The 57,671-nt window shown below is 41.3% G+C and carries 56 protein-coding genes and 1 tRNA gene (1 of these 57 only partly in view); 28 read left to right on the top strand and 29 right to left on the bottom strand.

The features are described 5' to 3' along the window. Positions 1–90 precede the first annotated feature (90 nt). Positions 91–774, bottom strand: coding sequence for a metal-dependent hydrolase (locus tag GUA46_RS05695; RefSeq protein ID WP_176619666.1), 684 nt, complete (start codon positions 772–774; stop codon positions 91–93). 168 nt (positions 775–942) lie between these two features. Between GUA46_RS05695 and GUA46_RS05690 the strand changes: the two genes are divergently transcribed. Both GUA46_RS05690 and GUA46_RS05685 read left to right on the top strand, forming a co-directional pair. Further along, on the top strand, positions 943–1,356 hold the full coding sequence (locus GUA46_RS05690) for a 6-pyruvoyl trahydropterin synthase family protein (RefSeq protein ID WP_108245147.1): 414 nt from the start codon (positions 943–945) through the stop codon (positions 1,354–1,356). A gap of 27 nt (positions 1,357–1,383) precedes the next feature. Continuing rightward, positions 1,384–1,458: transfer RNA gene (locus tag GUA46_RS05685), tRNA-Val, on the top strand. A gap of 6 nt (positions 1,459–1,464) precedes the next feature. On the opposite strand, the gene GUA46_RS05680 is transcribed toward GUA46_RS05685, so the two are convergent. Further along, on the bottom strand, positions 1,465–1,626 hold the full coding sequence (locus GUA46_RS05680) for a hypothetical protein (protein WP_176619665.1): 162 nt from the start codon (positions 1,624–1,626) through the stop codon (positions 1,465–1,467). 166 nt (positions 1,627–1,792) lie between these two features. Between GUA46_RS05680 and GUA46_RS05675 the strand changes: the two genes are divergently transcribed. After that, positions 1,793–1,999: a helix-turn-helix transcriptional regulator gene (locus GUA46_RS05675; RefSeq protein WP_176619664.1), complete on the top strand. Its 207-nt coding sequence runs from the start codon at positions 1,793–1,795 to the stop codon at positions 1,997–1,999. 56 nt (positions 2,000–2,055) lie between these two features. Here the strand turns inward: GUA46_RS05675 and GUA46_RS05670 are convergent, their stop codons facing one another. Both GUA46_RS05670 and gldJ read right to left on the bottom strand, forming a co-directional pair. Beyond that, a complete protein-coding gene (locus GUA46_RS05670) occupies positions 2,056–3,330 on the bottom strand; it encodes a UDP-N-acetylmuramoyl-tripeptide--D-alanyl-D-alanine ligase (protein ID WP_176619688.1) in 1,275 nt (424 codons plus the stop codon). 65 nt (positions 3,331–3,395) lie between these two features. After that, positions 3,396–5,048 carry a gliding motility lipoprotein GldJ gene (gldJ, locus tag GUA46_RS05665; protein ID WP_176619663.1) on the bottom strand — a complete coding sequence of 551 codons (1,653 nt, stop codon included), beginning with the start codon at positions 5,046–5,048 and terminating at the stop codon, positions 3,396–3,398. Between the two features lie 362 nt (positions 5,049–5,410). On the opposite strand from gldJ, the gene porV reads away from it, so the two are divergent. From porV to GUA46_RS05635, 6 genes are all read left to right on the top strand, one after another. Then, positions 5,411–6,556 carry a type IX secretion system outer membrane channel protein PorV gene (gene porV, locus GUA46_RS05660; RefSeq protein WP_176619662.1) on the top strand — a complete coding sequence of 382 codons (1,146 nt, stop codon included), beginning with the start codon at positions 5,411–5,413 and terminating at the stop codon, positions 6,554–6,556. Positions 6,557–6,632: 76 nt separating this feature from the next. After that, complete coding sequence (gene cdd, locus GUA46_RS05655; RefSeq protein ID WP_176619661.1) at positions 6,633–7,124, top strand: cytidine deaminase; 492 nt, start codon at positions 6,633–6,635, stop codon at positions 7,122–7,124. A gap of 80 nt (positions 7,125–7,204) precedes the next feature. Then, positions 7,205–8,203: a pyruvate dehydrogenase (acetyl-transferring) E1 component subunit alpha gene (gene pdhA, locus GUA46_RS05650; RefSeq protein ID WP_108245141.1), complete on the top strand. Its 999-nt coding sequence runs from the start codon at positions 7,205–7,207 to the stop codon at positions 8,201–8,203. A 4-nt stretch (positions 8,204–8,207) separates the two neighbouring features. Beyond that, positions 8,208–9,845 carry a pyruvate dehydrogenase complex dihydrolipoamide acetyltransferase gene (locus tag GUA46_RS05645; RefSeq protein ID WP_176619660.1) on the top strand — a complete coding sequence of 546 codons (1,638 nt, stop codon included), beginning with the start codon at positions 8,208–8,210 and terminating at the stop codon, positions 9,843–9,845. Positions 9,846–9,940: 95 nt separating this feature from the next. Further along, complete coding sequence (locus GUA46_RS05640) at positions 9,941–10,918, top strand: M28 family metallopeptidase (protein WP_176619659.1); 978 nt, start codon at positions 9,941–9,943, stop codon at positions 10,916–10,918. A gap of 41 nt (positions 10,919–10,959) precedes the next feature. Continuing rightward, positions 10,960–11,637 carry an SDR family NAD(P)-dependent oxidoreductase gene (locus tag GUA46_RS05635; RefSeq protein WP_176619658.1) on the top strand — a complete coding sequence of 226 codons (678 nt, stop codon included), beginning with the start codon at positions 10,960–10,962 and terminating at the stop codon, positions 11,635–11,637. 18 nt (positions 11,638–11,655) lie between these two features. Here the strand turns inward: GUA46_RS05635 and GUA46_RS05630 are convergent, their stop codons facing one another. Next, complete coding sequence (locus GUA46_RS05630; protein WP_176619657.1) at positions 11,656–12,558, bottom strand: hypothetical protein; 903 nt, start codon at positions 12,556–12,558, stop codon at positions 11,656–11,658. 84 nt (positions 12,559–12,642) lie between these two features. Here GUA46_RS05630 and GUA46_RS05625 point away from each other — a divergent pair, with 84 nt between their 5' ends. From GUA46_RS05625 to GUA46_RS05615, 3 genes are read left to right on the top strand one after another with little or no spacing between them, the layout of a single operon-like run. Beyond that, the gene (locus GUA46_RS05625; protein ID WP_176619687.1) at positions 12,643–13,254 is read left to right on the top strand and encodes a SprT-like domain-containing protein; all 612 of its coding nucleotides are present in this window, start codon (positions 12,643–12,645) and stop codon (positions 13,252–13,254) included. A gap of 28 nt (positions 13,255–13,282) precedes the next feature. After that, positions 13,283–14,362 carry a mannose-1-phosphate guanylyltransferase gene (locus tag GUA46_RS05620; protein ID WP_176619656.1) on the top strand — a complete coding sequence of 360 codons (1,080 nt, stop codon included), beginning with the start codon at positions 13,283–13,285 and terminating at the stop codon, positions 14,360–14,362. Between the two features lie 3 nt (positions 14,363–14,365). Continuing rightward, entirely contained in the window at positions 14,366–15,826 is a 1,461-nt protein-coding gene (locus GUA46_RS05615) for a DUF389 domain-containing protein (protein ID WP_176619655.1), read from the top strand. Positions 15,827–15,851: 25 nt separating this feature from the next. Here GUA46_RS05615 and GUA46_RS05610 read toward each other — a convergent pair whose 3' ends face one another. Further along, a complete protein-coding gene (locus tag GUA46_RS05610; protein WP_108246769.1) occupies positions 15,852–16,619 on the bottom strand; it encodes an ABC transporter ATP-binding protein in 768 nt (255 codons plus the stop codon). Then, the gene (locus GUA46_RS05605; protein WP_108246770.1) at positions 16,619–17,356 is read right to left on the bottom strand and encodes an MlaE family ABC transporter permease; all 738 of its coding nucleotides are present in this window, start codon (positions 17,354–17,356) and stop codon (positions 16,619–16,621) included. The genes GUA46_RS05610 and GUA46_RS05605 overlap by 1 nt, the downstream gene beginning before the upstream one ends. Positions 17,357–17,473: 117 nt before the next feature. Here GUA46_RS05605 and pafA point away from each other — a divergent pair, with 117 nt between their 5' ends. After that, the gene (gene pafA, locus GUA46_RS05600) at positions 17,474–19,153 is read left to right on the top strand and encodes an alkaline phosphatase PafA (RefSeq protein WP_176619654.1); all 1,680 of its coding nucleotides are present in this window, start codon (positions 17,474–17,476) and stop codon (positions 19,151–19,153) included. On the opposite strand, the gene GUA46_RS05595 is transcribed toward pafA, so the two are convergent. From GUA46_RS05595 to gcvP, 4 genes are all read right to left on the bottom strand, one after another. Continuing rightward, on the bottom strand, positions 19,146–19,997 hold the full coding sequence (locus GUA46_RS05595) for a glycosyltransferase family 2 protein (RefSeq protein ID WP_176619653.1): 852 nt from the start codon (positions 19,995–19,997) through the stop codon (positions 19,146–19,148). The genes pafA and GUA46_RS05595 overlap by 8 nt on opposite strands. 37 nt (positions 19,998–20,034) lie before the next feature. Then, complete coding sequence (locus GUA46_RS05590) at positions 20,035–20,562, bottom strand: class I SAM-dependent methyltransferase (RefSeq protein WP_176619652.1); 528 nt, start codon at positions 20,560–20,562, stop codon at positions 20,035–20,037. Positions 20,563–20,647: 85 nt separating this feature from the next. Next, complete coding sequence (locus GUA46_RS05585; protein WP_176619651.1) at positions 20,648–21,706, bottom strand: 3-oxoacyl-ACP synthase III family protein; 1,059 nt, start codon at positions 21,704–21,706, stop codon at positions 20,648–20,650. Between the two features lie 168 nt (positions 21,707–21,874). Next, positions 21,875–24,727, bottom strand: coding sequence for an aminomethyl-transferring glycine dehydrogenase (gene gcvP, locus GUA46_RS05580; RefSeq protein WP_176619686.1), 2,853 nt, complete (start codon positions 24,725–24,727; stop codon positions 21,875–21,877). A gap of 126 nt (positions 24,728–24,853) precedes the next feature. Between gcvP and GUA46_RS05575 the strand changes: the two genes are divergently transcribed. Further along, positions 24,854–25,678, top strand: coding sequence for a UbiA prenyltransferase family protein (locus tag GUA46_RS05575; RefSeq protein ID WP_176619650.1), 825 nt, complete (start codon positions 24,854–24,856; stop codon positions 25,676–25,678). Here GUA46_RS05575 and GUA46_RS05570 read toward each other — a convergent pair. The 6 genes from GUA46_RS05570 to GUA46_RS05545 all read right to left on the bottom strand — a co-directional run bounded on the left by GUA46_RS05570 (position 25,675) and on the right by GUA46_RS05545 (position 30,687). Beyond that, a complete protein-coding gene (locus GUA46_RS05570; RefSeq protein WP_176619649.1) occupies positions 25,675–25,905 on the bottom strand; it encodes a hypothetical protein in 231 nt (76 codons plus the stop codon). The genes GUA46_RS05575 and GUA46_RS05570 overlap by 4 nt on opposite strands. 2 nt (positions 25,906–25,907) lie before the next feature. Beyond that, positions 25,908–26,462, bottom strand: coding sequence for a sigma-70 family RNA polymerase sigma factor (locus GUA46_RS05565; RefSeq protein WP_176619648.1), 555 nt, complete (start codon positions 26,460–26,462; stop codon positions 25,908–25,910). Positions 26,463–26,595: 133 nt separating this feature from the next. Further along, positions 26,596–28,623, bottom strand: a complete 2,028-nt coding sequence (locus GUA46_RS05560) for a M3 family metallopeptidase (protein ID WP_176619647.1) — start codon at positions 28,621–28,623, stop codon at positions 26,596–26,598. 11 nt (positions 28,624–28,634) lie between these two features. Beyond that, entirely contained in the window at positions 28,635–29,021 is a 387-nt protein-coding gene (locus tag GUA46_RS05555; protein WP_176619646.1) for a hypothetical protein, read from the bottom strand. Between the two features lie 16 nt (positions 29,022–29,037). After that, positions 29,038–29,529, bottom strand: coding sequence for a 5-(carboxyamino)imidazole ribonucleotide mutase (purE, locus tag GUA46_RS05550; RefSeq protein ID WP_176619645.1), 492 nt, complete (start codon positions 29,527–29,529; stop codon positions 29,038–29,040). A gap of 3 nt (positions 29,530–29,532) precedes the next feature. After that, entirely contained in the window at positions 29,533–30,687 is a 1,155-nt protein-coding gene (locus GUA46_RS05545; RefSeq protein ID WP_176619644.1) for a 5-(carboxyamino)imidazole ribonucleotide synthase, read from the bottom strand. 117 nt (positions 30,688–30,804) lie between these two features. Here GUA46_RS05545 and GUA46_RS05540 point away from each other — a divergent pair, with 117 nt between their 5' ends. The 6 genes from GUA46_RS05540 to GUA46_RS05515 all read left to right on the top strand — a co-directional run bounded on the left by GUA46_RS05540 (position 30,805) and on the right by GUA46_RS05515 (position 35,814). Further along, positions 30,805–31,911, top strand: coding sequence for an adenylate kinase (locus GUA46_RS05540; protein WP_176619685.1), 1,107 nt, complete (start codon positions 30,805–30,807; stop codon positions 31,909–31,911). A 33-nt stretch (positions 31,912–31,944) separates the two neighbouring features. Beyond that, positions 31,945–32,946, top strand: a complete 1,002-nt coding sequence (gene obgE, locus GUA46_RS05535) for a GTPase ObgE (protein WP_176619643.1) — start codon at positions 31,945–31,947, stop codon at positions 32,944–32,946. Positions 32,947–33,009: 63 nt separating this feature from the next. Beyond that, complete coding sequence (locus GUA46_RS05530) at positions 33,010–33,534, top strand: DUF4136 domain-containing protein (protein ID WP_176619642.1); 525 nt, start codon at positions 33,010–33,012, stop codon at positions 33,532–33,534. A gap of 234 nt (positions 33,535–33,768) precedes the next feature. Then, complete coding sequence (locus tag GUA46_RS05525) at positions 33,769–33,978, top strand: hypothetical protein (protein WP_176619641.1); 210 nt, start codon at positions 33,769–33,771, stop codon at positions 33,976–33,978. Between the two features lie 55 nt (positions 33,979–34,033). Beyond that, a complete protein-coding gene (locus GUA46_RS05520; RefSeq protein ID WP_176619640.1) occupies positions 34,034–35,092 on the top strand; it encodes a sensor histidine kinase in 1,059 nt (352 codons plus the stop codon). After that, the gene (locus tag GUA46_RS05515; RefSeq protein WP_176619639.1) at positions 35,089–35,814 is read left to right on the top strand and encodes a LytR/AlgR family response regulator transcription factor; all 726 of its coding nucleotides are present in this window, start codon (positions 35,089–35,091) and stop codon (positions 35,812–35,814) included. Before GUA46_RS05520 ends, GUA46_RS05515 begins: the two co-directional genes overlap by 4 nt. 31 nt (positions 35,815–35,845) lie before the next feature. Here the strand turns inward: GUA46_RS05515 and GUA46_RS05510 are convergent, their stop codons facing one another. The 3 genes from GUA46_RS05510 to GUA46_RS05500 all read right to left on the bottom strand — a co-directional run bounded on the left by GUA46_RS05510 (position 35,846) and on the right by GUA46_RS05500 (position 37,418). Then, positions 35,846–36,223, bottom strand: coding sequence for a DoxX family membrane protein (locus GUA46_RS05510; protein ID WP_176619638.1), 378 nt, complete (start codon positions 36,221–36,223; stop codon positions 35,846–35,848). A gap of 94 nt (positions 36,224–36,317) precedes the next feature. Beyond that, positions 36,318–37,103, bottom strand: a complete 786-nt coding sequence (locus tag GUA46_RS05505; protein ID WP_176619637.1) for an SDR family oxidoreductase — start codon at positions 37,101–37,103, stop codon at positions 36,318–36,320. 3 nt (positions 37,104–37,106) lie between these two features. Continuing rightward, complete coding sequence (locus GUA46_RS05500; protein ID WP_176619636.1) at positions 37,107–37,418, bottom strand: cupin domain-containing protein; 312 nt, start codon at positions 37,416–37,418, stop codon at positions 37,107–37,109. Between the two features lie 96 nt (positions 37,419–37,514). Between GUA46_RS05500 and GUA46_RS05495 the strand changes: the two genes are divergently transcribed. Further along, positions 37,515–38,408, top strand: a complete 894-nt coding sequence (locus GUA46_RS05495; protein WP_176619635.1) for a Mur ligase domain-containing protein — start codon at positions 37,515–37,517, stop codon at positions 38,406–38,408. Here the strand turns inward: GUA46_RS05495 and GUA46_RS05490 are convergent. Further along, positions 38,399–40,033, bottom strand: a complete 1,635-nt coding sequence (locus GUA46_RS05490) for an SMI1/KNR4 family protein (protein WP_176619634.1) — start codon at positions 40,031–40,033, stop codon at positions 38,399–38,401. The two genes, GUA46_RS05495 and GUA46_RS05490, sit on opposite strands and share 10 nt — an antisense overlap. A gap of 414 nt (positions 40,034–40,447) precedes the next feature. Continuing rightward, positions 40,448–40,900 (bottom strand): DUF1569 domain-containing protein, encoded by a 453-nt coding sequence (locus GUA46_RS05485; protein ID WP_176619633.1) that lies wholly within the window; start codon positions 40,898–40,900, stop codon positions 40,448–40,450. A 53-nt stretch (positions 40,901–40,953) separates the two neighbouring features. Between GUA46_RS05485 and radC the strand changes: the two genes are divergently transcribed. The 6 genes from radC to GUA46_RS05455 are packed head-to-tail and all read left to right on the top strand — an operon-like array spanning position 40,954 to position 46,552. Next, positions 40,954–41,652 (top strand): RadC family protein, encoded by a 699-nt coding sequence (gene radC, locus GUA46_RS05480; RefSeq protein WP_176619632.1) that lies wholly within the window; start codon positions 40,954–40,956, stop codon positions 41,650–41,652. A gap of 3 nt (positions 41,653–41,655) precedes the next feature. Next, the gene (locus GUA46_RS05475) at positions 41,656–42,951 is read left to right on the top strand and encodes a polysaccharide deacetylase family protein (RefSeq protein WP_176619631.1); all 1,296 of its coding nucleotides are present in this window, start codon (positions 41,656–41,658) and stop codon (positions 42,949–42,951) included. After that, positions 42,944–43,633: a YjjG family noncanonical pyrimidine nucleotidase gene (locus GUA46_RS05470; RefSeq protein WP_176619630.1), complete on the top strand. Its 690-nt coding sequence runs from the start codon at positions 42,944–42,946 to the stop codon at positions 43,631–43,633. Before GUA46_RS05475 ends, GUA46_RS05470 begins: the two co-directional genes overlap by 8 nt. Positions 43,634–43,687: 54 nt before the next feature. Further along, complete coding sequence (locus tag GUA46_RS05465) at positions 43,688–44,239, top strand: hypothetical protein (RefSeq protein ID WP_176619629.1); 552 nt, start codon at positions 43,688–43,690, stop codon at positions 44,237–44,239. 2 nt (positions 44,240–44,241) lie between these two features. Then, complete coding sequence (locus GUA46_RS05460) at positions 44,242–45,699, top strand: DUF5723 family protein (RefSeq protein ID WP_313790858.1); 1,458 nt, start codon at positions 44,242–44,244, stop codon at positions 45,697–45,699. Between the two features lie 13 nt (positions 45,700–45,712). Continuing rightward, positions 45,713–46,552: a hypothetical protein gene (locus GUA46_RS05455; RefSeq protein WP_176619627.1), complete on the top strand. Its 840-nt coding sequence runs from the start codon at positions 45,713–45,715 to the stop codon at positions 46,550–46,552. On the opposite strand, the gene GUA46_RS05450 is transcribed toward GUA46_RS05455, so the two are convergent. Next, positions 46,549–47,826, bottom strand: coding sequence for a replication-associated recombination protein A (locus GUA46_RS05450; protein WP_176619626.1), 1,278 nt, complete (start codon positions 47,824–47,826; stop codon positions 46,549–46,551). The genes GUA46_RS05455 and GUA46_RS05450 overlap by 4 nt on opposite strands. 120 nt (positions 47,827–47,946) lie before the next feature. Here GUA46_RS05450 and GUA46_RS05445 point away from each other — a divergent pair, with 120 nt between their 5' ends. Next, a complete protein-coding gene (locus tag GUA46_RS05445; protein WP_176619625.1) occupies positions 47,947–48,669 on the top strand; it encodes a rhomboid family intramembrane serine protease in 723 nt (240 codons plus the stop codon). On the opposite strand, the gene rlmB is transcribed toward GUA46_RS05445, so the two are convergent. From rlmB to GUA46_RS05415, 6 genes are all read right to left on the bottom strand, one after another. Next, positions 48,666–49,400, bottom strand: coding sequence for a 23S rRNA (guanosine(2251)-2'-O)-methyltransferase RlmB (rlmB, locus tag GUA46_RS05440; protein ID WP_176619624.1), 735 nt, complete (start codon positions 49,398–49,400; stop codon positions 48,666–48,668). The two genes, GUA46_RS05445 and rlmB, sit on opposite strands and share 4 nt — an antisense overlap. A gap of 94 nt (positions 49,401–49,494) precedes the next feature. Then, positions 49,495–50,883, bottom strand: a complete 1,389-nt coding sequence (locus GUA46_RS05435) for an aryl-sulfate sulfotransferase (RefSeq protein WP_229418445.1) — start codon at positions 50,881–50,883, stop codon at positions 49,495–49,497. Positions 50,884–50,912: 29 nt separating this feature from the next. Continuing rightward, positions 50,913–52,358 carry a PQQ-dependent sugar dehydrogenase gene (locus tag GUA46_RS05430; RefSeq protein WP_176619623.1) on the bottom strand — a complete coding sequence of 482 codons (1,446 nt, stop codon included), beginning with the start codon at positions 52,356–52,358 and terminating at the stop codon, positions 50,913–50,915. Between the two features lie 177 nt (positions 52,359–52,535). Continuing rightward, positions 52,536–53,441, bottom strand: a complete 906-nt coding sequence (locus GUA46_RS05425; protein WP_108246803.1) for a hypothetical protein — start codon at positions 53,439–53,441, stop codon at positions 52,536–52,538. A gap of 13 nt (positions 53,442–53,454) precedes the next feature. After that, entirely contained in the window at positions 53,455–55,146 is a 1,692-nt protein-coding gene (locus GUA46_RS05420; protein WP_176619622.1) for a SusD/RagB family nutrient-binding outer membrane lipoprotein, read from the bottom strand. Between the two features lie 12 nt (positions 55,147–55,158). Further along, a protein-coding gene (locus tag GUA46_RS05415; protein WP_176619621.1) for a SusC/RagA family TonB-linked outer membrane protein crosses the window boundary here: on the bottom strand, positions 55,159–57,671 show its 3' portion. It continues 694 nt past the right edge of the window; 2,513 of the gene's 3,207 nt are visible here — the last part of the coding sequence; the start codon falls outside the window, past its right edge; it ends in the stop codon at positions 55,159–55,161.

Here is a 57,671-nt window from a genome sequence, read left to right as displayed (position 1 = left end):
TAAAATAAGCTTTGTGGATAGTTGGATTTTCATGGAAGGTTTTCTAGAAAACCTTCCATGATTTTGGCATCTCTATGGAAGTACTTTTTTTTATAAGTCAATGGATTCGCCAATACCGGGCAGAATCAATTTCTTTCCTTTTTTCTCAAAATATTCAACAGCTTTGGTTTTATCCAGTTTTATGGGAGGGAAGGTGTCGTAGTGGCAACCTATGATTTGGTCGCATTCCACAAAATCACTGGCAATTGATGCATCCTCGTACCCCATGGTAAAATTGTCGCCAATGGGCAAAATCGCTATGTCAAGTTTTGGGCAGGTCATTGGAATCAGCTCCATGTCCTTGGTCAGTGCAGTATCTCCGGCTAGGTAAACGCATTTGGAGTCGTCCCATAACACAAACCCTCCCGGATTTCCTCCATTGCTCCCATCGGGCAGCATACTGGAATGAATGGCAGTTACGTATTTGACCGTTCCAAAATCAAAGGTATATTTCCCTCCATGATTCATGCCGTGTCCGTCAATGCCCTTGTTTCCAAACCAGCTTACCACTTCAAAATTGGAAACCAATAAAGCATCTGGATTGTTCTTGGCAATGGCTTCCACATCAAGTACATGGTCCTGGTGGCCATGGGTAAGAAAAATGTAGTCGACTTTGAGGTCATCGATATTAATATCGGATGCCATCTCGTTGCCGGTGATAAAAGGGTCGACCAAAATATGTTTTCCGTTCATTTCAATCAAGAAAGAAGCGTGTCCTAGAAAGGTAATTTTCATAGTATATTATTTTTATTTCATTTGATATTTTGAAGGCAATTCGCCCATTGTATAAAGTTAACAAGAACAAGATTGAATTTCAATTCCATTCGGAAACGTTCGGACCCTTTTGCACTTTTTTTTAAAGCAATAAAATAGGATTGCAGAAAAAGAACTTAACTTTGCAGCATGATTGCCACGATTTGTAGAAAAGCACATTTTAACGCCGCACACAGGCTCCATAACCCAAAATGGAGCAAGGAAAAGAATATTGAGGTGTTCGGTAAATGCAACAGTCCTAGCTTTCACGGTCATAATTTTGACCTTGAGGTACGGATAAAGGGCGAAGTCGACCCGGATACAGGTTTTGTAATGGACTTGGCCGTACTGGGTACATTGATAAAGGATGAGGTAGAGGAACGATTTGATCATAAAAACCTGAACGAGGATTGTCCAGAATTTGAGAATTTGCTTCCGACGACAGAGTACTTCGTAAAAGTTATCTATGATATCCTAAAACCGAAGCTTAAAAAGGGGCAATTACTGCATATTACCTTGCACGAGACATCAAAGAACTCTGCGGAGTATGGAGATTGGGATTAATTTCCGATATTGTACCCCGTTTTCAAAGGGATATTAGCTCAGTTGGTTTAGAGCGCTGCCTTGACAGGGCAGAGGTCACTGGTTCGAATCCAGTATATCCCACTTTTTCTACTCATATTCAGAAATTCTTTTTCTTAATTTTTGGTTACTGTGCTCCAAGCTTTCGTTTTGGTTACGTAAACTGCCCAATACCTTTTGCATGGCCTGTAGGCTTTCTTGTTGTAGGCTGATGATTTGTTCTAGGTCAGATTTGGTCAATTGTTTGCTCATAATGAAATTTCTAATCTCTAATAAAAAACTTTAAAAGTCTATTTATCTCCCAAAAAAGCATTTCAAAGTTACATAAAGATTTTTAAATCTCCTAGTAAAGCATATTTCAATACTTATAACATTTATTTTTCTTAATTATTTTTAATGCTCAATCGTAGTATTTACTATGGATAAACCATTTTTTAATAGAATTAAAGCGGTGTTAGCTGAAAAGGGAAAAACCAATAATTGGCTGGCAGATGAATTGGATATGAATACAAATACTGTTTCAAAATGGTGCAGGAATGATATGCAACCAAGGGTTGAAACATTGTTTCAAATCGCAAAAGCCTTGGATGTGGATGTCAGGGAGCTTCTCGTTTCCACAAAATGATGGTAATGTGGCACAGAAAAATTCGGATTCATGGTTTTATAAACGATAACAACCAATCATAACACCTCCAATACCCGCTCCAGAGCCATTCCCCTTGAACCTTTTATGAGCATTGATGCTTTTTCCAAAGGATTCTTTATCAAGTGTTCCTTTAGGGCATCAAACGATTTGAATTTGTTCAAAGATGTTTTGGTCGCATAGAAATTTTCACCAACCAGGTATGTTTCATCAAATTGGAGTTCGTTGGCAAAATTTGCAATGGCCTGATGCTCTTCGGCCGCTGTGCTTCCAAGTTCAAACATATCGCCAATAATCAAGGTCTTTCTTTTGGCCTTCATTAAATTGAAGTTTTCCAAAGCAGCTTTCATACTGGTCGGATTGGCATTGTAGGCATCGAGAATAATGTCGAACCCATTCTTTGAAAGTAATTGGGACCTGTTGTTCTCTGGTCGGTAACCTTCAATGGCCGATTTGATATCTTCAATAGCTACATTAAAATATTTTCCCATCAATATAGCCGAGCAACAATTCGGGAAGTTGTATTTGCCGACCAATTGTGTCTGTATTTCTATTCCTTCTACCTCCAGTGAGACATAAGGGTCGGCCCCAAGGAACTTTATATTGTAAAATTGATGGTCACTGGTGCTGAAGCCCATTTTTTTGGTGTAGTTCGCTAACTTTTCCTTCTGAATGTCGTCGTCGGCATTCAAGAAAACATATTTGTCGTGGCCGATTAAATAATCGTAGAGTTCGCTTTTTCCTTGAATTACCCCTTCCACACCTCCGAAGCCTTCTAAATGGGCCTTTCCGAAATTGGTGATGTAACCAAAGTCGGGCTGGGCAATGTTGCAGAGTGATTCAATTTCCTTTTTGTGGTTGGCACCCATTTCAACAATGGCAATCTCGGTGTCTTCTTTTATGGACAGCAAGGTCAAAGGAACCCCGATATGGTTGTTAAGGTTGCCCCTGGTGGCTATAGTGCTATATTTTTTAGAGAGAACAGCGTTGATAAGTTCTTTGGTAGTGGTCTTTCCGTTACTTCCCGTTAGCGATACAATTCTGGCCCTTGAATAATTTCTATGGAACGTTGCCAACTGTTGCAAAGTGGTCAAAACATCTTCAAATAAAAGAAGCCTATCCGAAGTTTTGAATTCTTCCTCATCAATAATGGCGTATGCAGCACCTTTGTCCAATGCATCTTTTGCAAAAGCATTGCCATTAAAATTTGGGCCTTTTAAGGCAAAGAACAGAGAGTTTTCGGTAATTTTCCTCGTGTCCGTACATATATGGGGATGCTCTAAAAATAGAGCGTGCAATTCTTTCATCGTCATAAATCGAAGATAAAAAAAAGCCCCGACCTTTTTGGCCGGGGCTTTTAAAATACTCAAGAAGTTTTTTATCTCGCTTTTTTGTGACGTACGGTCTTTTTAGATCTGGATTTAGATCCAACTCTGGACATGGCACATCTAAAGCCGATATCGTCTGTTGCCATATATTGTGGCAAATATCTACGCTGTGCAGGGTCCAACCAGTAAGCGCGGTCTCTCCATGATCCACCTTTATATACGCGGACCTCGTTGTTGATCAAAGATGTTCTGTAATTGGATTCGTCATATTGGCGAACAATCTCACCATCCTCGTTGCGCTCAACCTGGTGCTTTGGAGAATCGTACATTTTTTGGGTATCTCCATCCTCTTCGCTAAAGCGGTTAAAGAATCTTGACGACCCTGGGTCTCCATCTCTAAATCCTCTGTTATCACTTTTATCGAAGTTTGTTCTTAGGTAGGTTTCTTCCTCTGTCACTGCAACTTCTTTGATTTCTCCAGGAAGGTTGATGGCTACGATTTTACCGTTTGGCAAGGTGTCGTATACAATTTCATCTCTCAATACTTCAACTTTTCCATCCTCACCGATGGCTTTTTTCATGAAAACGTTTCCACGGTAATAGTTGAAGTCACTGATTTCATCATCAACTATTGGGCGATACACATCGGCAACCCATTCGTTTACGTTACCGGCCATGTCGTAAAGACCAAAGTCGTTAGGTTTGTATGATTTTACTTGACCTGTGATGTCGGCACCATCATCGGACCATCCGGCAATACCGCCGTAATCACCTTTTCCTTGTTTAAAGTTGGCCAATTGGTCCCCTCTGCCCACACGTTGACCGTTTCGGGTATAATCACCTTCCCAAGGATATTTTTTTCTACCTCTGTAGTTGTTATATTCTCTTGTTCCTACAAGTGCCTGAGCAGCATATTCCCATTCGGTTTCAGTAGGTAATCTATACTCTGGCATGATTACACCGCTACTTCTCTTGGCAAAAGAGTTTATAGAATCTTTTTTCTGTTTTCCTTGAAGTGAATCAATTTCACCTCCATAAACGGATTCAGGGTTGTTCAAGTAGGCCTCTGTACTAAAAGTGCCTTCCAAATCCCCATTCAATACTTTGTATTTGGTGTCGTCGGCAAGGTAGCCCTCTCTTTCCAACATTACTTCGTTTACCCTATCGGTTCTCCATTCGGCGTATTGAGTAGCCTGTACCCAATTTACACCTACAACAGGATACTCCGCATAGGCAGGATGCCTAAGGTAGTTGTTGGTCATTGTTTCGTTAAAGCCCAATCGGTTTCTCCATACCAAGGTATCCGGTAGGGCACCTTCGTAAATATTTGCATATTTTGGGTCGTCCGGTGGGTATACCGCCTTCAGGTAATCCAAATATTCAAGGTACATCACATTGGTTACTTCGGTCTCATCCATGTAGAATGATTGCACGTGCTGTTGTGTAGGCGTGTTGTTCCAATCATGCATAATGTCGTCCTGGACTTTACCTTTGGTAAAAGTTCCACCCTCTACAAATACGGTTCCTGGAGGAGTTTCTTGCTCTTTAAAATCCGAATTGTATTGAAAACCTCCTTCTTTGGCATTAATTTTCCAACCAGTGGCTCTGGAGACATTCTTTGATGAGGAAGAGTTTTTACAACTGGAAAAACTTCCCATCACTACGGCGCAAGAAAGTACAACTTTAATTAAGTGTTTTTTCATAATTTGGGCTTGAGTACTTTAAATCTCAGGGCTTTAACCCTCAGTATCTTCGATTTGTTTTGATTTTTTAAATCTTTCGATGGCATTAGAACGGTGTTTTTACCAATATATTTTGTGCTCATCAAATATTTCTGACATGCAAAAATTACAGCATGTCACACTTCACTAACGGTGAAGGTTACAAAATAGTATGAAGAGGTTGTTTTTTTGACTTTTATATAATTATTAAGGAGACCCGTATGCCCATATATTTAGAAATATGTACTTCTATATAAGAATTTCCTCAAAAGACCGTTTATGTGTAATAAGTCCAAAAGAATTGTTTTGGATTAAATAACTTTACTAAACGCTAAATACTTAGAATGAGAAAGTTACTCGTATTGGTCGTGTTGCTTACCGTAGCCCAATGGATGAGCGCACAGCGGGATAGAGAAATCACTACAGCCGTTCCATTTTTAACGATATCCGCAGATGCGAGGGCATCCGGTATGGGAGATATGGGCGTTGCAACGTCTTTTGATGCTTATTCTCAACAATGGAACCCCGCTAAGTATGCTTTTGCTACACAAAAGACAGGGATAGGTGTGAGTTATACTCCATATTTGGAAACTATTATAAATGATGTTTCACTTTTAAGCGCAAACTATTTCAATAAACTCAATGATCGTAGTGCTTTTGCATTCACTATTCGTTATTTTGGTTTGGGTGATATAGAGCTGCGTCAGGCAATTAATGATCCAGGAACCTTAGTGAGTCCCAATGAATTTGCCTTGGATGGGTCGTATTCACTGAAATTGAGCCAGACATTTTCTATGGCAGTCGGCGGTCGGTTTGTCAGTTCTGATTTAAAGCTTCAGGATGGGACACAGGATTCTCGCGCTGCTATAGCATTTGGAGTGGATATTGCTGGTTTTTTCCGTTCTAGGGAAATCGCATATAACAATTTTGATGGTCGTTGGAGGTTTGGTTTCAATATTTCCAATTTGGGAGGGAAGGTACAGTATGACCCAAATAGCCCAGGAGATTTTTTGCCCACGAACCTTAAATTTGGGGGAGGTTTTGATTTTATCTTTGACCAAGACAATGTTTTGGCCATCAGTACGGAGTTCAATAAACTTTTGGTGCCTACACCGAGGGATTTTAATGGGGATGGAGTGATTGGAACAGAGGACAATAATGAATACCAAAGCATTGGTTTCTTTAATGGAGTCTTCGAGTCGTTCGGTGATGCACCAGATGGTTTCAGCGAGGAATTGAAAGAGGTGACTTGGGCACTTGGTGCAGAGTATCGGTTTAGGGAAGCTTTTATGTTGCGAAGCGGATATTTTAATGAAAGTGAAGAAAAAGGCTCCAGAAAATTCTTTACGTTGGGAGCAGGTTTCAAATTCAAATCAACACAAATAGACCTTTCCTATTTATTCTCAACCTCTCAGGTCAGAAATCCATTGGAAAACACATTGCGATTTTCGCTTACCTTTAATTTGGGTGAAGAGTTCTACAACGATTAGTTCGTATTAAAATATATAATTGAAAACCTGTCCGTTGGGCAGGTTTTTTTATTTTTGGGTATATCCAAAAGATGGTATGGAAAAAAAGAAAATCGGTTTTGAGCTTTTAGTTTTTGACGATGCATCGGAGTTGTCACAAAACGAACAAAAATTGTTATATGAAGCTTCCAAGGCTAGGGAGAATGCCTATGCTCCTTACTCCAAGTTTAGAGTAGGTGCCGCGGTATTGCTGGAAAATGGGGAAGTGATTATTGGAAGTAATCAGGAGAATGCCTCATATCCTGCCGGTCTTTGTGCCGAGCGTGTGGCCATTTTTCATGCAGGAGCAAAATATCCCGGTATGGCCGTAAAAACTATTGCTATCTGTGCTTCATCGTCCAAGGATGGGGTAAGTTCGCCCGCAGCTCCCTGTGGTAACTGCAGACAATCTATAATTGAATACGAGCAAAAACAGCAATCACCAATCTCACTATTGTTAAGTTCGGAAACCGGACCTGTTTACAAATGTAATTCTATGGCCGATATTCTACCATTGGCATTCAATAGCTCATTTTTGGGCGATTCTTAATTCAATTCTTTTTCCAAAACAGATATATATGTATTTTTGCTCTTCCCTACGCAGGGGAAATTCATTTAATACAACAGTAGATGAAAAAAATCACCAAAGAAGTTTACCTTAAATGGTACGAGGACATGTATTTCTGGAGAAAGTTCGAGGATAAACTGGCCGCCGTATATATTCAACAAAAAGTTAGAGGTTTCTTGCACCTGTACAATGGTCAAGAAGCGGTGCTTGCCGGCGCATTGCACGCCATGGACCTCGAAAAGGACAGGATGATCACCGCTTACCGAAATCACGTTCAGCCGATTGGAATGGGGGTTGACCCTAGACGGGTTATGGCCGAGCTTTACGGCAAGGTCACCGGAACCTCGAAAGGTATGGGTGGTTCCATGCATATTTTCTCTAAAGAACACCGTTTTTATGGTGGACACGGAATCGTAGGGGGACAAATTCCATTGGGTGCCGGGTTGGCATTTGGCGACAAGTACTTTAAAAGAGATTCTGTAACCCTTTGTTATATGGGTGATGGTGCCGTAAGACAAGGTTCGCTTCACGAGGCCTTCAATTTGGCCATGTTGTGGCAATTACCCGTAGTTTTTATTTGTGAGAACAACGGATATGCCATGGGAACCTCTGTGGCGCGTACTTCACATTCCACGGAAATCTGGAAATTGGGTCTTGGTTACGAAATGCCTTGTAGCCCTGTGGACGGAATGGATCCTGCTATAGTTGCAAAGGAAATGGACAAGGCGATTGAGCGCGCCCGTACAGGAGGAGGGCCAACCTTCTTGGAGATGAAGACCTACAGGTACCGAGGACATTCCATGTCCGATGCACAGCATTACCGAACTAAAGAAGAAGTTGAAGAGTATAAAAAGATAGATCCGATCACTCAGGTCAAAGATGTGATCCTTGAGAAAGGATATGCATCCGAGGACGATTTAAAACAAATCGATAAAAAGGTGAAGGACCTTGTGAAAGAATGTGAGAAGTTCGCTGAAGAATCTGATTTCCCACCAAAAGAGCAATTGTACGACACCGTTTACGAGCAAGAAGACTATCCATTTTTACAACATAAATTATAATTAGATGGCAGAAGTAATCAACATGCCTAGATTGAGCGATACCATGGAAGAAGGAACCGTGGCAAAATGGCTCAAGAAAGTAGGGGACAAGGTAGAAGAAGGAGATATTTTGGCTGAAATCGAAACGGACAAAGCCACCATGGAATTCGAATCTTTTCATGAAGGAACTTTGCTCCACATAGGAATCGAGGAAGGTGATGGTGCCCCGGTTGATTCACTTTTGGCCATAATCGGTGAAGAAGGTGAGGACATTTCCAGTCTGTTGAACGGCTCGGGAAGCTCATCGGAAGCATCAAAAGAGGAAAGTTCATCGGAACCAGAAGACGATACAGCATCAGAAACTGAAACTAGTGAGCCAGCAGATATTCCCGAAGGAGTGGAAATCGTGACCATGCCCCGATTGAGTGATACCATGGAGGAAGGAACAGTTGCAAGTTGGTTGAAGAGTGTTGGGGATAAAGTGGAAGAAGGAGATATCTTGGCCGAAATCGAAACGGATAAGGCCACTATGGAATTCGAATCGTTCTACTCGGGAACTTTGCTGCATATCGGTATCCAAGAAGGCGAAGGAGCTCCTGTGGATTCCCTTTTGGCCATTATTGGCCCAGAAGGAACGGATGTTGATGCTGTTTTGAATGCGAAATCATCAGGTGGTTCATCTAAGAGCGCACCTAAAAAAGAAGCATCCAAAGATGAAGCTCCGAAAAAAGAGGAATCATCCAAGAAAGAAGAAACAGCTCCTGCTACACAAGATGGTCAGCGCATATTCGCTTCTCCATTGGCCAAAAAGATTGCCGATGAAAAAGGCATCAATTTGGCAGATGTAAAGGGAACCGGTGATAACGGAAGAATTGTTAAGAAGGACATAGAAAACTTTAAACCATCATCACAAGCAGCTCCTGCTGCAGAAAAAACCGAAGCTGCACCTGCAGTGGCACCGGTTGCACTTCCAGTTGGTGAAGAAAGTGTGGAAGAAGTGAAAAACTCTACAATGCGCAAGGTGATTGCCAAGCGTTTGGGAGAATCCAAATTTACTGCACCACATTATTACCTGACCATTGAGGTGGATATGGACAATGCCAAGGCATCCCGTGCACAGATCAACAGTTTGCCGGATACCAAGGTATCTTTCAACGATATGGTTTTGAAAGCATGTGCCATGGCCCTTAAAAAACATCCGCAAGTAAATACATCATGGAATGGTGATTCCATGATATACAAGCGCCACATTCACATGGGGGTTGCCGTTGCCGTAGATGAAGGTCTTGTGGTTCCCGTGATTAAATTTGCTGATCAGATGAGTTTGACCCAATTGGGTACTGTAGTAAAAGATTTGGCCGGAAGAGCAAGAAACAAGAAAATCAAGCCGGATGAAATGGAAGGAAGTACCTTTACGGTTTCCAACTTGGGAATGTTCGGTATTCAAGAGTTTACCTCCATTATCAATCAGCCTAACTCTGCCATTTTATCCGTAGGGGCAATCGTTGATAAGCCTGTGGTTAAAAATGGCGAGATTGTAGCTGGAAGCACCATGAAGGTAACTTTGGCCTGTGATCACAGAACGGTTGATGGAGCCACTGGTGCCCAGTTTTTACAGACTTTGAGGGCTTACTTGGAGAATCCAGTGACTATGTTGGCATAGATTTGTCGATATACATTCGATAATACATTAATTTAAAAGCATCCTTTTATCGGGATGCTTTTTTTATCTTTAAAAAAAATCAAAAAACAACAAAAATGAGAGTACTATTATATGTTGTCGTTTCACTTTTTGTGATGGGCTGTGGTTCTACAAAAATTGTTCAAACCACTGATGTTAATCCTCAAACAACAAAATCAAGCGAAACTTTTACCGATGCCGAGCGCATAGGTGAAATGATGAATTATTTAGCAAGCGATGACCTTAAGGGAAGGGAGGCCGGAGGCGAAGGCATTGAAATTGCGGCTAGGTATATTGAGAATTATTTTAAGTCCTACGGACTCAAGCCCTATTTTGAAACGTACCGCGACACACTTTCAAATTTTAAAAAACCTGCTTACAATATTGTGGGTGTAGTGGAGGGCAACGACCCTGATTTAAAAGATGAATTTATTTTGATAGGTGCCCATTACGACCATATCGGGACCATAAAGCCAGAAAATGGAGATTATATTGCCAATGGAGCCAACGATAATGCATCGGGTACCACGTCGGTTTTGGAAATGGCACGGTATTTTGGAACAAACAAAACAAACAAACGTACTCTTATTTTTGCTTTGTTCAGTGCCGAGGAGAAAGGCTTGTTGGGTTCCAAGCACCTGGCCCAAAAATTAAAAGAGCAGGATCTTAACCTGTACACCATGCTCAATTTTGAAATGACTGGTGTTCCTTTACAGGGGAAGGACTATTTTGTATACATCACGGGGTACGATATGTCCAACTTGGCCGAGGTAAGCAATAAGTATGCTAAAGAAAACTTGGTAGGATTTTTACCAACGGCCAAGGAATTTAACTTGTATCAAAGGTCGGACAATTATCCGTTCCATGAAGAATTTGGAGTGCCGTCACATACATTTTGTACGTTTGACTTTACCAACTTTAATCATTATCATAAGGTGGGTGATGAGAACAGTTTAATGGATTTTGGTCATATGGCCACATTGGTAAACAAAGCAATTCCAGTTATTAAAGGTATTGCTAATGCTCCATCACAAGAAATACGATTAACAAAGTAATTTAAAACTGTCATCTCGAGCGCAGTCGAGAGATTTCACTTATGGCAAACATAATAATTACAGGCACAAGCAGGGGAATAGGATTTGAGTTGGTGAAACTTTTTGCGAGGGAAGGACATCAGGTTTTGGCACTTTCACGAAATAGGGGGCCTGTGCAAAGCCTGAATTTGCCTAATGTGCAAACGTTACCTTTTGATTTGGGCAATCCTGCCGATTTTGAAAAGCTAACTGAATTTTTGAACGAGTGGCATGTTGTGGATGTCCTTATTAATAATGCAGGTCGGTTTTTGGGCAAACCATTTTCGGAAACCACGACGGAGGAATTTGAGAGCGTCTACAAAGTAAACGTGTTCGGAGTAGCTGAAATTACAAAAACAGTACTTCCCATGATGGGGCAGGAAGGTCATGTAGTGACCATAAGTTCCATGGGAGGAGTGCAGGGCAGTATGAAGTTTCCAGGACTCTCTGCGTATAGTTCAAGCAAGGGTGCTGTGATTACCTTGACCGAGCTATTGGCCGAAGAGTATAAAGAAACCGGCCCAAGTTTTAATGTATTGGCCCTAGGTGCCGTACAGACCGAGATGCTCGAAGAAGCCTTTCCAGGGTACAAAGCTCCCTTAACTGCATTGGAGATGGCCACATATATTAAAGAGTTTGCTTTGACAGGTCAAAAACTCTACAATGGAAAAATGTTGCAGGTGAGTAATAGTACGCCGTAAGGATTGACCTACGTATTCTCAGCAAATAGGTATCCAGAATTCATGTTCCAGTATAAACTCTTTAAATGTCATGGTCTTGGGCCCATCACTTTTTGATTTTACTTCGAATCGTGCTTTTTCCTTGTTCCATTGCATCAGAATGGACATAAAATCTAGCTGGGAGTAAATGTCATAAGCATTTTTTAATATGCTCAATTTTTCTGAGAGCTCGTCAAAAGATTCAAAATTCTCCCATGAGTCTGGCCCGATTATTTTTGTTTCAATAAATTTTCTGTCGACCACATGAATACTTTCATAGTCTTTTTTCAATAAGTGGGTCAAGGTATTGTCATCGATGATTGTGCGGGCCATGTATTCTATTTCTTTTATGTAATGGACCGATGTGTTTTCATATTCTTGTGAGTAGTCATAGGAAATCACGGAGCCATTCAGTTCTTGGAAAATTCCAAAAGGAATAAATCGCAATGCGACTTTGGTATCAGTTCCAAATCTGGGTATCTCAACATCTAAGAAAAAAACAACATACTTGGAGTTTATGTTTAGCTCTTTTTTAGAAAAAGTGTGTATACCGAAGTTCTCGGGTAGAATCTTATCCAAATCTTTGTTGGATGATATTGAGTTTTTATCCTCACATAAGAATTCTTCCTTTTGCAAGAGCGTATAATTGCCATCTATATCTTTATATGCTCCAACTGTTGAGATGCACATGCACCCACAAGTTGGGAACGTCCCCCACACTTTTAAATATCCATTTTTGGAATCATCAATTTTATTATATTCTAGGATACCATCTTTGTTGGGCTCAAACAAAGAGTAGCAACTTTGAACCCTTTTCCATAGTGTTTTTTCAAGAGAAGTTTTGTTTTGACCTATACCTATATACGGCAGAATGACAATCAATAGTAAAATGGTAGCTCTCATGACTTATTGTTTTGTGAAAAGTAAAAAACATTTTAAGCATTGGATGAGGTTAATTGACGAATGCCTATTTTCGTTTGACGAATGATGGAAACTACCCTACAAAAATACCTTCCTGAACTTGCAGTAGCTCCTTGTTTTGAACTCATCAAAACACATGGAGTGCATTTAAAAATTGTGAACCATCGTGTTACCCGCCATGGTGATTACCGCAGATTGCCGAACGGATTGCATTTGATAACCGTAAATGCATCACTCAACAAATACCGATTCCTGATTACACTCGTCCACGAAATAGCGCATTTGGTGGCCTTTGAAACGTATGGTCGTCGAATAAAACCGCATGGAGTGGAATGGAAGCGTACCTTTCAACACTTAATGGTTCCATTTATTCGGCCAGAGGTGTTTCCAACGCAACTGTTGCCCATAATTGCAAATCACTTTAAAAATCCAAAAGCCAGTAGTAGCACAGATGCCAGATTGTCCATTGCGCTAAAAGCTTTTGATGAGGATGAACGGTGCCACAGTTATGTCTACGAATTGCCTACGGGCAGTGTTTTTAGACTGTACAACGGCAAGTTGTTCAAAAAAGGAAATAAGAAAGTAAAACGGTATGAATGTGTGGAGTTATCAACCGGGAGATTATATTTGTTTCAACCAAACGCGGAGGTTGAGTTGGTTCAAGATGTTTCGGGATAACCAGCATTCTAATTAGAAAAACAGCAAGATGAACAAGAATTATTACGCAGTTTTAATGGCAGGAGGAGTTGGTTCTAGGTTTTGGCCTATAAGTACATCATCCAACCCAAAACAGTTTCATGATATGTTGGGAACTGGCAAAACACTGATTCAAAAGACGTTTGATCGGCTAAACAAGTTTGTTTCCACTGAAAATATTCTGATTCTCACCAACGAGCAGTATAACGACTTAGTGTTGGAACAACTGCCCATGGTAAAACAAGACCAAGTGGTGTTGGAGCCTGCGATGAGAAATACAGCACCTTGTATATTGTATGCATCACTAAAGATTCAGAAAATGAATCCCAATGCGGTAATGATAGTAGCTCCAAGTGATCATTGGATAGAAGATGAGGAAGCATTTGAAAAGGATGTAACCGCATGTTTCAATAAATGTGAAGAAGAAAATGCACTATGTACTTTAGGGATTCAGCCAACTTTCCCGAATACGGGATTTGGTTATATCGAATTTGAAAAAGGAAGTGACGCGCAACTAAAAAAGGTGTCCCAATTCAGGGAAAAACCGGATTATGAAACCGCAAAGGAATTTTTGGCTCAAGGCAACTTTTTATGGAACGCGGGCATTTTTATGTGGAGCGTGGAAACCATAGTGGAAGCCTTCAAAAAATATCAGCCAGATCAATATAAACTATTTGGTAAAGGTATATCCTGTTACAACACAAGTGAGGAAAGAGCTTTTATCCAAGAAAATTACGCCAAGGCAGAAAACATATCCATTGATTATGCTATCTTGGAACAATCCAAATCCATTTACACATTGCCAGCTACTTTTGATTGGAACGATTTAGGTACGTGGGGCGCTCTTTATGATAAATTGGAGAAGGACGAAAATGAGAACGCGGTTGTGAACGCCCAAACCCTTTTGGAAGATGCAAAAGGCAATATGATTCGCAGCCCAAAAGGAAAAGTAGTTGTGGTTGATGGTCTGGAGGATTACATCATTGTGGATAAAGAAGAAGTGCTCCTTATTTACCCTAAGGACAAACAACAGGATATTAAAAAAGTATTGGCCCAAGTGAAGGAAAAATTTGGGGATCAGTTTGCATAATATATGACCGAAGAACAAAAAAAGGAAGCAGAGACCACACCACCCAACCAAGACAGTGGGGATGAGGTAAAAAAGGATTTTAAGGGGCTTTTGGGCAGCGTGCGCAAATTCCTTTCGGATTTGTTGGAAATCCGTTCCAATACGGATGCCGCGGCCACCAAAGAATCCATCATTGCGGATATTCCCTTTAAGAACCACACCACATGGATTTTGGTGTGCTCCATTTTCATTGCATCCATTGGGTTGAACGCCAACTCAACAGCGGTGGTTATTGGCGCCATGCTTATCTCCCCACTGATGGGTCCTATTTTGGGAATGGGCATGTCATTGGCCATAAATGATATTGATACGTTGCGTAGGTCGCTCAAGAATTTCACTGTAATGGTGGTTTTGAGTGTGATCACCGCATTCCTGTTTTTCTACTTTTTTCCTTTGCGTGATGAATCTTCGGAATTGTTGGCTCGTACCAAACCCGATATTCGGGATGTACTGATAGCATTTTTTGGTGGATTGGCACTGGTAATCGCCCGGGCAAAAAAGGGGACCATTGCCAGTGTTATTTTTGGTGTGGCCATTGCAACTGCTTTGATGCCGCCTCTTTGTACGGTAGGTTTCGGTTTGGCCATTGGCAAGCCGTGGTATGCCGCTGGGGCCATGTATTTGTTCATCATAAATACCATTTTTATAGGTCTGGCAACCTTCTTGGTCATCAAGTTCCTGAGGTTCCCCATGGTGCGATATGCCAATTCCCAACGCAGAAGGTTGATAGCTCGCTTGGCTTCCATTACAGGGATTTTGGTAATGATTCCGGCCGGATTTACGTTTTACAATGTTTTTCAGGAGTCCCTTTTTATGAAACAGGCTCAAGAGTTTTTAAAAGGTACGGTAGAGGTATATCAGTTTGATGGTGCTGGAAGATATGTGGACAATCTCACCAAATTGGAATATGTGGATGATGGGACCTCAATGATCGAAGTGGTTTTTATGGGCGATGAATTGGTTCCGGAGAATATCATCAATACATGGAGAACACAGAAGAATGAATACAATAGGCTCAAGGATGCCGAACTCCATATTATTCAGGGAGGAAGGGATGATTCAGAAGAAAAGTTCAATTATGTAAGCGAACTTTATGAGAAAAATAAGGCCGAGCTGTTGAATAAGGATGAGCAAATCAGACTGCTCGAAGAAGAGCTGTCCATTCTAACAAGGAATGTGGGTAGGAGGGTCCCTTTTCAAAGTATAAGTGCAGAAGCTAAAGCCAATTATGAGAATATTGATGCTTTAGGTTTCTCTTACCAAATACGTACCGATTTTAAAAAGTTGGATACAGTGCCTGTCTTTGAGGTAAATTGGAAAAGCGGATTGAGCTCAAGTCAAAAAGAAGCCGATACCAAAAAAATGTTGGCATGGTTAAAGTTGAGACTTCAAGACTCCACCTTGGTTATTAAAGAGGTAGATTGATTTATTTAGATGTCTGATGTCTGGGTTAATTCCTTTCCTCAATATACATTTGTCGGACCTTTTTAAATAATTCGGAAGAGTACACAAAGTCGGTAACCGCTTGATTATCGGTTTTAAAGATTTCTTTGTTGGTGCCTTCCCACTCTTTAAGTCCGTTTTTTAGAAAGATTATTTTCTCCCCGATTTCCATTACCGAGTTCATATCGTGAGTGTTGATAATGGTCGTAATGTCATATTCCTGAGTGATCTCGTGAATCAGGTTGTCGATTAGGATGGCGGTTTTTGGGTCGAGCCCAGAGTTGGGTTCATCACAGAACAAGTATTTTGGATTCATCACAATGGCTCTTGCAATGGCGACCCTTTTCTGCATACCACCGGATATTTCGGCAGGAAATCGTTTGTGGGCATCCACCAAGTTGACTCGCTTCAATACAAAATCCACACGATCTTGTTTTTCCGATTGCGACTGTTTGGTGAACATATCCAAAGGAAACATTACATTGCCTTCCACGGTCATAGAGTCAAAAAGAGCACTGCCCTGGAATACCATTCCCATTTCCTGTCTTAAATTCCTTTTTTCTTTTATGGAAAGCTCGGAATAAACCTGGCCATTGTAGCAAATGTTTCCCTCATCAGGTTCAAAAAGCCCTAAGAGACATTTTAAGAAGACCGTTTTCCCTGAACCACTTTGTCCAATTACAAGATTTGTTTTTCCTTTTTCAAATGTTGTTGAAATTCCTTTGAGTACGTGGTTGTCTCCAAACGATTTATGTATGTTATCTACCTCTATCATTAGCCCAACAATAATTGTGTTAAAATATAGTTCACGATAATGATCACAACACTGGTCCAAACAAACGATGTGGTGCTGGCCTTGCCTACCTCCAAAGCTCCGCCCCTCATGTAATACCCATGAAAGGATGGTACCGTCGCGATTACAAAAGCAAAGACTACTGACTTAATCAGTGCATAGGTGACGTGATAGGAATTAAAATCCATCTGAAGACCCTGTATAAAGTCGCCGCTAGGTGCAAAACCGCCAAAAACAGCGGCCACCCACCCTCCTAAGATGCCTACGAACATGGAAATTGCCACCGCAAAGGGGTATAGCATAATGGCTACAATTTTTGGGAACACGAGATAGTTCAAGGAGTTTATCCCCATAACTTCAAGAGCATCAATTTGTTCCGTAACACGCATGGTGCCAATGCTGGAAGTAATGTAAGAGCCCACTTTTCCTGCCATTATTATAGAGGTGAATGTCGGTGCAAATTCCAGTATTACGGATTGCCTTGCTGCGAATCCGATAAGACTTTTGGGCAAAAGCGGATTTGTCAAGTTAAGGGCGGTCTGTATGGTGACAACTCCTCCAATAAAAAAGGATATGAATATGATGATGCCCATGGCCCCAAAGACCAATTCATCGACTTCCTTGAGAATCAAGGTTTTCATAATACGCCACTTGGTAGGCTTTTTAAATACTTCCCAAACCATGATGAAGTATTTTCCAATCGCTTCTAGGTATTTCATGCGCTTATTTGGACTTGAGGTGATAAAAATAAGAATATTGTGCAGCTTTTAACCTTCATTTAAATTTTAAAACAGGATAAATGAATAGTTTTGCCCTAATTTGATTAAACCTATAACATGAGAACAACCAACCTTATAGTTTCCCTTTTTGCATTGTGCATGATCAGTTTTTCCTATGGTCAGCGAAGAAAAAAGAATGATGAGCAAGTACAACCCCCAGCACCAATTGCACAATCGCCAAAACTAGTGGTGGGTATTGTAGTAGATCAGATGCGTTACGATTATCTGACCCGTTTCTGGAATCAGTACGGAGAAGGGGGCTTTAAGCGATTGGTAAACGAAGGGTTCAATTGTAAAAACAATCACTTCAATTATGCGCCCACCAGTACTGGGCCCGGTCACACCTCGGTCTATACGGGAACCACACCGGCTACGCACGGTATAATCGGGAACGATTGGTTTGATAAAGAATTGGGGGAAGATGTGTATTGTGCAGGGGATGATAGTTACAGCTCAGTGGGCACCACATCGGATGCAGGGAAAATGTCGCCGCACCGTATGCTCACTACTACCATCACGGACGAATTACGATTACACACTCAAAAAAGGGGAAAGGTTATAGGTGTAGCCTTAAAAGATAGGGGAGCCATCCTTCCGGCAGGCCACGCTGCAAATGGGGCGTACTGGTTCGAGGGCGGACAAGATGGCAACTGGATAACAAGTACCTATTACATGGATGAATTGCCCCAATGGGTCGTGGACTTTAATAGTTCGGATATTGTAGAGTCATACAAAAAGCCATGGAATACGCTAAAACCTATTGAAACGTATGTAGAAAGTGGTTTGGATGCCAATAATTACGAAGGATTGCAAAAGGGAGAAACCAGCAATACTTTTCCTCATGACCTTCCGGCAATTTGGGATCAAAACGGTCAGTTCGATTTGATAAGAAGAAGCCCTTATGGAAATAGCATTACAGCAGATTTTGCCCTGGCCGCTTTGGAAGGCGAAGACCTTGGAACAGATACCATTACGGATTTCTTGGCCATTAGTTTTTCCAGTACCGATTATGTGGGGCATTTTTTTGGGGTGAACTCTAAAGAGGTGGAAGATACTTACATAAGATTAGATCAAGATTTGGCCCGTATTTTTTCTACTTTGGACGAGAAGGTGGGAGAAGGTGAATATACCGTTTTCTTAACGGCAGATCATGCGGCCATCGATGTTCCCACCTATTTGATGGATTCCAAAATTCCTGCTGGTTATTTGGATATGAACGGTATGAAAGCAAAGTTTGGAGAGTTTCTTCAATACAAATATGGAACTACGGATGTGGTCAGGGACTTTTCCAACTATCAATTGTTTTTGGACCATAAAATATTGGCCAATTTGGATATCAAGCTAGAAGATGCCCAAGAAGATATCGCAAGAGAATTATTGACTTATGAGGGGATTGGTCAAGTTTATACGGCCAGTCAAATGTGGAAAAACGAATACACCGAAGGGATACCATACATTTTACAGAATGGCTATAGCCAAAAGCGTTCCGGTGATGTGTTGTTAGTGCCCAAGGTAGGTTATATTTCTTATGGTACCACGGGCTCTACACATGGTTCGCCTCAAATCTACGATACTCATGTGCCATTATTGTTGTATGGTAAAGGCATTAAACAGGGAAGTACGGTAAACCGCACGGAGATTCCCGATATCGCACCCACTATTGCGGCTTTGTTGGGTATTGCTTTCCCAAGTGGAACAACAGGCCGGCCTATTGGGGAGGTCTTGGAGTTCAAATAGCATGAAGTTTGGACCAAATCCCTTTCCAACGATAGCTCCTTATAAACTTTCCTTCTTTTTGGGAAACGTATTTGGGTTGCTGTTGGAAGAAAGCTCTTAGGTAGCCAAATATGGCTTGGAAGTATAACCCCGGACTTTTAGCCTGCCAGGCCATTTTTAATGCGGCGATTTTGGTGAGTACTAGTCCGTATCCTATTTTATACATCGCGACACCTTTGGATTGATAGTTTTTGGTACTGTATCCATGGCCCGTCGGGCGGAGGTGCTTTACTTTGAGTTGAGGAAGTGTTACCGTTTCAAAATCGTGGTATTTGGCCAAAAGCGTATCCACAGTATCCCAACCCACTCCCGGACGCAGACCGCCGATTTTTTCAAAGCAGGCTTTGTGGTAAAGTTTAATAGGTCCTCGGATATGATTTTTATCCGCGATGTTTTCATAAATCCAATTTTCTCCTTTTTTGATGTAGAGAAGTCCCGAGCACATTCCGAGTTTCCAATTGGCCTGAAATTGATTGACGATGAGTTCAAAATAATTCTTGGGCAGAATGATATCCGCATCAAACTTGCCTATGAGGTCAAAATCTGAGGTTTGTTGCAACCCAAAATTAAAGGTATCCACTACTTTTTTGCCCGGAATATGTTCGTTGGATGAGCTGCGCTGAACCACTTTTATCCAGTCGTATTTCTTTGCGTAGTCTTTTGCGATGTTAAAAGTATCGTCGGAAGAATTGTCGTCCACAACAAGCAATTCATTGGGTAAGTAGGTCTGGGCCACAAAGGAATCTAGGCAATCTTGTAAAAAAATTGCTTCATTGTGAGCTGGAATAACAATACTGATGCGCATTGGTTAAAAGTCCAAAAATCTCGGGACTTCTCCCAAATTAGTTTTTTGTTCTTTCTGCATATACGATATAGTACCGATTTGTAAAATATCGGAGAATGGGACGAAGACCTATTTTTTTAGTGGGGTTGGTCCATTTAGCGGAATCTTTAATGGTCCACCCTGCTTTTTCCAAAAGCCAATCAAATTGCCAATCCTCAAACTCGTGATAGTGCCGGTCCCATGGGTCGGTCTTGCTACGGTAAGCGGGCGAGAACCACAGCCGCATCGGAATGCTAGCAACTAATTTCGTTGCTTTGATCTCTTTTAAAACATTCAGTGGTGCCACCAAATGCTCAAAAATCTCAAAAGCGGTCACCACATCGGCATCCGATTGTCCCACATGTTTAAAATCCACGTCCAAATCTTCTCCGGTTGTATTTGTCACCGAATATCCATTGGACTTCATAATTTCAGAAAAGGGATTTTCCACCCCAAGATCCAAAATGGATTCAGAAGGGGAGATATGTTTATTCAAAAACGCCAAAGTATGCTTATAGCGCTTGTTGGGAAAGTTGTTTTCGTACATGCCCTAAAATTCCAAAAAACAATTCACAAATCCCAAATAAGTTTTGAGTTTGGTTGTCAATAGTGGGTTGTGGATGTTTTTTAAACTAGCATTTATATACAATGGCATTGATGTTCATTCCGGCCCCGACACTGGCAAAAATAACAACATCGCCAGGGTTGACCTGATGTTCAGGAAGTTTTCCTTTCAGAACCATATCGTAAAGTGTGGGCACCGTAGCAACGGAACTGTTTCCGAGGTCATGGATGCTCATGGGCATTACATGTTCGGGTACGGTTTTTCCATAGATTTTGTAGAATCTTTTGATGATGGCCTCGTCCATTTTTTCGTTGGCTTGATGAATAAAAATCTTTTTAACGTCATCAATGTCAATTCCACTATCATCAAGGCAAGAAGCCATGGCCTTAGGTACGTTAATGCAAGCAAATTCGTAAATTTTTCGCCCTTGCATTTTAATATAGCGCTTATCCTTGGGTTCTAAAGGACTATTGGATTTATCAAAATAAAGATAGTAAGCCTCTTCATTGGCGTACGTTTCCGATGCATGTGATAATATTTCTCCATGTGTAGTATTGCCTTCAAGTATTGCGGCACCGGCACCATCGGAAAAAATCATGCTGTCACGGTCGTGCGGGTCCACCACCCTGGATAATGTTTCGGCCCCTATGACCAAGCATTTTTTGGCTATTCCACTTTTGATAAATGCGGTCGCTTGAATCATACCCTCAATCCAACCCGGACAACCAAAAATTAAATCGTAGGCTACACATTTGGGGTTCTGGATGCGTAGCAAATGCTTAACCCTGGTCGCTAAGCTAGGTAGTGTATCGCCTTGCATTTTACCAGGAGTAAGGTCACCAAAATTATGGGCGAAGATTATGTAATCGAGTTCTTCTTTATCTACTTTGGCAGAGGCAATAGCTTCTTCTGCCGCTAAAAAACCAATGTCCGATGTCTTCAGGTCCGGTTCGGCATACCTTCGATTGGCAATGCCCGTTATGGCCTCAAATTTTTCAATGATAACATTATTTTCCTGTCCAAAGGACGATCCATCGGTTTCCATAAACTGATGGTTCAAAAAATCTTCGTTTTTGGTAATTATGGAAGGGATATGGCTTCCGGTACCTGTGATGCCAATTTTCATGTTATGCGGAGGTTTTATTCAATACAAGTTAAGATATCGAACCATTAATATTATGCATGCATAATAAATTTTACAATATCCAAAAAGATAACCATCAAATGGCAGAAGACAAAAAAGCCTTGATTTAATTTTAGAATCAAGGCTTTTTATCAATGTTTATAATGGTTTTTAGGCTTCTATGTAATCTTCGATAGGTGCACAGGTGCACATTAAATTACGATCCCCAAACGCTTCATCGGTTCTTCGTATGCTTGGCCAAAATTTGTTTTCGGCTATATAGGGTAATGGGAAGGCTGCTTTTTCCCTGCTATATGGGTGCTCCCAAGAATCGCTGGTAACCATGGCCAATGTATGCGGCGCATTTTTCAGGACATTGTCCGTATCATCTGCGGAAGCCTCATCAATTTCCGTTCTAATGGACAATAATGCGTTGCAGAAGCGGTCCAGTTCGGCACGGCTTTCACTTTCCGTTGGCTCTATCATTAAAGTTCCAGCTACTGGGAATGATACCGTTGGTGCGTGGAAACCATAATCAATCAAACGCTTGGCAATATCGGTAACTTCAATGCCATTTGCTTTAAACGGTCTGCAATCAATGATCATTTCGTGAGCGGCACGGCCTCTTTCACCAGTATATAGTACATCGAATTTTCCTTTTAGTCGGTCTTTGATGTAATTTGCGTTCAAAATAGCCGCTTTGGTGGCGTTCGTCAGTCCTTCTGAACCTAACATTTTGATGTATCCGTATGAAATCAAACACACCAAAGAGCTTCCCCAAGGAGCGGATGAAATGGCCGTGATGGCATTTTCTCCCCCCGTAGGAATTACTGGATTGGTCGGTAAAAACGGTTTCAACTGCTCGGCAACACAAATAGGTCCAACACCTGGTCCTCCACCACCGTGCGGGATGGCAAAGGTCTTGTGAAGGTTCAAGTGACAAACATCGGCACCAATGGTAGCGGGATTGGTCAATCCGACCTGTGCATTCATATTGGCACCATCCATGTATACTTGTCCGCCGTTATCGTGGATAAGTTTGGTAATCTCTTTAATGGACGATTCAAAAACGCCATGGGTAGAAGGGTAGGTAACCATCAATGCGGAAAGATTTTCGGCATGCTGGTTCACTTTTTCTTCCAAATCGTTCAAATCGATATTTCCTTTTTCATCGGTCTTGGTCACAACGACCTTCATGCCCGCCATTACAGCCGAAGCAGGATTGGTCCCGTGCGCTGAAGCAGGAATCAAACATATGTTGCGGTGTCCCTCACCCCTGGATTCATGGTAAGCACGGATGACCATAAGACCCGCATATTCACCTTGCGCACCAGAGTTGGGTTGAAGGGAGGTGGCAGAAAACCCGGTAATTACATTTAATTGTTCTTCTAGCGATTTTAGGACAGTTTGGTAACCTTCCGCTTGATCTAAAGGTACAAATGGGTGAATGTTGCCCCATTCTCCCCAGCTCAATGGCAACATTTCCGATGCGGCATTCAGTTTCATGGTGCAGCTTCCCAAAGAGATCATAGACTGGTTTAATGCCAAATCCTTGCGCTCCAATTTTTTGATGTAACGCATCAACTCGGTCTCCGAATGATAGGAGTTGAAGACTTCGTGCTCCATAAAAGGAGCCTGTCTTTGTAGGTTGGTTGGAATAGCTTCGCCCAACTGAACATCACTCAAAGATTTTTCACCCAACTCATGTGATTCCAAGAAGCAGGAAATCAAAGTGTCCACATCAGTATTGGAAACAGCTTCATTCAAAGAGATGGAAACTTTGGTCTCATCAATGTAGTGAAGGTTGATACCTTTACTTTCTGCAACTTCTTTAAGTTTGCTGCTGTCTTTCACCTTTACCTCAACAGTATCAAAATAAGCACTGTTCGTTTGCTCAAAACCATGAGCTTCCAAAGCGCCGACCAGCTTTTTGGTGTTGTTGTGAACTTTGTTGGCGATATATTTTAAACCTTCGGGACCATGATAAACGGCGTACATGCCCGCCATAACGGCCAATAATACTTGCGCGGTGCAAATATTTGAGGTCGCTTTGTCCCGTTTTATATGCTGCTCCCTAGTTTGCAATGCCATACGTAGAGCAGGGTTACCATCGGTATCCTTCGTGATGCCGATGATACGTCCTGGAATACTTCTTTTATACTCTTCTTTGGTAGCGAAGAAAGCGGCATGTGGCCCCCCATACCCCAGTGGGATACCGAAACGTTGGGTGGTGCCCACAACGGCATCCACGCCCCATTCACCCGGAGGCGTCAATAGTACCAAGCTCAAAATATCGGCAGCGACCGCTACCTTAATTTCATTTTCCTTGGCTTTTTCCACAAAAGAGCCATAGTCGTTAACTTGACCATGCTTGCCCGGGTATTGTAACAACGCACCATAGAATTCTTCTGAAAAATCAAAAGTCTCGTGGTCGCCGATTACAAGTTCTATACCCAAAGGAATAGCTCTTGTTTCCAACAAGCTCAGTGTTTGAGGCAATATTTCTTCAGATACAAAGAATTTTACTGCACCGCTTTTTTTCTGTTGACGGCTACGGAGTTCGAACAACATGTTCATGGCTTCGGATGCCGCCGTGCTCTCATCTAATAGCGATGCATTGGCAATTTCCATTCCGGTAAGGTCCGAGACCATGGTCTGGAAATTTAAAAGCGCCTCCAATCTACCTTGGGCAATCTCTGCCTGGTAGGGTGTGTAAGCGGTATACCATCCCGGATTTTCCAGAATATTTCTTTTGATTACAGATGGAGTTAGCGATTCATGGTATCCCAATCCAATATAGGTCTTAAAAACCTTGTTTTTCTTGGCCAGTTCGTTCAGATGGCTCAGGAACTCATGTTCGCTGATACCTTCTGGCAGGTCCAATGGTTTTTTAAGTTTGATATCGTCGGGGATGGTCTCATAAATGAGCTGTTCCATACTTTCCACCCCAATGGTTTCGAGCATGTGGGGCAAGTCTCTTTCTGTGATGCCAATGTGTCTGGCGGCAAAAACCTCTGTGTTCATGTTCAATCCAATAAAGTGCACAAAATTAGGGATTAATTCAATCAAAATAGCCAATTTTGAAGGTCTCTAGGGTAAAGTTGTTAACCACCAATTAACCTTAGTGACAAGGCCTAATTTTTTATCTGAATGCGAACCCTAAAAGCCATATTTGATTTTTACCTGGACGCCAGTATTCATGTGGCGATTGCGGTCATTTCTATGGCGGGCGTCACCTTCCATTTGTTGGGAAGCTCATCGGATATCAATCTAATGGCCTTCATTTTTTTTAGTGTTATCGTTTGCTACAACTTTATTAAATATGGGGTAGAGGCATATAAGTATCTCATCGTATCGAATGCCTATCACAAAGTGATTCAAATGTTCAGCTTTGTTTGCTTTGTTTTTGCCATTTATTTTTTGCTGCAACTGAATAGGGATATTTGGATAGCGACTGCTATTTTGGGAGTGTTGTCCGCGCTGTATGCCCTGCCTTTGTTGCCCAGCGCCAAAAACTTGAGGAATTTGGCAGGGTTAAAAATTTATATCGTAGCCTTTGTCTGGGCAGGTTTTTCGGTCTTATTGCCCGTTTTGGATGCAAAAATGACCTTGGACTGGGATTTTGCCGTGACCTTTATCCAAAGGATGCTATTGGTTTTGGTGTTGATTTTACCTTTTGAAATCAGGGATTTACAGTGGGACGATAAAAGTTTACGGACATTGCCGCAGGTTTTGGGTATAAAAAACACCACCCGATTGGGAATAGGGCTTGTTTTGATTTTTTTCTTGATGACGTTTTTGAAGGACGAGATTCATCAAAATGAAATCGTATTACGGCTCATTTTGTCCGCAGCACTTATTTTAGTGCTGGTTTCAAAAAAGCGAATGCAATCCAAATATTTTGTGATGTTCTGGGTGGAGGCGATACCGATTTTTTGGTTTTGTCTATTCTGGTGGACCGAGAATTATTTTTAGAGTTTCTCTTCCAATTCCCTCTTCATTTTCTTTTTGTCGTCTTCCGAGAGCATGGTCAGTCCGGCTCGGTCGCACAATGAGGTCAACTCGCCGTTCTTTTTGGAATAGCCACGACAAACCTTGCAATAAAGAAGGTGGAAGCGAAGTTTTACAATGTCCCAAAAACTAGCTTCTTTGTACTGGGATTTGTCACAAATACATGATGCCTCTTTACATGAAATCTTCATACCTAAAACCAATTTTCGTTTAAACAACCCATAAGCGATGTCCTTGCCCTATGGATCATTACCCAAAGGTTGGACGGATTTATGTCCAGTTCATTACAAATATCCTCGGTACTCATGCCTTGAATAGTCTTTAATTTAAAAGCCAAGGCCTGTTTTTGTGGCAATTTGTTGATACAATCTTGAATAGCTGAACCCAATTCTTCATTTTCCAAAATATTGTCGCCATCCTTGCTAAAGGGGTCTGCAACTTGTTGTTCCAGCCAATCGCCTTCTGCTTCGGAATCGGAACTGTAATTGATGCGTACCTCTGCCTTTCCTTTTTTGGAATTGATTTTTCGATAATGATCTATAACCTTTCTCTTGAGTATGGATACCAACCATGTTCTTTCGGCAGCGTCGCCTTTAAAATTCTTGGCGGAATTTAAACCTGCGAAAAAAGTTTCCTGTACCAAATCTTTGGCAATTTCGGCATCGCTTACACGCGATACTGCATAATTGAACAGGTAGTCCGCATACAGGTCGACCCAAGTGTCCGGTTGAAGTTTGTGATTGGCCATATTCTTATCGAATTACCAAATGTAATAGTTTTTGGACATATATTTCCAAGGTTAAAAACGAGTTAGACGCGTCCTCGATAGCATACTAACAGGGAGCATTTGCTATTAACTGTTTTTTAGTATTCAATCAATTTTAATTATTGGTCTCCAAAAGCCCAGCACGTTCCAACAATGCGTTGACATTTGGTACGGCTCCACGGAACTTTTTATAAAGTTCCATAGGGTTTTCCGTTCCTCCTTTTGATAGGACATTTTCCTTGAATTTATCAGCAACTGTTTTGCTAAAAATTCCATTTTCCTTAAAGTAGGCGAAGGCGTCCGCATCTAGAACTTCTGCCCATTTGTAGCTATAGTAGCCAGATGAATATCCGCCTTGAAAAATGTGTGAGAATGATGTGCTCATACATGTTTCCGCTGTTTCTGGGAACAAATTTGTACTTTCAAAAGCATGCTCTTCGTAGTCTTTTACATTTTCAATGCTTGATGGGTCTGTACCATGCCACGCCATGTCCAATAAACCAAAACTTAATTGGCGAACCGTGGCCATACCCTCTTGAAAAGTAGCGGATTCCTTGATTTTTTCCACTAACTCCATCGGAATCAACTCACCTGTCTCGTAATGATGGGCAAAAAGTTCCAAAGCCTCTTTTTCGTAACACCAATTTTCCATCACTTGGCTGGGCAGTTCCACAAAATCCCAATACACCGAAGTACCTGATAGGCTAGGGTAGGTGGTGTTAGCTAGCATGCCGTGAAGTCCGTGACCAAATTCATGGAAAAGTGTTGTAACCTCATTAAAGGTGAGCAGTGAGGGCTTTGAACTCGTAGGTTTTGTAAAATTACAGACGTTGGAAATATGTGGTCTGCTGTTTTCACCGTTTAACATATACTGTGGTTTGTATGAGGTCATCCAGGCACCTCCACGTTTTCCCGCCCTAGGGTGGAAATCGGCATAGAACAACGAGATAAAATTATCGTTCTCATATACCTCGAAGGTTTTAACCTCTGGATGATATTTGTCCACGTTGTCCACTTCTTTAAAAGTAAGACCAAAGAGTTTTTCTGCAACTTTAAAAACCCCATTGATCACATTTTCCAGTTTAAAGTAGGGTTTCAATTTTTCATCGTCCAAATTGAAGAGTTTCTGTTTCAACTTTTCGGAATAGTACGCACTGTCCCACTTTTCCAGACGGTCGATGTTGTCCAATTCCTTGGCGTAGGCCTCTAACTCGGTAAATTCTCTTTCAGCAGCAGGTTTGGCCTTTTCCAAAAGTTCGTTCAAAAAGTCTTTTACTTTTTCGGGAGTTTCTGCCATTCGCTCTTCCAGAACAAAATCGGCATGGGTGCTATATCCCAAAAGATTGGCTCTTTCGTGTCGCAAGTTAACGATGCGCTTTACGTTTTCTTGGTTGTCCAGCTCATCATTGTGGAAACCTTTGCTGCCAAAAGCCATGGAAAGTTCCTTGCGCAATTCGCGGTTCTTGGCATATTTCATAAAAGGGATATAGCTCGGATAATCCAAAGTAATCAGCCAGCCTTCCTTGTCCTTGGATTCCGCCAATTGCGCTGCGGCTTCCTTGGTTCCTTCGGGCAATCCGTTCACATCTTTTTCATCCGTCAGTAGCATTTCATACTTATTGGTCTCGGCCAATACATTTTCACCAAAGGTGAGTTTCAACTTGGAGAGTTCGGCATCAATTTCCCGAAGACGTTTTTTGTTCTCCTCCTTCAAATTGGCTCCGTTTCTACTGAAATTCTTGTATTTTTTTTCGAGAAGTGTCAGTTGTTCAGTGGTCAAATCCAGAGAGTCACGTTGCCCATAAACGGTCTTTACCCTTGCAAAAAGACCCTCGTTCAAGGTAATGTCGTTACTGAATTCGGACAATATGGGCGATACCTCTTGGGCGATTTTCTGAATCTCTTCGTTGGTCTCCGCCGAATTCAAATTGAAAAAGATACTTGAAATACGGTCCAATTGCTTCCCGGAAAAATCCAGGGCCTCCAACGTATTTTCGAACGTCGGGGGTTCTGGGTTGTTCACAATATCATCGATTTCCTTTTTCGTGTCCTCGATGGCCTGAAGAAAAGCAGGCTTAAAATGTTCGTTCTTTATTTTAGAAAATGGAGCTTCATTAAATGGCTCCAACAATGGATTGCTCATAGTTGTTACTTCTATTCTTTGTTTTTTAAACGTATCACGGACCAGTCACTCAACAAAAAGGCAAAACCGATAATGGATGAAATCACGGCCATGGTCAAAGGGGCGTACCCTCTGATAGTTGAACCATAGGTTTTTCTGTTCATGGCTGCTATGGCCTCCTCGGAATATTCGTTGAGATCCACAAAACCGTTTCCGTTCAAATCATATTTACTGGCATAATCCGAAATGAACTGCCAACGTATTTCAATGAAAATTAAAAGGACGGCATATAGGGCAAACACCAAAAGACCACTTTTCCATAAGCCTTTCAGGTATGGATTGCCCACTTTTTGCAGGGTAAAGCCAAAAAATGCAATGGCGCAAATCCCCAGCAATATGCCAATTTGATTATAGTTCATAACCAAAGATGATTTTCTAAAAAGTCTTTTTTACCTCCTCAGCACCTTTGATGACTTTTTCCTTTAACCCTTCTTTATAGGAAATGATGTTGTTCATGATCTCGCTGTTGGCACTTCCGATAATTTGTGCAGCAAGGATTCCAGCATTTTTGGCACCGTTCAAGGCTACTGTGGCCACAGGAACGCCCCCGGGCATCTGTAAAATGGATAGAACGGAATCCCAACCATCAATGGAATTGCTGCTTTTTACCGGCACCCCGATAACAGGCAGTGGAGATAAAGATGCCACCATACCCGGTAAATGCGCTGCACCACCTGCTCCTGCAATTATTGCGGAATAGCCATGGGTGTGTGCACTCTTGCTGAAACTGAACAGTTTTTCGGGTGTTCTGTGAGCAGAGACAATGTCAACATCTACCTCTATGCCCAATTCCTTTAAAATATCGATTGCGTCTTGCATAACGGGAAGGTCGCTTGTGCTTCCCATGATCACGGCTACTTTGCTCATATCTTATTTGCTTATCACTTTAATGGTTTCCTTTACCTGTTGTGCCACTTCTCTGGCTCGTGCCATGTTCTCGTCAACAATGGTTACATGTCCCATTTTACGAAAAGGTCGGGTTTGTTTTTTGCCATAAATATGTGGTGTAACCCCGTCCATTTCCAGTATTTTCTCAATATTTTCATAAACCACATCCCCTGTATGGCCTTCTGCACCTACCAAGTTAACCATAATTCCAGCTACTTTACTGTCGGTTTTTCCTAATGGCAAACCTAAAATGGCACGGATATGTTGTTCAAACTGGTTGGTGTAAGCCGCTTCAATGCTGTAGTGGCCACTGTTATGCGGTCTTGGTGCGGATTCGTTCACCAAAATTTGGTCGTCCTTGGTTTGGAACATTTCAACGGCCAGCAGTCCTACGTGCTTCATATGTTCCGAAACTTTTAAAGCTACTTCCTGTGCTTTTTTGGCTACTATATCATCTATCCGTGCGGGACAGATTACGTATTCCACCTGATTCGCTTCGGGATGAAACTCCATTTCCACCACGGGATATGTTTTTACCTCACCTTTCGAGTTTCGAGCAACCACGACTGCCAATTCATTTTTAAAATCAATCATTTTTTCGGCAATGCACTCCACATTGGGAAGCTCTTTTAGGTCTTCCATCTTTCGGACGACTTTTACCCCTTGGCCGTCATACCCAAATTGGGCGCTCTTCCAAACAAATGGTAAGGAAAGTCCGCCGTTGTTTATGCTGTCCTCGATTTCCGATGTATAGGCAAAGCGGGTAAAAGGAGCTGTTGGGATGCCGTGGTCGGTATAAAACAATTTTTGAACGGCCTTGTTCTGTATCGTCCTTAAGGTTTTGGTCGGCGGATACACTGTTTTTCCTTCATGCTCCAATTTCTCGAGCGCATCAACATTTACGTTTTCAATTTCGATGGTGAGTACATCGACGTCCTTTCCAAAAGCATAAACTGCATCAAAATCCATCAAACTGCCCTGAACAAACTCGTTGCAGGCAATTTTGCAAGGAGCTTCCGGAGAAGCATCCATTACCTTGGTCTGAATATCCCATTTTCTGGTTTCGTAGAGCATCATTTTGCCCAGTTGTCCACCACCTAAAATTCCCAATTTAAAGTCTGAAGAGAAAAATTGCATTGATTTGTAAATTGAATGTGGGCAAAAATACATGAAATCCACGAGGGTATAAAAGATGTAAGGTTTTAGCAGCTTTAAAAATAGTATCTTTGCCAACCTGACCATAACTTGAACACATTGATTAAACTCCACGATAAAGTTTTTAAGCCCTATTTAAAGGAAGAGCAAATCCTTTCGGCCATTGATAAAATGGCAAAGGAGATTGCAGCTGATTACAAGGATGAAACACCACTTTTTGTTGGTGTGCTCAATGGAGCTTTTATGTTCGTGGCCGATTTTTTGAAGGCCTACCAGCATCCTTGTGAGGTGTCTTTTGTACGGTTGAGTTCTTATCAAGGATTAACCTCGACAGGCATTGTGGAAACACTGTTGGACGTTCCCGAAGAATTGGAGGGCAAGAGTGTAATTATTTTGGAAGATGTGGTGGATACGGGAAGAACCTTGAAAGAATTGGTTCACCTGTTTTCCAATACCAATGTAAAGGAGTTTAAAATCGGCACGCTGTTTTATAAGTCCGACATTTATAACGGTGAATATGCCATAGACTACGTGGGTCTTGAGATTCCAGACCATTTTATTGTAGGGTATGGACTTGATTATAACGAGCTGGGCCGAAATCTTAGAGAAGTTTACCAATTAAATCAAACAGATATGATCAACCTAGTGCTTTTTGGAAAGCCAGGAGCAGGGAAGGGGACCCAAGCAGGTTTCCTAAAGGAAAAGTATAATTTGAAACATATTTCCACCGGGGATGTTTTCCGGTACAATATTAAAAATGGAACCGAACTTGGCACTTTGGCCAAGTCCTACATAGATAAGGGCGATTTGGTTCCGGATGCCGTTACCATTGATATGTTGAAGGACGAAGTGGAGAAAAATCCAGACGCAGCAGGTTTTATTTTTGATGGTTTCCCACGCACCGCGGCTCAGGCAGAGGCATTGGACAACTTCTTGGAATCTAAGGATATGAAGGTGAATGCAACCATTGCTTTGGAAGCTGAGGATGATATTTTGGTGGAGCGACTTTTGGAGCGCGGAAAAAGTAGTGGCCGTTCCGATGATCAGGACGAGAGCAAAATCCGTAATCGTTTTGATGAATACAATGAAAAAACAGCTCCTTTGAAAGCCTATTACGAGAAGCAGGGAAAATTCCACTCGGTAAACGGGATAGGTAATATTGAGGAGATTACAGGTCGCTTGAGCAAGGTAATCGATTCCCTATAATTGATATCCGCAAAGACTTTTTTATATTAGAATATGACCGAAGGAAATTTTGTCGATTATGTAAAGGTGCACATCTCTTCCGGAAACGGAGGCAAGGGGTCTGCGCATTTACGTCGTGAAAAATATGTGGCCAAAGGTGGGCCAGATGGTGGTGATGGTGGTCGAGGAGGTCATGTTATTGTCAAAGGGAACAAAAACCTGTGGACACTTGTCCATTTTAAATTCAAAAAGCACTTTAAGGCCGGCCACGGCGAACACGGAAGCAAAAGCCGAAGTACTGGTGCAGACGGGGAGGATGTGTATATGGAAGTGCCGTTGGGCACAGTAGTGCGGGACACCGAAACCAACGAGATACTTTTTGAGATTACCGAAGACGGGGAAGAGAAAATTGTACTCGAAGGTGGCATGGGCGGACTCGGGAACTGGCATTTTAAAAGTGCCACCAACCAAACTCCCAGATACGCGCAACCCGGAATTAAAGGGCAAGAGGGCCATTTGACCCTTGAGCTCAAAGTCTTGGCCGATGTAGGGTTGGTAGGTTTTCCCAATGCTGGGAAATCAACCTTGTTATCCGTAATGACCTCCGCAAAGCCCAAAATTGCCAATTACGAGTTTACTACACTAAAACCTAATTTGGGAATTGTGGAATATCGCGATTTCCAGAGTTTTGTGATGGCGGATATTCCAGGAATTATTGAAGGTGCAGCCGAGGGAAAGGGACTTGGGCATTATTTTCTGCGTCATATAGAACGAAACGCCACCCTATTGTTTTTGATACCTGCGGATAGCAAGGATATTAGCCAAGAGTACAACATTCTTTTGGATGAATTAAGAAGGTACAATCCCGAGTTGTTGGACAAAGGTCGTATAGTGGTCATTTCCAAATGCGATATGCTGGATCAAGAACTTATCGCGGAAATGGATGAAGACATGAAAGAAGATTTCAAGGATGTCCCGTACATGTTCATATCTTCCGTGAGCGGGTTGGGAGTTCAGCAGCTTAAGGATAGACTTTGGAAGCTTTTGAACGAATAACCGATAGCTATCTATCCTCTAATCAATATATTGATTAATTTTAGGAGAACCCAAATATCCAATATGCGTTATTTACTTTCCATAGTTTTGATTGTTTTGTTGGCATCCTGTAGCTCTGTCAAGGTAAACTATGATTACGATAAAACAGTAGATTTTTCCAGCTATTCTACCTATAACTATTATTCCGATATGCAATCTGGATTGAGTCAGTTGGATGAAAAAAGATTGCTCAATGCCTTGGATTCTACCTTGCAAGCTCGTGGCTATCGATTGGCCGAAGAACCTGAACTTTTCATCAACATTATGAGCAATGAATATAGGAGCGCTCCGAGCAACAACGTAGGAGTTGGACTTGGCGGCGGCGGCAGAAACGTTGGAGGTGGTATTTCTGTAGGATTACCATTGGGTGGCCCAAATATGCAGCGTAGTATCCAAATCGATTTGGTGGATGCACAACGGGATGCCCTTGTCTGGCAGGCAGTGGCCGAGAGCGGACTCCGGGAGAATGCATCGCCAAGTGTACGGGAGGATAAGCTACGTGCCGTGGTAAAAAAGGTATTCTCTAAATTCCCTCCGAAGGGAAAATAATATTGGTAATCAGTTGTTTACTGTATTTCGTTGTCAAAAAACACCGGATTTACCGTTCGGTTCGTCAAAATTACCACTTGTCATAAATCACTTCATCAGCAAATAATTGTCCGGTACTTTAGCTTCAGAAATAAATTCTAAAACCGAACAGTTATGATCGCACTAGCCAAATTAATTATTTCAATTTTAGTAAGTATTATTTTATAATCTGCTAACGTTGCAAAATCCATTAATATGAAAAAGCTTAAGACAAGTCAGAAAGTAGTTTTGGCCATGGGAATAATTGGCGTGTCCATAGGAATATTTGGAAAATATAAAACATGGGAGTATATGGAGTACTTTCCATTTTTCTATTCTGGGATGACCATGATGTGGGTTGCCTTTTTGCCACAGAAAAAGTCTTGCAGCAATCCATTTAAAAGAAAAGCCGAACAAAAATCGTAGTAGCACCAACACTGAATTGGTTTAATGTAAATTTGGGTAAACTTGGCTCAATGGAATGGAATTAAGTAGTAGAAAGAGAAATATTGCATTTTGGACCCTTCAATTATTGGGGTGGGGGTTTATCAATGCCATTGCAGCTTTGATTCCCCAAAATATAAGTTTGGAGATGACCGTTTTCTCTGTTGTCGTCGGAATTTTTATAGGTGTATTTTCTACTTCAATATTACGTTGGTACCTTAAGAGAAATGTTCATTTTGATTCCTTTGGTGGAAAAGAGGTTCTGAAAATTATTATATCCATATTACTGGCCTCCACGATTTTCGGACTTTTAAATGTCTTTTTCGGGTATATCTATATAAAATTTGGTCCTGAAATTACGGAGGCAGAAATGCAGATGTTCGAGGGTTATGACAAAGTCATGGTTCAAGTATTGAATTCGCTCTTTTTGGTGGGGGCATGGACCATAACGTATTTGGTCATCAAATTGCTTTTGAAGTTAAATCAGGATAGAATAGAAAGACTTGAGCTGAATACCACCCTAAAACAGGCCCAATTAAACACCCTAAAGGGACAAATCAATCCACATTTTATGTTCAATAGCCTAAACAATATTCGGGGTTTGATGCTGGAAGATGTGGAAAAATCAAGGGAAATGCTTACCAAGCTGTCCGAAATTATTCGCTATTCCCTTACCAAAAACAATATAAATGATATTCCGGTACGGGAGGAGTTGGAGGTAGTGGACAACTATATTGACCTTTCGAAAATTCAGTTCGAACATCGTTTGGAGTTTGTGAAACAAGTAGGTGCGGATACCTTCGACCTTAGAATTCCGCCTATGATCATTCAATTACTGATAGAAAATGCCACAAAGCATGGTATTTCCAATCTTAAAAATGGAGGAAGGATTCTCTTGGATATAACCAAGAAAGAAGATGATTTGATTATAGAGGTAAGGAATACAGGAAAACTCAACATTGCCAAAGATTCCACCAAATTGGGCTTGATAAACATAGAACAGCGCTTGAAGCTACTCTATGCTGGCAAGGCATCTTTTAAATTAGAGGAAAAATCCGATGAGGTAGTGGCTGAAATTAAAATACCATTGGCATGAAGATTAGGGCGGTAATAGTTGAAGATTCCAGATTGGCGAGGAACGAGCTCAAAGAACTCATTAAGCTACATGATGATTTGGAACTTGTTGGTGAAGCAAGCAATGTAGATGATGGTGTTGAATTAATTGAGTCCGAATCACCTGATTTGTTGTTTCTAGACATCAATATGCCGGAAAAGGATGGTTTTGACTTGTTGGAAATGTTGGATGAGGTGCCGATTACCATCTTTACTACGGCCTATGATGAATATGCCATAAAATCCTTTGAGTACAATGCATTGGATTATCTGCTAAAACCGGTCAGCAACAAACGTTTTGATATGGCCATTGAGAAAGTCCGTGCAAAAATGGTTGCCAAGCAAGTAGATAGTCCCGCTACCAAAAAGTTGACAGAGGGCAGTCAGATTTTCATAAAAGATGGAGAGGACTGTTGGTTGGTGAAAATAGGGGATATATCACTCTTCGAAATTGTCGGGAACTACACGAGGGTATTCTTCGAGGATAAAAAGCCCATGCTCTACAAATCGCTTAACCAAGTGGAAGAAAAGTTGCCCGAAGACTCATTTTTTAGGGCCAACCGTCAGCAAATCATTAATACCAACTATATTGAAAATGTAGTTCCATGGTTTAATGGAAAGCTTAAGCTTACCATGAAGAACGGAGAGGAAGTGGAGGTCTCCCGCAGGCAATCCTATATTTTCAAGGATAAAATGAGTTTATAAAAAGACCTCCAATTTAATTGGAGGTTTTTTGTTAAGGTCTTAAAATGTCCTTGTATCGGTCTTTATAGCCGACAAGCACAACAATGTTGAGAATCAGTAGTGCCAGGGCAGGGGCAATGGACTCCATCGCCATGGTTAGATGGAACAGGACAGCACATACCGATACACTCATCAATATGATTGCCATTAAAGCTCCATATTTGTTCAAAATGAAGGAAATGCCTGCCAACACCTCTACCAATCCAACTAATATTAAAGTTTTGGACATTGTCAACCCTGTAAAATAGGTCATCATACCTTCTGGCATTTCCTCTGGAGCGGGAAGAAAAGGGTAAAGTTTGTTGACACCAAAAATGATGACGAACAGTCCCAATAGGATACGGGCCACCATAAAAACTTTTGAATTCATAAGTGTAAATTTTATTGGTTACACATTAAAAGTATTCAAAAATTGAATATGCGATAATTTTTTGGTAAGATTTAATTTGTTGGGAGCCAGTTTTTTAAAGTGACTTCAACAAGCCTCCATCAATAGGGATATTGGTTCCTGTGATGAATGCAGATTGGTCCGAAGCCAAAAATGCAACCAAGTATCCATATTCTTTGGGATCTCCAATTCTTTTTACAGGAACTTGCTCTTCCATATTTGAGCGCACTTCATCAGATGAAATTCCTAACTTCTCAGCCTTTTTGGAATTTAATTGGGCAATGCGGTCCGTATCAAAGTAACCTGTTAGCGTGCTGTTTACTGTAATACCATCTTTTGCTACATCATAAGCCAAACTTTTGGCCCAAGTGACCACCGCAGCCCGAATAGTGTTCGAAAGAGCCAAATAGTTCAATGGTTCCTTTACCGAAATAGATGCTATATTAATGATGCGGCCCCAGCGGTTCGCCTGCATGTGTTTTAAAGCGAGTTCCGTAGTGTACACCACCGACTTAAAAAGAAGGTCAAAAGCATTTTGGTAATCTTCAACGTTTTTTTCCAATGCACCGCCGCCTTCGGGACCTTGGGTATTGTTTACCAAAATGTCTACAGTATTGGTTTTGAAGAACCCAGATATTTTTGTTTTATAGTTTTCAAAATTGGAAAAATCCACGGATAGATACTGGTGTTTTTGCCCATGCGAAGTGTCCAATTCACTAATGATATCTTTCATGCGTCCCCCGCTTCGGGCCATCAACGTAACGCTGGCACCACTTTCGGCCAATTGCCGAGCGATAGCTTCACCGATTCCTTTGCTGCTGCCGCCGACCAAGGCATTCTTTCCTTTTAGAGATATGTTCATAGCTTAACGGTATTCTTCTCTAACCGGACTAAAAATGTCCATTAATTTACAGGCCGTCACTGCCCTACCACTATGCGGGGCATTGGAAGGAATCACCACAATATCTCCAGCAGTGTAAGTGTCTTTCTCTCCGTTTAAAGTGAATTCAAAAGTACCATCCACTACATGCATAATTTGTTCATGGTCGTGCTGGTGCTCGGGCACTTCGGCATTTTGGTCTACATCCCAAAACACCCAGCTCATCCGTTCTCCGTGTACCAATTTACCATGGTAGCCGGGCATAATTTCTTTTGATTTTATTTCTGATAGATTCATAGTTCTCAAATTTACCACCAAGATAGGCATTAATCTAGGGTTTCGGAATTTGTATTGGCACCGGCATTGGCTATTTTTGAAAACTAAATTGAATCAATGCAGGTACATTTTATAGGTTTGGGCGAGGTAGAAATGTTTAATCTGGCCTTAGCTCTTCATAAAAAGGGAGATACAGTGACCGGAAGTGATGAACTTTTTGATGAATCGTTGAAGGCCGTTATGCGAGACCAAGGATTGATGTTGGATGAGATAGGTTGGTTTTCAAATAGGGTCAATTCACAATTGGATTTCGTTGTTTTAGGTACTAATGTTACAAGCGACAACCCGGAATTGGAAAAGGCTAAGGAACTAGGTTTGCGATTGGTTTCTTACCCTGCATTCCTATACGAGCTGGTTAAATTGAAAACACGTGTTGTGATAGCCGGCAGCCAGAGAAGGTCCGAGGTCGTTTCAATGGTTTTACATGTATTGGACTATAACAATATTGAGGTCGATTATGTGCTTCCTTCTCCAAATGGAATCCATCTAACCGAAGAAAATGATTTTATTGTTATGGAAGGTGGTGATAGGCCATCATCTGTTATTGATGCCGTACCACAGTTTCACAATTATCAGCCAAACATTGCTTTATTGACCGATATTGAGTTTAAAGAAGGAAGTTTTTACTCCGATTTTGAAACCTATGCGGAACAATACGGGATTTTTGTAAATAGTATTGTAAAGGGAGGAAGTATTACCTATAATGAAGAGGATGTTGAAGTGAAGAAACGAGTAGAATCATCAGAAAACCCAATCAGAAAGTTCTCATACGGAACCCCGGACTATCAAGAAGCGGACGGACAAATATTTTTGGATACACCAGATGGGGAAATGCCATTGGAAATATCCGGTGAAACAGCTTTGAGCAATTTAGCGGGGGCCAAATGGGTTTGCCAACAAATGGGAGTGGACGAAGTGGAGTTTTATGAAGCAATGGCCACTTACCAATAGTCTGTATCCCTCAAAAAGTTTGGATTCAGTGCTGAGATTTCTTTTTTTATCCTCGTAGCAACTTTGAATACTCCTAATTTTGTGTTGATGTCAATAAGTTGGGCATAGGGCACTATCCAATGCTTTAATTCATAGCTTTTTTCGAAACAATCACGAGCTTTTTGGATTTTTCCAAGGCCTAAAAAACATTGACCTTTTGCGAAGAGGAGCCATTCCTTATTTTGTTTTGACCGCAAAAGAGCCCTATATTTACCCAAGCATAGATAGGCAAAGGCGTAAACGTTGATGTCTATGAGATTTTCCACAATCTTTTCGTACGGTACGGTCTCTGGGTTTGCTTTTAGGTCAATGAGTTTATTCAGATGTTCCTGAGCTATTAAGGTTCTTTTAAGGGCTGCATTCGCATATATCAGGATTAAATAGATATCCTGTAAATAATCTTCAAATTCTTCATCTTCTTGGTATTTGGTTGTATTCAGAATAAGTTCTCCCCAATATGTCGCCATTTCGTAATCTTTGTGTGTATGATGTATTTCCTCCAAAAATAAAACAGCTTCATCCATAGTGTCTACCATTTCCAATACTGCTTTGTGGCTTTTTGATTTGAGGAGACAAAGGCCCACCGTCCTAAGGTATGGACTCTCCAGCTCACCGCTAGGGTATACAGGGTCTTTCAAAGCCATAGCTGCTTCAAAACAATTCAATGCCCTTTGATGATTACCTAATTCAAAAAAAGCTTTGCCTTGCTGGCATAAATTTTTTTTTCTTCCAGCCTCATCAAGATTTGGCAGTGATTGTACCAAAAAATGTAGGGCAATCTGAATATCTTTATAGTGTACATCATTCAAGAAATAGTCAATGCTTTGCTCTACGATTTCTCTATGAATATTTTGTTCCAATATCCTTTTCAATAAGATTTTGACCGGGCTTTTATCCTTTAAATTATTGAATTGGCTGACAAAGTCCATCAATTCTTCAACATTCTTGGGTAGAAAAGAGTGGATTTTCTCATCGGCATAAAGTTCCTGCATAGTTTGGTTATTTTTGTATGCGGTTAAAATGGCCTGGTCTAACCAATATTTAAACCAATCTCCAAAAGAGTTGGCGACCCATTTAAAACCTTCTTCGCTCACCAAACGGTTGAGCCATATTTCACCTTTGTTTGTTCCTTTTACAACCAGAAAATAATATGTTCCACAGCCATTGTCGGCAATTGGGAGTTGTCCATGGTCAGCACCTTGAAGTAGATGGTCCACATGCAAATTATCTTTTAGACGAGCTTTGTTGATTTTATCGTCGTACGTGTCATAGGTGTCTTTTGTAGGGTCAAAAAGAAACAATTCGTTGTACTCCAAAGGGTTTATCCAAGGTAAATGTAATTTGGGGTGTATATTTTTAATGTTAAGGGGCAAAATCCCATTTCCTGGACCAACACCCCCGTTGCAAATGCTCAACAAAAAATTACGATATGTTTTTGGTAGTTCAATACGATGCTTTTTTTCAAAAGCTGCAATATCTGTTTCAGAAAATGGAAGGTATAGATGCTTTTTAAAGTGTTTGCCTTCGTTCAAGAACCTGTGGTCCAAATCCCAAAGCTTTTCTAGTTTTTTCTTGATATGGTTCACCTTACTATATGTTGTTTTGAAATATTTCAAGCTAAATATATGCAGTGCGCCAATGAGATTTTAAACAGATTGACAAATGCCCGTTTTGAATTGACGGAGAAGATGAAACCGATAAAGAAGAGGTGGTTTATGAGGCGATGGCTACATTTAAGTAGCTTCAAATCCAATATTTGAAAGGATTCGAAAATGTAATTTTGTCAGTTATGGGTTAGAGGAATGGTAATTGATTGATATTGTGAATGAAACGGCTCCTTCGCAATATCTCATTTTACTTAAGACGATTTTTGTCTGTTTCGTTTCTTGCATTTATGTTGGGTATATCCAACGTTTTTCTACAAGAAGACCGAATGATAAATGATTCAAGGAAAAAAGTAGAACAGCACGAGGTTCAGGATGAAGACGATGCACTCTGACTCAAACATTGAATTGTCTTAAATGATGGTCCAAGTGTTTGTACTGCATTTGTCCCCATTGTTGGGGCGTAAACGAACCAAAAACCGGATGTGGGTCCCATTCTTTTTTATCTTTTTCATTATGAAAATCGTTCACAAGACCAAGTAAGATATCCTTTTCTTTCGCAAAATTCTTGTCCTCTACAACCTTCAAACCTTTGGCGGTGGGCAAACCTTGGCGCCATGGTTTATCATCGTACAAGCTTTTTTTAAAAAATTTGCCCACAAGTTTGAGCATAAAATTGGCGTTGCCATCTGATTTGTGCCGTTTCAAAGATATTTTTAATGGAAATTGGCAATGGTGAAGCATTTGCCCAACCTCCATTTTGCCCCATTGCCTTTCCGAAGATTCTGAAAGTTGATGGATTCGTGCAATAATTTCTTCGTGCACCTCAGTATTGAAAAGGGATTTCATAATGAAGGATTTATATTGAAAATTACATAAAATTATTCTCCTATCTTTAGCGCATGCAAGAAAAACTAGCTTCTTTTTCCATAAAAAACTGGGCAGATGATGATAGGCCAAGAGAAAAGTTAGTACAAAAAGGGAGTTTTGTACTTTCGGATGCCGAACTGATTGCTATTTTAATAGGATCAGGGAGTAGGAACGAGAGCGCAGTGGAACTTTCCAAACGGATATTGGCTTCTGTGGACAATAACCTCAATGAGCTCGGAAAGTTATCGGTAAGCCAGTTGATGCGGTTTAAAGGTATTGGTGAGGCCAAGGCCGTAACAATTGCCGCAGCATTGGAGATGGGTAGGCGAAGACGATTGGAGGATACTTCCAAAATAATCAAAATACAGAGTAGTCACGATGCTTTTGAGTTGCTATATCCACTGATCGGTGAACTTCCGCATGAGGAGTTCTGGATTGTTTACCTGAACAATTCAAACAAAGTTGTCCATAAAGCGCAGCTGAGCAAAGGGGGCATTACAGGAACTTTGGTAGACGTTAGGCTTGTTCTAAAGCAAGCATTGGAGCTTGGTGCTGTGGGTATTATTTTGGCACATAACCATCCTTCAGGGACATTGGTGGCAAGTGCTGCCGACAAGCAAATAACCAAAAAATTGAAAGTAGCTTCAGAAGCACTGGATATAAAAATATTGGATCACTTAATCTTGGCTCAACACCAATATTTGAGCTTTGCCGATAAAGGAATACTGTAGTCCATGTTGTTGATTTTTACACATAAGGTAACCAATCGATTGACCTATACGGCCAAACAGATTTTTGAAAAAATCTTGGGCGTGGAGATGGGGTTTACAACAAAGGTCGAGGAGTTCATCAAACACAATGGCCCTAAAATGACCTATTCCAAACAACCCCTGCAGAACGAATTCTTTATTCGAAGCAACGATCTTTTGTTCGAGCAAGGCATCAATGATTTGGAGGTGAAGGTTTCGGATTGGGACGGGCTTCCCTGTTTTTTTTTAGCTGGGGATAAAAGCACTGTTCCCTTTGATGTTTTTTCGGCCAGTTTCTTTCTATTGAGCAGGTACGAAGAATATTTGCCCCATGTTAAGGACAGTGTGGGCAGATTCCCTGTGAAGGAAAGTATAGCTTATCAGAATGACTTTTTGGAGCTTCCCGTGGTAGACCTTTGGGCCTACAAATTATTGGAGGCCTTAAAGGATAGGTTCCCGGATTTGGAAAATAAAGAAAAGGACTATCGTTTCACCTCGATTATAAATGTTACAACTTCACATGCGTATGCCATGAGAGGGATTGCCCGTAGTATTGGAGGGCTTTTATTGGATTTGGGCAATTTTAGGTTCAGGGATGTCTTGGATCGCTTTTCGGTGATGATGAGACTCAAAAAGGACCCTTATGACAATTTTTTCGAGTTAGTGGATATCCACAAAAAGTTTCCCATTAAGACCATGTTCTTTTTTCAGTTTGCAAAGCATTCGGCGCACGATAAAAACGTATCCACCAATAATAACAAATTTCGTTATTTGATCAAATCCGTAGCTGATTATAGTATTGTTTCCTTGAGTACCTCGTTTATGTCGTCTTATGATAAAAATGTGCTCCGGGAAGAGAAGAAACAATTGGGCAACTTAATCAATAGACCCATCAGCTATGCCAGGTTGCGTTATAATAAAGTAAATGTTCCAGCGACCTACAGAAATTTGGTAGAAACGGAGTTTACGGATGACTTTTCTATGGGCTACACCCACGAAATTGGTTTCAGGACAGGTACTTGCACGCCTTTTTATTTTTACGACATCAATACAGAGGTGAGGCAACCCATTAAGATCCATCCATTTGCCATGCACGACTATGCTTTGGTAAAGTACAAGAGCAAGGAGGAGGTTTACGAGAAAATGGATAAGGTATATCGATTGGTAAAACAAGTCAAGGGCGACTTTATTCTTGTATTCTCAAATGAGCTCTTGGGAGGAAAGCAGCAGTTAAATTGGATGGAGCTGTATCAATCCCTTTTAAAGCGATACTATGTTTGATTATAAAGTGACCGATGTTTTTTTCGATTTGGATCACACCCTATGGGATTTTGAAAAGAACTCAGCATTGACCTTCGCCAAAATTTTGGTGGAAAACAAGGTCAATGTAGATTTGGATAACTTTTTGGAGGTTTACGCCCCCATCAACATGCAAATGTGGGCATTATACCGGCAAAATGGAATTGAAAAGTCCCAGCTAAGGTACCAGCGGTTAAAGCAGACGTTTGATAAACTAGGTGAGCATGTACCAGATGAAGTTATCGACCTATTGGCCCACGAATATATCGCCCATCTATCATCTTTCAACCATTTGTTGCCGAATACTCTGGAAACTTTGGAATACCTTTTTCCAAAATACAAGTTGCACATTATAACCAATGGATTTCAGGAGGTACAGACCAAAAAGTTGAGAGGAAGTGGAATCCATCATTATTTTCAAAAGGTAATTGATTCTGAAATGGCCGGTGTTAAAAAACCGGATCCCTACATTTTTCAAATGGCATTGGACCTGGCACAGGTAAGGCCTCAGAACTCGTTGATGATAGGGGATAATCTCGAAGCCGATATACTAGGGGCAAAAGCCTTGGGGATGCAGGTGCTGCACTATAATTTTCACAAAGAATCCAATCATGGAGAATGCACCATGATTCACGACCTTATTGAAATAAAAAACATTTTATAGAGTTATATTACAAGTGGTAAACCCCATTTTTGATACTTGGAAATGTTTTTGGCTATGAGAAAATTACTGTATTCCACTCTCTGGATCACAGGATTGTTGGCTTGCACCATATCCTGTATGGAAGAGCAAGATTTTGATCAGTTTGATGATTTAAGGGTGACCCCGACCTTGTCCTCAGGGATTTTTTATTTGGAATCCGATGAGGAGACCATAAATTTAGCAGGGCCATTGGGCTCTTTTTATTTTGAAGAGGTCACTTTTGAAGCGTTTAACGAGCAGTATGTTGCAGAGCGTCTAATAGAAGGAACAATAACCTATCAAATAGAAAACACCACAAGCAAAAGACTTCGCATAGTGATTGAATTTTTGAATGAAGATGGAAGGGTTTTGGATGTAGAGAGATTTGATATCGAGGCCAATAGTCCGAATGTTGCAGAGTATCCAGTCTTTTATGGGGCAGGAGGCAAAAACATCGATATATTGTCCAGTACAAAAAGTCTTCGCGTATCTGCTGATAATTTGGGTGATGGCTCAAGTGTTTCTGCAAATCCCGATGCAAGGATTATATTTCGCTCTGGAGCTGAATTTTTATTTCAACTACAATGAGTATGGCCCCAAGACTTATCCTGATTACACTTTTTGTATACGCTACCGGATTTGCTCAGAACAAGGAGGTATTGTACGATTTTTATGAGATTCCCCAATCTTTGATGGTAAATCCTGGAGTCAAGACTTCGCAGAAATGGCATGCAGGTATTCCTGTTTTGTCTGGCCTCTCCGTACAAGGAGCCACCAGTGGAGTTACCGTGAACGACCTTTTTGCCAATGATGGGGTAGATTTTACCACCAAGGTACAAGAGCGATTATTGGATGTTATGACCAATAGAGATGATTTTAGCACTACAAGTCAGATAGAGGCATTTACTGTAGGATTCAGGGGCAAAAACAGACCGGATGATTACTATTCCTTCGGCATGTATGGCGAAATGGACATTATTTCCTATTGGCCCAAGGACTTGGCCATTTTGGCTTTTGAAGGTAACGGGGGAGGCAACCTAGGTAGGAGCTTTGACCTTGGTGACTTGAATCTCCGCGGAGAAATGGTCAATGTGCTTCATTTTGGCATAAATAGAAAAGTAAATGAGGGTCTTACCATTGGGGGACGGGCCAAAATATATTCCAGTATTTTTCAGTTTCAATCTATAAATAATTCGGGCTCTTTTATTACAAGGGAAGGACAGAACAATGTTTACGAAAGTGCCATAAGTGCAGATATGCAGTTACAAACGGCCGGTGTGAAAGGTTTTTATGATATTATCGAAGAGGATACGGGAACCACGAAAAAGGATGTAAAAAGTCTATTTACGGAAAGGACGCTTTTGGGTGGGAACCTGGGTTTTGGTGTTGATGTTGGCTTTAGTTATAATTTAAATCCGCAGACGACCATTACAGCCAGTGTTTTGGACCTTGGATTTATCAGCAATTCAAAAGATGTTTGGAACTATACTTTTGCAGGTAGCACCACTACAGATGGTATTTCTATTGTGCTTCCAGAGGATATCGATGACGTGGACAATGACAAATGGCAAGAACTAATAGATGAAATAGATGCAGCATTGCCACATGGTGAAAACCGGTCCAGCTATATCTCATGGAGGCCAGTAAAGGTTTACGGTTCCCTTAGATACGATTTTGGACAGGGTGGAAATGGCAGGATTTTCGATAATTGTGGTTGTGCCGTAAACGGCGGTGGAATGTCAAGTACTTCCGACTATTACCGCAACAGTGTCGGCGGACAATTGTTCATGATAAAAAGACCAAAGGGGGTCCAAGCTGCATTGACCGGTTTTTATCAAAGACGTTTTGGCCGTGTACTCTCATTAAAAGGTACGTATACCATGGATAAATATTCCTTTACAAATATAGGTTTGGGCGCAAATTTTCAGATGGGCCCCGTAAACTTTTATGTGCTGGCGGACAATCTTCTAAGCTACTCCAATATTGCGGACAGCCACTATGCTTCTTTACAGTTCGGATTTAATATTATATCTTGGAACGGTAATTGAGTATCTTTGATATATGAAATATAAAGTATTGTACATATTGCTTTTTGCAATCGGATTGAACACAGTGGTAAATGCTCAGTTAAACGATTACAAATACATCATTGTGCCCAAGAAGTTTGATGCATTTAAATCCGTGAATGAATACCAGACCAGCACGTTGGTCAAATATTATTTTGAAGAAAACGGGTTTAATGCTCTTTATGATGATGCCATGCCAGTAGACTTGGCAGGGAATAGGTGTTTAGGGCTTTTGGCCAATTTGGAGGATGGTTCCAATATGTTTACCACGAAAGTTACAATCACCCTAAAGGATTGTAACAATGTCGAGGTATTTAGGTCTGTTGAAGGAATTAGCAAGATCAAGGAATACGATAAGGCTTACAAAGATGCTATTCAAAAAGCATTTATCTCTTTTGCTGGAATGGATTACAGCTATGTGCCACAAGAACGGGAGAAAAAAGAATCAGCCACGGTTACTCTCAATTTTAAGGACGATGTAAAATCGGTTCAAGAAGAATCAAAAGAGCATATTATAGAACAGAAATCCACTACAGAGGAGCAGGTCTACAAAGCTGTGGAACCGAAACCTTCATCTATCGTAAGAGCTGCGGAGAAACAATCTGCCGAGTTGCCGGCCGAGGTTTTGTATGCACAGCCGACCGATTTTGGCTATCAACTCGTGGATAGCACACCAAAGGTTGTGTTGAAGTTGCAGGAAACTTCGATGGACAATGTATTTATGACCGATTTTAACGGTTACAATGCAGTAGTCTTCGAAAAAGATGGCAAGTGGTTGTTGGAGTATTCCGAAAACGGAGAAAAGGTTCAGAAAGAACTGGAAATCAAGTTCTAAAAATCATATTTGTTCTTCCATCTTTTTTTTAGAAAATCCTTCATAGAATTTTCTCTAGGGTTGTTCCCAGGTTTATAGAAAGTTGTACCTGAAATTTCTTCCGGGAGAAACTCAAAATCCACAAAATTGTTTTGGTAGTCATGGGCATAGGCATACCCTTTACCATACCCCAAATCCTTCATTAGTTTAGTTGGAGCGTTCCTTAAAGGAATAGGCACAGATAGGTCCCCGGTCTGACGAACTTTTTGTTGCGCTTCGTTAATGGCCATGTAACTGGCATTGCTTTTGGGAGAACTGGCTAAATAGGTAGCGCATTGGCTCAAGATTATCCTGGCCTCTGGGTATCCTATCGTTGTTACGGATTGGAAAGTGGTATTGGCCATAACAAGTGCTGTAGGGTTGGCGTTTCCTATATCTTCGGATGCCAATATGATCATTCTACGGGCAATAAATTTTACGTCTTCGCCGCCCTCGATCATCCGGGCCAACCAATAAACAGCCGCATTGGGATCGCTACCGCGAACACTTTTAATGAAGGCCGAAACAATATCGTAGTGTTGTTCCCCTGTCTTGTCATACCGAACCGTATTGCTTTGGACCTTGTTGAGTACTAGGTCATTGGTTATGACAATTTTTCCATTTGGTTCAGAATTAACGATAAGCTCAAATATATTGAGCAATTTTCTACCATCTCCTCCCGATAAACGAAGTAGTGCATCCGTTTCCTTGAGCTCGATATCTTTTTTGGAAAGTAAGGTGTCGGTTTCAATAGCACGCTCTAAAAGTGCCACGAGGTCGTCTTTTCCAAAGGAATTCAAAGTGTAGACTTGGCAACGCGACAAAAGTGCAGGAATTACCTCAAAACTTGGGTTCTCGGTAGTTGCCCCAACTAGTGTCACCCAACCTTTTTCTACCGCAGCGAGCAACGAATCCTGTTGTGATTTGCTAAACCGGTGAATCTCGTCAATAAAAAGAATGGGGTTCTTGGAGGTGAACAAACCACCACTTTGTTTGGCTTTGTCGATGACCTCGCGAACATCCTTTACGCCACTACTAATGGCGCTCAAGGTATAAAATGGTCTTTGGCTTTCCGTGGCGATTATATTGGCCAAGGTGGTTTTACCTGTTCCGGGCGGCCCCCAAAAAATCAACGAGGGGATTACACCCCTCTTAATTTGATTAGTCAAAGCACCCTGCTTCCCTACCAAATGTTGTTGACTGATATAATCCTCTAAAGTTTTCGGACGTATGCGTTCTGCCAAAGGTTCGTTCATACATCAAAAATAAAATAAATTTGACGGTCCGTTGTTCTTAAAAGAGGAAGGATTTTTACCCATCACCTGACAATTTGTATAAATTTAATGTTATGGCGAGATGTTTGATTTTGTGAGCGTATGAGTTCAGATTCTTTTAAATTATCTAATTCAGTTATAGTAGCGCCCTTAGTGGCGGTATTGTCCATTTGGATTGTATTCTGGGTAGAGATGCAATTAGGCATCAATTTGAACGAGTACGGTGTATATCCTCGGAGGTTATCGGGCTTGCAGGGAGTATTCTTCAGCCCGTTTATCCATGGTTCCATTGAACATTTATACAACAATACCATTCCTCTGGCGGTGTTGACGGCATTCCTGTTCTATTTTTATAGAAGTGCAGCCCTTCGGGTTTTGTTGATCGGGGCTCTGGTTTCTGGGTTGTTGACGTGGGCAATAGCTAGGCCATCCTATCATATTGGGGCAAGTGGGGTTATTTACTTATTGGCCAGTTTTATATTTTTTAAAGGGATTTTGGCCAAGAATTATCGTTTGGTCGCCCTATCGTTGGTAGTAGTGTTTATATATGGCAGTATGATTTGGTATATATTCCCGGTTAAGGACGGTATTTCGTGGGAAGGCCATTTAGCTGGTTTTTTCACCGGATTGGTACTTGCTTTTGTTACTAAAATCCAAGTTCCGGAGGTTCGAAAATATGATTGGGAACGAGAAGATTATAGGGAAGAGGATGACCCTTTCCTAAAACATTTTGATGATAACGGTAATTTTATCGAGAGTGCTCCCGAAGAGCCTGAGGAAAAAATTGAAATCAAATATCACTATAAAAAGTCAAGTGATGATTAGCTTCTCCTTTGTCGAACCACCTCATAAAGAAACACGCCGCAGGCCACAGAAACGTTCAATGAGCCTATTTTTCCCATGAGGGGCAATTTGGCCTGATGGTCTATGATGTTGAGGGTAGAAGGGGAGATACCTTTTTCCTCCGAACCCATTATGATTGCGGTAGGTTGGTTAAAATCGACACCGTAAATCTCGTCATCGGCTTTCTCGGTAGCTCCAGTAACGACAATTCCAGAAGATTGCAGGTAAAAAATAGCATCTTTTAAGTGGTCTACCTTTGCAATGGGTACATTAAAGGCTGCTCCGGCCGAAGTTTTTACCGTATCCTCCGTAATAGGTGCGGCCCCACTTTTAGGAACGATAATGGCATGGACGCCGCAACATTCGGCAGTACGTATAATGGCACCAAAATTTCTTACATCGGATACACCGTCAAGCATCAGGAACAGGGGAGTCTCTTCTTTGCTGAGCACTTGTTCTACCAATTCTTCAAATTGATGGAATTCCACTGGGGAAATCTGTGCTACGGCACCTTGATGGTTATTGTTGCGGGTAAGGCGGTTCAGCTTTTCAACAGGAACGTAGGATAGGCCGATGCCGCTTTTACGTGCAGAGGACTCCAATTCTTTGTAAAGGTCACCTTTAAGACCTTTTTGAATGAATACCTTGTTAATGGGTTGTCCGGCGTTAATCGCCTCTATGACTGCCCTTATACCGTAGATTTGACTGCTCATTATATATTGCAATTGATTTGCAAAGATGCAATAAAGAAACTTATAAGCATTTTAATGGAAGATCAATTTTTTAAAAGTACTAACCAAATGAAGTTTATAGTCCAAGCTCCAATACTCCTGGGTCATCTTTGGCGTAATGGTACGATCTCCAAAAAAAGCCTTGTCCTGAGAACTTCCAAACGACTTCACCATCCATAGTTACCTCCCAAATACCATAATCTCCTTCGGTTATCATCGTATTCCCATTGGGGAGTCTTACAGCTCCTGAAACCCTGTCTGCGAATAACTCAGGGTTTGAGAAGCTCCATGTAACTTGCGGCGCTGTGTTTTGGGGTATTGATTGTTGGTAAAGAGCTTCAGGCAGTTCCATTTCATAAACGGTAGACTGGCCCAATTCTCCTCCATTGGAAAAAATCATAAATTTGCTTGGTTCAAATAGATTGGGGTGGTGGTTATTGTGGAACAATCGTTCAGAATCTAAATCTCCATATGTGCTTGGGTTGCCAAACCTGTACACAAGGTCTCCACCACGACCATAATTTCCTCCAGAATGTGCTGCAGCTGCAGAGGTATCTGTGCTGTGGTCTATTACCCAGACCTCACTGTAAAAATTAACACTGAGGTATATTAAATCGTTATCGGCATCATAATCAATGCCATTGATGTGCATAAGATTGCCTGTATCGTTACTGTTGAAGTTGATATCAATAAGCTGTGGATTGCCCGATACTGAACCAAAATTGGATTTGGTGTCATCTACATCTTGTATGATGTGATCTATAGAATGCCATTCCCAAACAATTTGATCGGTGGTAGGGTCAATTTCAATGACCGATTCCAAATAAAGATCCATATTATGGGTAGAGCCATTTTCTGTGGCAGTCTCTTGAGGTATTCTTTCCCATGCAATGGCCAATACGTTCCCATTTGGCATCCTTTCGATATCATGATGCATCCTATGTTCGCTGGTGGCATAGACGAAATCCCAAAGAGAAGTCCCTTCTTTGTCCAAAATTTGAATTTGACCTCCATAACCTCCAAAGAGAATATCATTACTTTCATCATATCTAAACGTGGCCAGGAGTGTTCCGTCATCTTGGAGTATGGCATCGTTGCCTATTGATTTTTCTCCTAGATCCCATTCATATACAATATTTGCGCTTTTGTCCATTAAATAAACTGCAGGAGCCAAAAGGTCGTTTACCAACACATAGCTATCACTAATTTGTTCCGAATCAATGATATTTACTGTTCCAGTTTCTCCCTCAATAGTATTTTCATCGGTCTCTTCCGGTGTTTCTTCTGGTGTTTCCTCTTCCGGATCAGGGTTTTCAGTTTCTTCTGGTGTTTCTTCGCCAATTATGTCAGGAGATGGACCATCATCATTGGAACAGGAGATTAGCAGAAGTGTTGAAAGGAAACAAATGCCCAGAATTTTAATGTTGTTTATATAAATACGGATTAGCATAGTTTTCTTTTTCATGTTTTTAGATATTGTTTCTGAGGGGTCTTTTATTTGATACTCAGGTCATCCTTTATTTTATCTGGGGTCCTTAAATGGGCAGCTGATTTTCTTTCCTCCATTTTTTGAAGCTGAGCCTCTCCAAACTGTTTTGGGTCACCATTGAAGTGTATTCGCCAAATCTTCCCTTGTTTGGATTCGGAAATATACAAAGAACCATCCTTTCCTTCTGCCAAGCCCATGGGTCTATATTTTGCATCGGGCATGCTTACAATGGTATCGACCTTGGCAAAACCATCTGCAAACACCTCCCATTCACCTGTTGGTTTTCCATCTTTGAACGGAATAAATGCTACAATATATCCAGCTTGAGGGTATGGGGCCCTATTCATAGATCCATGGAAGGCTATAAAGGCTCCATTACGATATCGAGGAGGAAATAAGTCCCCTTTATAAAATAAAAGATCGTTGGGTGCCCAATGGGCCGGTAATCCCATGAGCGGTTTTTTATACTGATTATCTTCCATGGAACCATCTCCGCCATATTCTGGAGCTACAAGCCTTTTGTTCTTAAAATGATCGTAATAGGTATAGGGCCATCCAAAATCATCCCCTTGTTCTATTTTCATAAACTCTTCGGCTGGTAATACCGCTTGGTGCCATTTACTATAGTATTGTGGTGCATGGTTGTGTAGGTAGTCCCTTCCATGCTGCACACCATATAGGCTATTGTCCTTGTCGTTCCAAGAGAAGGCCACCACGCTCCTTATACCAATGGCGTACATTTCGCCATCTTGTTGAACTTGATTGGTACGGTTTTCATCAAACTTCCAAATACTTCCCAAAACTTCCAGTCCGGGACATGGTTTCATGCCTTTTACCTGTCCTTCTGTATTGAAATTCTCGCAAGCATTTGTTGGGGCACTGAAAGTGACGTACATATTTCCTTTTTTGTCAAATGCCAGGGATTTGGAGTTGTGCCATCTTTTTGGGAATTGGTCAATTAAAATTACTTCGGCCTTGGATTCGGGAATAAGTTTTCCTGGGGTAAGTTTTTGCCGGTACACAATTTGTTCGGAACTGAAATAGAGATATCCCTTGTGAATCCTCATTTCAGTGGCAAAAGTTCCATCATTAGGATAGTCCCCGAAAGTTTTTATAATATCCGCTTTTCCATCCCCGGTAGTATCTCGAAGTGCAAGATTACCATGAGTACCTTCAGGTTTTCTCAGTTTTACGTAGATATCACCATTATCGTTTACAGCTATATGTCTAGAAGGTCCAACGCTGTCCACTACAACAAGTGCAGAGAATCCATCAGGTAGGTACAGTCCGCCGTTAGGTTCATTGATATCGCTCTTTTTTTCTGAGGCCTCACTCTGTTTGGTTGATGGCTTAACAGGCTCCTTTTTGGAAGAAGTTCCTTTCTCTTTAGAACCATCCTGACAGGCGGTTAAAATTATACTGAACAAAAGAATAAATAGGTGTCGAGACATCTTGGATTATGGTTGATTCTATGCTGATAAGATATGAAAATTCTAGTTGTGCGATAGGGGATTCATCCTTTCCGAGACTAAAATTAACACGTTTATGCTATGCATACGGTGTTCAATGATGGTGTATAAAAAAAGGGCGTAAAAATTTACGCCCTTAAGTTATAATTGTATTGCTTTTTATAGGTCCAAAGCCATACAGAAGTCAAATAAAGCGGTTCCGGCCGGTGGTTCTGGACCTAGGTCCAAAACGGTTTCACCATTAGCAGAAGTGACTTGAAATGTGTTTTCTTCATCATATGACCCACTGTTGTAAAAAATCTGAATTTCAACAGTGCCTTCTGGTACAATAAAAGAATATGATGATGAAGCTCCTCCCTCATGGGCATAACTGGTTACTTCTCCATCAATGCTTACAGATAATGAAGCACCGTTCCAAGAGTCACCATAAGAATCTTGTTGTTCAATGGTCCACTCTCCTGGAGTTGGAGTAATGGGAGGACAAGCGACAGGTATGCTGTATACAAAGGGAGACCTAAAGTAAGATCCACCAGATACAGTACTGTTCAAATTCCCACTGGAGAAGGAGCGACCATCGGTCAAGTTCAATACATATCGAATTGTAAAACTACTTCCCCCAGCATAATCTTCTGGTATAGTTCCGACGAAATCCGATTCGGACAGTCCCAAAGCTGTTGCCAATTCTGCTAACGTAAACTCTACTGTAATAGAGGGTAAGTCAACATCGTTTGGTGAGAATGCCGATGCGGGCAAAGTAGTGACAAGTGTCTCGTCTACTGAATCCGCTTCATCAGCACCGGTGTAGGATGCGTAGACTTCAACATCTTGAAGCAATTCTCCCTGTTTGTTGTCCTCTACCTCAAAAGTTACCGAATAGGTCGAGGTAGGAAAATTGAACAGGAAGTTTTGAGATGCAACATCGGAGCTGGGTGTTGTAGCTCTAAATACAGCACCGCGGGTTACTTCGGCGAAGACATCATCAATTGTCTTGTTACTGGAGTCACAGGCTACAAAGCCAATGGATGCCAGCGAAAGTATCATTATATTTTTAATATATCTTTTCATTTTTCTTTTTCTTTTAGTTTGATAATGGGAAACCGGAATCAGGGTTATTGTCCCAGAACACCTTCACCGTCACACTTGATTTTTGTGTAACTGAACTGTTGTTGTTTGCATAAACCGCAGGATAAAGGAAAGATCTTATGAACGAACCCGGTTCTGGCTCCAAGTTGGCTTGTAGATCGTTTGGATATCCTGTTCTTCTATAAAAGTTATATGCGTCAATTCCGTTTCCGTAAAGTGCTACCCAAAATTCTTTGGCGATAAGGTTTAGTTTTTCATCACCAACAGCAGCATCATATAGAGCTTCTACCTCTGCAACATAGTCGTCTACATCATCACTGGTAGGGGCCAAAGATAAGTCTGCATCAGCATCCAAAGCTCCAAAGGCCATTGTCTTTTCTATTGACTTTGTTACACCATCGCTAAGGAATGCTCTTGCACCAGGGATGTCTCCGGTAGCATAGGCTATTTCTGCCTGTAAGAAATCAATTGTCTGTGCCAAGAAGATAGGGATTATTCCAGCTCCACCGCCACCTGAGCCTAAATCCACTGCACTAAATTCGCTGTCATCAAATTCGCCACCTGCTGGATATACACCGTATGTTGTCTTTAAAGGTCCGTCTGGTGGAGTTCCGTCATCATCTCCGTGATCTCTTCCCCAATAACCATTGGGCAAATAGCAGAAAGTGAACCCACCATCAACATAGTGTTCAGGTATTGGCTCCACACTACAAGATAATGTCTGTTGGTTAGGGCCTTCTGAATCTATGGCACCAGGAGTAGTTGCGGATTGTCTGTAGTAATAGTACCTAATCCTAGGATCGCTATCCTCATAGATGGCCACACCATTTTCAACTTTTGAATTGTCCATGTAATTCATAAGCCAGTTGCTCATATAATCAGCAGAACCTTGAGGTGTGTAGTTGTCAATGTAATTTGGATGCCTTGAATCTGGGTTTACCACATTGGTTCCCCATTCGAATTGGAAATCCTCATCTACAGAAGTGATGTAATCACCGCCAGCGATTATAGCATTAAATGCGTCAATAGCGCCTCCATCTACTAATCTGGACTGTGCATAAATCTTCAATTTTAAGGAGTTTGCCAGTTTTACCCAGTTATCCCAGTCACCGTCATAGTAATAGTCATTGCTAGGGTCTGCTGTGTTGTCCTCAGTAGTGAAATTTGCAATGGCATCATCCAATAATCCTAGAGCTGCCTCATATATGGCGGCCCCGCTGTCTGCTGTTGGATTAAGGTTGTCTAAGCCCTGTATAGCACTAGTATAAGGTACATCTCCATAAAAATCAACTAAAGTAACTGCAGTGAACGCCTGAAATACCTGTCCCATACCTATATGGCGTTTAAAGTTGGCTTCTTCTGCCAAAACGTTCATGGCAGAGATGTCTGTGAACATAGAGGAATAAGCAAACCTCCATTCCGCATCTTGAGATGCTGGCGAGTATGCTTGTTGATACAATCGGGTACCCATATATTCTATACGGGTTACTTCGGAGCCATTGGTTCCAAAAGCATCGTTGAAACGAGCGAATTCCTCTTGTACACGGTTAAGATAAAAATCGGGTGTAGCTTGGTCCGGACTTACCGCATTCGGGTCTGTAGTCAGATCAAGTTCTGTACTCTCGCATGAAAGTAGGAGCCCCACGGAGGAAATCGCTAGAACTAGTTGTTTTATATATATTTTCATTTTTCTATTTTTTTAAAATGTTGCTTTAATAGACATACCATATCTTCTAGAGCCTGGGCTGTTGATAAAGTCGAAACCTAAGGCGTTACCTACACCAACCCCAAGGTTTTCAGGGTCAAAGTTTGTTCCTTTGGGGATATTGATACCCTTAAACCATAGGTTTTGTCCAGTTAAAGTAAGGCTCAATGATCCGAAAGGTGTCTTTTCCAAGGCTTTCTTTGGAACAGAATATCCTAATCTTACCTCTCTTAATCGAATGGTACTACCATCGTAAACCTGTAATTCACTTGGACCGAATGCTACGTTACTAAAGTAGTAATCGGAGTTGTTGATTTGAATATCGTTAACGGAACCATCCGCCTTAACCCCAGGAAGGATGAAAGTGGAAACACGATCCTCAGTATCTGTGGTAAGTCCTCTACCAACCAATGCAGAAATCGTGTTGGCATAAACATCACCACCATGTCTATAAGAAATATCGAAGCCAAAGTTCAAGTTTTTGTAGTTGAAACCATTGCTAACGTTCAATCTCCAGTCAGCATTGGGGTCTCCAATCTCAAACAATCCTTGCTCTTCAACATAGCTACCGGTACTCGCAACAACTTTGTTTCCATCGTCGTCTCTTAGCACTCTAGTACCCATTATAATACCAAATGGTCGTCCTGCAACAGCAAAGTTGGAAAGGTCAGAGAAAAGACCTCCAATGTTAATGTTGTCCGTATCCTGACCAAGGTCCACTACTGTAGACTCATCCGCAGTAAAGTTGGCGTTAACCATCCAGTTGAATCCACCTGGGTTGGAGTTTCTAAATAGGGAAACTCCTAAGTCAGCCTCAATACCTTTAACCTGTACCTCACCGATGTTGGTAACAGTTTCGGTATAACCTGTGGAAGGGTCCAAAGGTCTGTTAGAAATAAGGTCTGTGGTTGTTTTCTTATAGATAGAAACATCCAAAGAAACTCTGTTCTGGATAAAACGGCTCTCAATACCGAACTCTAATTCCTGAAGAAGCTCAGGTTTTAGGGCTGGATTGGCCAATTCGTCATCCACTCTAATGGAGGATACCAACGTACCGTCTTTTAAGAATTCCCTAGTGTCCAAAGTTGCTGTGCTAGCTACGGGGTAACCCCCAAAGAAACCTGCGGAAGTACCATAACCAGCTCTAAGCTTCAAGAAGTTCAATCCATTTTGTGATTGTAGGCCATCAATTATAGAAGTTGGCAATATAGATAAACTAGCAGACGGGTAGAAGATGGAGTTTTCAAAGAAGTTGGAAACCCAATCGTTCCTTGCTGCCAATGTAAGGTAAGCAAAGTTGTCATAGCCAAACTCGGTTTGGGCATATACACCAACAATGTTCTGTGTTTCATCACGTTGAACTGGTTGGGCCGTGGCAAAGTTATAGTGTCTGAACACACCGAAAATAGACTGCTGGTCACTGGTTACACCTTGTTGAGAGAACTCGGTTCTTCTAGAAGTAGCACCAACGTTAACACTAAGGTCTAATTTTTCTGTCAATAGGAAAGAACCATTTAACTGTAGCGTGTGATCCCAAATTGTATTTCTGTTGTCGTAGGTTTGATATCTACCTTGTATGTAACCTTCGGCACCACCTTTGTTCTGTCCGATTTCGTTACGCTCTGTGTAAAAATCCAAACCGGTTCTCCAGAAAACGTTAATGTTGTCGTTTATTTTGTAAGTAGCCTGTGTGCTTCCAAAGAAACGATTTGTCAACTGATTGGCGAATGCATTCGCAGCTGTCCATCTTGGGTTCTGAATATCGTTACCTCCTCTATAGTAAACACTTCTACCATCAATAGGGCTCTGGAAAGGCAGTCCCATCAAATCCACACTTCGTGGTGTGAAGAACAGGTGGCCAAATACAGACGAACCAGCTCCAAAGGAACCGTTACCGGTACTTGCTGCAATTGGAGGAGATTTTACATCACTCTTTGAAAAGTTAAAGGTAGAGTTGATTGTAAAGTTGTTGCTCAACTCAGCGCGTCCACCTAAACTAATATTGGTTCTTTGTAGTTTGTTGCCAGGGGTAAACCCTTCGTCTCTAAGATTACTGGCACTTGCATTAAAGGCAATTTTTCCATCTTCTGACCCACCAGAGGCATTAACAGCATTGTTGGTCACAACACCAGTACGGAAAAAATTCTTTACACCGTCATAAGGTCTAAATTCATACGTAGCTCCTTGATATTCAGGGAATGCTGCACTTACACCGGCATTAACGGAATATGGATGTCTGATCAAGATAGTACCATCTGGGGATGTTCCTCTCCATGTAGCACCGAAGTTGTTAGGGTCAGGAATGTTGAAATCAGGTCCCCAGTTACTGAAGAATTCACCATAAGCCTGGTCAAAACCATTACCATATTGGTCTTGGTAATCAGGCAATGTGGATATTTCATTAAAAAATATTGATGAAGTAACGGTAATTTCTGATTTTGCCCTGCTGGCCCCGGCAGCACCTGCCTTAGTGGTAATTAATATTACACCATTCCTTCCTGCGGTAC

The sequence above is a fragment of the Flagellimonas chongwuensis genome (assembly GCF_013376415.1).
Classification (GTDB): Bacteria; Bacteroidota; Bacteroidia; order Flavobacteriales; family Flavobacteriaceae; genus Flagellimonas; species Flagellimonas chongwuensis.
This window is presented reverse-complemented; position numbering and strand designations above follow the sequence as displayed.

What these genes read in the sequence shown, in the direction of transcription:
- GUA46_RS05680 (WP_176619665.1), bottom strand. Translation starts at nt 1,626, where the DNA reads ATGAGCAAACAATTGACCAAATCTGACCTAGAACAAATCATCAGCCTA.
- GUA46_RS05530 (WP_176619642.1), top strand. Translation starts at nt 33,010, where the DNA reads ATGCGTTATTTACTTTCCATAGTTTTGATTGTTTTGTTGGCATCCTGT.
- radC (WP_176619632.1), top strand. Translation starts at nt 40,954, where the DNA reads ATGCAAGAAAAACTAGCTTCTTTTTCCATAAAAAACTGGGCAGATGAT.
- pafA (WP_176619654.1), top strand. Translation starts at nt 17,474, where the DNA reads ATGAGAACAACCAACCTTATAGTTTCCCTTTTTGCATTGTGCATGATC.
- pdhA (WP_108245141.1), top strand. Translation starts at nt 7,205, where the DNA reads ATGAAAAAAATCACCAAAGAAGTTTACCTTAAATGGTACGAGGACATG.
- gldJ (WP_176619663.1), bottom strand. Translation starts at nt 5,048, where the DNA reads ATGAAAAAACACTTAATTAAAGTTGTACTTTCTTGCGCCGTAGTGATG.
- GUA46_RS05620 (WP_176619656.1), top strand. Translation starts at nt 13,283, where the DNA reads ATGAACAAGAATTATTACGCAGTTTTAATGGCAGGAGGAGTTGGTTCT.
- GUA46_RS05495 (WP_176619635.1), top strand. Translation starts at nt 37,515, where the DNA reads ATGCAGGTACATTTTATAGGTTTGGGCGAGGTAGAAATGTTTAATCTG.
- GUA46_RS05470 (WP_176619630.1), top strand. Translation starts at nt 42,944, where the DNA reads ATGTTTGATTATAAAGTGACCGATGTTTTTTTCGATTTGGATCACACC.
- GUA46_RS05590 (WP_176619652.1), bottom strand. Translation starts at nt 20,562, where the DNA reads ATGTACGAAAACAACTTTCCCAACAAGCGCTATAAGCATACTTTGGCG.
- GUA46_RS05420 (WP_176619622.1), bottom strand. Translation starts at nt 55,146, where the DNA reads ATGAAAATATATATAAAACAACTAGTTCTAGCGATTTCCTCCGTGGGG.
- GUA46_RS05575 (WP_176619650.1), top strand. Translation starts at nt 24,854, where the DNA reads ATGCGAACCCTAAAAGCCATATTTGATTTTTACCTGGACGCCAGTATT.
- GUA46_RS05505 (WP_176619637.1), bottom strand. Translation starts at nt 37,103, where the DNA reads ATGAACATATCTCTAAAAGGAAAGAATGCCTTGGTCGGCGGCAGCAGC.
- GUA46_RS05625 (WP_176619687.1), top strand. Translation starts at nt 12,643, where the DNA reads ATGGAAACTACCCTACAAAAATACCTTCCTGAACTTGCAGTAGCTCCT.
- cdd (WP_176619661.1), top strand. Translation starts at nt 6,633, where the DNA reads ATGGAAAAAAAGAAAATCGGTTTTGAGCTTTTAGTTTTTGACGATGCA.
- GUA46_RS05520 (WP_176619640.1), top strand. Translation starts at nt 34,034, where the DNA reads ATGGAATTAAGTAGTAGAAAGAGAAATATTGCATTTTGGACCCTTCAA.
- GUA46_RS05560 (WP_176619647.1), bottom strand. Translation starts at nt 28,623, where the DNA reads ATGAGCAATCCATTGTTGGAGCCATTTAATGAAGCTCCATTTTCTAAA.
- GUA46_RS05675 (WP_176619664.1), top strand. Translation starts at nt 1,793, where the DNA reads ATGGATAAACCATTTTTTAATAGAATTAAAGCGGTGTTAGCTGAAAAG.
- GUA46_RS05605 (WP_108246770.1), bottom strand. Translation starts at nt 17,356, where the DNA reads ATGAAATACCTAGAAGCGATTGGAAAATACTTCATCATGGTTTGGGAA.
- purE (WP_176619645.1), bottom strand. Translation starts at nt 29,529, where the DNA reads ATGAGCAAAGTAGCCGTGATCATGGGAAGCACAAGCGACCTTCCCGTT.
- GUA46_RS05430 (WP_176619623.1), bottom strand. Translation starts at nt 52,358, where the DNA reads ATGTCTCGACACCTATTTATTCTTTTGTTCAGTATAATTTTAACCGCC.
- GUA46_RS05475 (WP_176619631.1), top strand. Translation starts at nt 41,656, where the DNA reads ATGTTGTTGATTTTTACACATAAGGTAACCAATCGATTGACCTATACG.
- GUA46_RS05670 (WP_176619688.1), bottom strand. Translation starts at nt 3,330, where the DNA reads ATGACGATGAAAGAATTGCACGCTCTATTTTTAGAGCATCCCCATATA.
- GUA46_RS05585 (WP_176619651.1), bottom strand. Translation starts at nt 21,706, where the DNA reads ATGAAAATTGGCATCACAGGTACCGGAAGCCATATCCCTTCCATAATT.
- GUA46_RS05645 (WP_176619660.1), top strand. Translation starts at nt 8,208, where the DNA reads ATGGCAGAAGTAATCAACATGCCTAGATTGAGCGATACCATGGAAGAA.
- GUA46_RS05690 (WP_108245147.1), top strand. Translation starts at nt 943, where the DNA reads ATGATTGCCACGATTTGTAGAAAAGCACATTTTAACGCCGCACACAGG.
- GUA46_RS05640 (WP_176619659.1), top strand. Translation starts at nt 9,941, where the DNA reads ATGAGAGTACTATTATATGTTGTCGTTTCACTTTTTGTGATGGGCTGT.
- GUA46_RS05515 (WP_176619639.1), top strand. Translation starts at nt 35,089, where the DNA reads ATGAAGATTAGGGCGGTAATAGTTGAAGATTCCAGATTGGCGAGGAAC.
- GUA46_RS05610 (WP_108246769.1), bottom strand. Translation starts at nt 16,619, where the DNA reads ATGATAGAGGTAGATAACATACATAAATCGTTTGGAGACAACCACGTA.
- gcvP (WP_176619686.1), bottom strand. Translation starts at nt 24,727, where the DNA reads ATGAACACAGAGGTTTTTGCCGCCAGACACATTGGCATCACAGAAAGA.
- GUA46_RS05500 (WP_176619636.1), bottom strand. Translation starts at nt 37,418, where the DNA reads ATGAATCTATCAGAAATAAAATCAAAAGAAATTATGCCCGGCTACCAT.
- rlmB (WP_176619624.1), bottom strand. Translation starts at nt 49,400, where the DNA reads ATGAGCAGTCAAATCTACGGTATAAGGGCAGTCATAGAGGCGATTAAC.
- GUA46_RS05445 (WP_176619625.1), top strand. Translation starts at nt 47,947, where the DNA reads ATGAGTTCAGATTCTTTTAAATTATCTAATTCAGTTATAGTAGCGCCC.
- GUA46_RS05465 (WP_176619629.1), top strand. Translation starts at nt 43,688, where the DNA reads ATGAGAAAATTACTGTATTCCACTCTCTGGATCACAGGATTGTTGGCT.
- GUA46_RS05435 (WP_229418445.1), bottom strand. Translation starts at nt 50,883, where the DNA reads ATGAAAAAGAAAACTATGCTAATCCGTATTTATATAAACAACATTAAA.
- GUA46_RS05595 (WP_176619653.1), bottom strand. Translation starts at nt 19,997, where the DNA reads ATGCGCATCAGTATTGTTATTCCAGCTCACAATGAAGCAATTTTTTTA.
- GUA46_RS05545 (WP_176619644.1), bottom strand. Translation starts at nt 30,687, where the DNA reads ATGCAATTTTTCTCTTCAGACTTTAAATTGGGAATTTTAGGTGGTGGA.
- GUA46_RS05450 (WP_176619626.1), bottom strand. Translation starts at nt 47,826, where the DNA reads ATGAACGAACCTTTGGCAGAACGCATACGTCCGAAAACTTTAGAGGAT.
- GUA46_RS05635 (WP_176619658.1), top strand. Translation starts at nt 10,960, where the DNA reads ATGGCAAACATAATAATTACAGGCACAAGCAGGGGAATAGGATTTGAG.
- obgE (WP_176619643.1), top strand. Translation starts at nt 31,945, where the DNA reads ATGACCGAAGGAAATTTTGTCGATTATGTAAAGGTGCACATCTCTTCC.
- GUA46_RS05425 (WP_108246803.1), bottom strand. Translation starts at nt 53,441, where the DNA reads ATGAAAAGATATATTAAAAATATAATGATACTTTCGCTGGCATCCATT.
- GUA46_RS05630 (WP_176619657.1), bottom strand. Translation starts at nt 12,558, where the DNA reads ATGAGAGCTACCATTTTACTATTGATTGTCATTCTGCCGTATATAGGT.
- GUA46_RS05615 (WP_176619655.1), top strand. Translation starts at nt 14,366, where the DNA reads ATGACCGAAGAACAAAAAAAGGAAGCAGAGACCACACCACCCAACCAA.
- GUA46_RS05695 (WP_176619666.1), bottom strand. Translation starts at nt 774, where the DNA reads ATGAAAATTACCTTTCTAGGACACGCTTCTTTCTTGATTGAAATGAAC.
- GUA46_RS05565 (WP_176619648.1), bottom strand. Translation starts at nt 26,462, where the DNA reads ATGGCCAATCACAAACTTCAACCGGACACTTGGGTCGACCTGTATGCG.
- GUA46_RS05525 (WP_176619641.1), top strand. Translation starts at nt 33,769, where the DNA reads ATGAAAAAGCTTAAGACAAGTCAGAAAGTAGTTTTGGCCATGGGAATA.
- GUA46_RS05485 (WP_176619633.1), bottom strand. Translation starts at nt 40,900, where the DNA reads ATGAAATCCCTTTTCAATACTGAGGTGCACGAAGAAATTATTGCACGA.
- GUA46_RS05510 (WP_176619638.1), bottom strand. Translation starts at nt 36,223, where the DNA reads ATGAATTCAAAAGTTTTTATGGTGGCCCGTATCCTATTGGGACTGTTC.
- GUA46_RS05460 (WP_313790858.1), top strand. Translation starts at nt 44,242, where the DNA reads ATGGCCCCAAGACTTATCCTGATTACACTTTTTGTATACGCTACCGGA.
- GUA46_RS05555 (WP_176619646.1), bottom strand. Translation starts at nt 29,021, where the DNA reads ATGAACTATAATCAAATTGGCATATTGCTGGGGATTTGCGCCATTGCA.
- porV (WP_176619662.1), top strand. Translation starts at nt 5,411, where the DNA reads ATGAGAAAGTTACTCGTATTGGTCGTGTTGCTTACCGTAGCCCAATGG.
- GUA46_RS05570 (WP_176619649.1), bottom strand. Translation starts at nt 25,905, where the DNA reads ATGAAGATTTCATGTAAAGAGGCATCATGTATTTGTGACAAATCCCAG.
- GUA46_RS05455 (WP_176619627.1), top strand. Translation starts at nt 45,713, where the DNA reads ATGAAATATAAAGTATTGTACATATTGCTTTTTGCAATCGGATTGAAC.